Source organism: Streptomyces sp. NPDC059875 (assembly GCF_042731085.1).
Taxonomy (GTDB): Bacteria; Actinomycetota; Actinomycetes; order Streptomycetales; family Streptomycetaceae; genus Streptomyces.
Genome location: NZ_JBHWJZ010000015.1, coordinates 1 through 56321 on the forward strand (window position 1 = coordinate 1; position 56321 = coordinate 56321).

At 70.8% G+C, this 56321-nt stretch carries 51 protein-coding genes and 4 pseudogenes (1 of these 55 running past the window's edge); 31 read left to right on the forward strand and 24 right to left on the reverse strand.

Annotated features, from left to right (window positions below; genetic code table 11):
- From ACFV9D_RS19530 to ACFV9D_RS19550, 5 genes are all read right to left on the reverse strand, one after another.
- Window positions 1-422, reverse strand: a 422-nt coding sequence (locus tag ACFV9D_RS19530) for a phosphoadenosine phosphosulfate reductase family protein (RefSeq protein ID WP_385147312.1), incomplete at its 3' end; no start/stop codon positions are given.
- Window positions 419-994: an adenylyl-sulfate kinase gene (gene cysC / locus ACFV9D_RS19535; RefSeq protein ID WP_385147315.1), complete on the reverse strand. Its 576-nt coding sequence runs from the start codon at window positions 992-994 to the stop codon at window positions 419-421. The genes cysC and ACFV9D_RS19530, both read right to left, overlap by 4 nt.
- 90 nt (window positions 995-1084) lie before the next feature.
- Window positions 1085-2008: a zinc-binding dehydrogenase gene (locus ACFV9D_RS19540; RefSeq protein WP_385147318.1), complete on the reverse strand. Its 924-nt coding sequence runs from the start codon at window positions 2006-2008 to the stop codon at window positions 1085-1087.
- Window positions 2009-2078: 70 nt separating this feature from the next.
- A complete protein-coding gene (locus ACFV9D_RS19545) occupies window positions 2079-2831 on the reverse strand; it encodes an SDR family NAD(P)-dependent oxidoreductase (RefSeq protein WP_385147321.1) in 753 nt (250 codons plus the stop codon).
- 61 nt (window positions 2832-2892) lie between these two features.
- Window positions 2893-3651: an SDR family NAD(P)-dependent oxidoreductase gene (locus ACFV9D_RS19550; RefSeq protein WP_385147324.1), complete on the reverse strand. Its 759-nt coding sequence runs from the start codon at window positions 3649-3651 to the stop codon at window positions 2893-2895.
- Window positions 3652-3878: 227 nt separating this feature from the next.
- Between ACFV9D_RS19550 and ACFV9D_RS19555 the strand changes: the two genes are divergently transcribed.
- The 4 genes from ACFV9D_RS19555 (at window position 3879) to ACFV9D_RS19570 (ending at window position 8315) form a co-directional block, all read left to right on the forward strand.
- Entirely contained in the window at window positions 3879-4970 is a 1092-nt protein-coding gene (locus tag ACFV9D_RS19555) for an LLM class flavin-dependent oxidoreductase (RefSeq protein WP_385147327.1), read from the forward strand.
- Window positions 4967-6217: an MFS transporter gene (locus tag ACFV9D_RS19560; RefSeq protein ID WP_385147330.1), complete on the forward strand. Its 1251-nt coding sequence runs from the start codon at window positions 4967-4969 to the stop codon at window positions 6215-6217. Before ACFV9D_RS19555 ends, ACFV9D_RS19560 begins: the two co-directional genes overlap by 4 nt.
- A 90-nt stretch (window positions 6218-6307) precedes the next feature.
- Window positions 6308-6766: a helix-turn-helix domain-containing protein gene (locus tag ACFV9D_RS19565; protein ID WP_385147333.1), complete on the forward strand. Its 459-nt coding sequence runs from the start codon at window positions 6308-6310 to the stop codon at window positions 6764-6766.
- A gap of 13 nt (window positions 6767-6779) precedes the next feature.
- Window positions 6780-8315, forward strand: coding sequence for an ATP-dependent DNA ligase (locus tag ACFV9D_RS19570; protein ID WP_385147336.1), 1536 nt, complete (start codon window positions 6780-6782; stop codon window positions 8313-8315).
- Window positions 8316-8392: 77 nt separating this feature from the next.
- Here ACFV9D_RS19570 and ACFV9D_RS19575 read toward each other — a convergent pair whose 3' ends face one another.
- Window positions 8393-9037, reverse strand: coding sequence for a ScbR family autoregulator-binding transcription factor (locus ACFV9D_RS19575; protein WP_385147339.1), 645 nt, complete (start codon window positions 9035-9037; stop codon window positions 8393-8395).
- 5 nt (window positions 9038-9042) lie between these two features.
- Complete coding sequence (locus ACFV9D_RS19580) at window positions 9043-9864, reverse strand: BTAD domain-containing putative transcriptional regulator (RefSeq protein WP_385147342.1); 822 nt, start codon at window positions 9862-9864, stop codon at window positions 9043-9045.
- 207 nt (window positions 9865-10071) lie between these two features.
- On the opposite strand from ACFV9D_RS19580, the gene ACFV9D_RS19585 reads away from it, so the two are divergent.
- From ACFV9D_RS19585 to ACFV9D_RS19600, 4 genes are all read left to right on the forward strand, one after another.
- The gene (locus ACFV9D_RS19585; protein WP_385147345.1) at window positions 10072-10221 is read left to right on the forward strand and encodes a hypothetical protein; all 150 of its coding nucleotides are present in this window, start codon (window positions 10072-10074) and stop codon (window positions 10219-10221) included.
- 141 nt (window positions 10222-10362) lie between these two features.
- Window positions 10363-12642, forward strand: coding sequence for a TOMM precursor leader peptide-binding protein (locus ACFV9D_RS19590; RefSeq protein WP_385147348.1), 2280 nt, complete (start codon window positions 10363-10365; stop codon window positions 12640-12642).
- Window positions 12643-12665: 23 nt separating this feature from the next.
- On the forward strand, window positions 12666-14309 hold the full coding sequence (locus ACFV9D_RS19595; protein ID WP_385147351.1) for a SagB family peptide dehydrogenase: 1644 nt from the start codon (window positions 12666-12668) through the stop codon (window positions 14307-14309).
- 91 nt (window positions 14310-14400) lie between these two features.
- Window positions 14401-15633, forward strand: coding sequence for a sensor histidine kinase (locus ACFV9D_RS19600; protein WP_385147354.1), 1233 nt, complete (start codon window positions 14401-14403; stop codon window positions 15631-15633).
- Between the two features lie 9 nt (window positions 15634-15642).
- Here ACFV9D_RS19600 and ACFV9D_RS19605 read toward each other — a convergent pair whose 3' ends face one another.
- From ACFV9D_RS19605 to ACFV9D_RS19615, 3 genes are all read right to left on the reverse strand, one after another.
- The gene (locus ACFV9D_RS19605; protein WP_385147357.1) at window positions 15643-16248 is read right to left on the reverse strand and encodes a DNA-binding response regulator; all 606 of its coding nucleotides are present in this window, start codon (window positions 16246-16248) and stop codon (window positions 15643-15645) included.
- A gap of 161 nt (window positions 16249-16409) precedes the next feature.
- Window positions 16410-18974, reverse strand: a complete 2565-nt coding sequence (locus tag ACFV9D_RS19610; RefSeq protein ID WP_385147725.1) for a DUF4157 domain-containing protein — start codon at window positions 18972-18974, stop codon at window positions 16410-16412.
- 421 nt (window positions 18975-19395) lie between these two features.
- A complete protein-coding gene (locus ACFV9D_RS19615; RefSeq protein WP_385147360.1) occupies window positions 19396-19878 on the reverse strand; it encodes a MarR family winged helix-turn-helix transcriptional regulator in 483 nt (160 codons plus the stop codon).
- A 75-nt stretch (window positions 19879-19953) separates the two neighbouring features.
- On the opposite strand from ACFV9D_RS19615, the gene ACFV9D_RS19620 reads away from it, so the two are divergent.
- From ACFV9D_RS19620 to ACFV9D_RS19635, 4 genes and pseudogenes are all read left to right on the forward strand, one after another.
- Window positions 19954-20295 (forward strand): EthD domain-containing protein, encoded by a 342-nt coding sequence (locus ACFV9D_RS19620; RefSeq protein ID WP_385147363.1) that lies wholly within the window; start codon window positions 19954-19956, stop codon window positions 20293-20295.
- 134 nt (window positions 20296-20429) lie between these two features.
- The gene (locus ACFV9D_RS19625; protein ID WP_385147365.1) at window positions 20430-20597 is read left to right on the forward strand and encodes a hypothetical protein; all 168 of its coding nucleotides are present in this window, start codon (window positions 20430-20432) and stop codon (window positions 20595-20597) included.
- A gap of 145 nt (window positions 20598-20742) precedes the next feature.
- Window positions 20743-20871: a hypothetical protein gene (locus ACFV9D_RS19630; protein WP_385147368.1), complete on the forward strand. Its 129-nt coding sequence runs from the start codon at window positions 20743-20745 to the stop codon at window positions 20869-20871.
- A gap of 177 nt (window positions 20872-21048) precedes the next feature.
- A pseudogene (locus tag ACFV9D_RS19635) lies at window positions 21049-21304 on the forward strand (hypothetical protein); the annotation flags it as partial.
- A 23-nt stretch (window positions 21305-21327) separates the two neighbouring features.
- Here ACFV9D_RS19635 and ACFV9D_RS19640 read toward each other — a convergent pair.
- Window positions 21328-22005, reverse strand: coding sequence for a response regulator (locus tag ACFV9D_RS19640; protein WP_385147371.1), 678 nt, complete (start codon window positions 22003-22005; stop codon window positions 21328-21330).
- Window positions 22006-23190, reverse strand: coding sequence for a sensor histidine kinase (locus tag ACFV9D_RS19645; protein WP_385147374.1), 1185 nt, complete (start codon window positions 23188-23190; stop codon window positions 22006-22008).
- A gap of 209 nt (window positions 23191-23399) precedes the next feature.
- On the opposite strand from ACFV9D_RS19645, the gene ACFV9D_RS19650 reads away from it, so the two are divergent.
- Both ACFV9D_RS19650 and ACFV9D_RS19655 read left to right on the forward strand, forming a co-directional pair.
- On the forward strand, window positions 23400-24881 hold the full coding sequence (locus tag ACFV9D_RS19650) for an alpha/beta hydrolase (RefSeq protein WP_385147378.1): 1482 nt from the start codon (window positions 23400-23402) through the stop codon (window positions 24879-24881).
- A gap of 13 nt (window positions 24882-24894) precedes the next feature.
- Entirely contained in the window at window positions 24895-25674 is a 780-nt protein-coding gene (locus ACFV9D_RS19655; protein WP_385147737.1) for a hypothetical protein, read from the forward strand.
- Window positions 25675-25708: 34 nt separating this feature from the next.
- Here the strand turns inward: ACFV9D_RS19655 and ACFV9D_RS19660 are convergent.
- Together ACFV9D_RS19660 and ACFV9D_RS19665 are read right to left on the reverse strand one after the other, a co-directional pair.
- A pseudogene (locus ACFV9D_RS19660) lies at window positions 25709-25975 on the reverse strand (isochorismatase family protein); the annotation flags it as partial.
- Window positions 25976-26470: 495 nt separating this feature from the next.
- Window positions 26471-27991: a protein kinase gene (locus ACFV9D_RS19665; RefSeq protein WP_385147381.1), complete on the reverse strand. Its 1521-nt coding sequence runs from the start codon at window positions 27989-27991 to the stop codon at window positions 26471-26473.
- A 1265-nt stretch (window positions 27992-29256) separates the two neighbouring features.
- Between ACFV9D_RS19665 and ACFV9D_RS19670 the strand changes: the two genes are divergently transcribed.
- The 3 genes from ACFV9D_RS19670 (at window position 29257) to ACFV9D_RS19680 (ending at window position 30581) form a co-directional block, all read left to right on the forward strand.
- Window positions 29257-29541, forward strand: coding sequence for a hypothetical protein (locus ACFV9D_RS19670; RefSeq protein ID WP_385147384.1), 285 nt, complete (start codon window positions 29257-29259; stop codon window positions 29539-29541).
- Window positions 29538-29936, forward strand: coding sequence for a PIN domain-containing protein (locus tag ACFV9D_RS19675; RefSeq protein ID WP_385147387.1), 399 nt, complete (start codon window positions 29538-29540; stop codon window positions 29934-29936). Before ACFV9D_RS19670 ends, ACFV9D_RS19675 begins: the two co-directional genes overlap by 4 nt.
- 306 nt (window positions 29937-30242) lie before the next feature.
- A complete protein-coding gene (locus tag ACFV9D_RS19680; RefSeq protein WP_385147390.1) occupies window positions 30243-30581 on the forward strand; it encodes a DUF427 domain-containing protein in 339 nt (112 codons plus the stop codon).
- A 109-nt stretch (window positions 30582-30690) separates the two neighbouring features.
- Here the strand turns inward: ACFV9D_RS19680 and ACFV9D_RS19685 are convergent, their stop codons facing one another.
- From ACFV9D_RS19685 to ACFV9D_RS19715, 7 genes are all read right to left on the reverse strand, one after another.
- Window positions 30691-31764, reverse strand: coding sequence for an ABC transporter ATP-binding protein (locus ACFV9D_RS19685; RefSeq protein WP_385147393.1), 1074 nt, complete (start codon window positions 31762-31764; stop codon window positions 30691-30693).
- 1 nt (window position 31765) lies between these two features.
- Window positions 31766-33289: an ABC transporter permease gene (locus tag ACFV9D_RS19690; protein ID WP_385147396.1), complete on the reverse strand. Its 1524-nt coding sequence runs from the start codon at window positions 33287-33289 to the stop codon at window positions 31766-31768.
- Between the two features lie 44 nt (window positions 33290-33333).
- Complete coding sequence (locus tag ACFV9D_RS19695; protein ID WP_385147399.1) at window positions 33334-34395, reverse strand: iron ABC transporter substrate-binding protein; 1062 nt, start codon at window positions 34393-34395, stop codon at window positions 33334-33336.
- 129 nt (window positions 34396-34524) lie between these two features.
- Window positions 34525-35004 carry a bacterioferritin gene (bfr, locus tag ACFV9D_RS19700; protein ID WP_385147402.1) on the reverse strand — a complete coding sequence of 160 codons (480 nt, stop codon included), beginning with the start codon at window positions 35002-35004 and terminating at the stop codon, window positions 34525-34527.
- Window positions 35005-35198: 194 nt separating this feature from the next.
- Complete coding sequence (locus ACFV9D_RS19705) at window positions 35199-36038, reverse strand: ABC transporter ATP-binding protein (protein WP_385147405.1); 840 nt, start codon at window positions 36036-36038, stop codon at window positions 35199-35201.
- 1 nt (window position 36039) lies between these two features.
- Window positions 36040-37122: a FecCD family ABC transporter permease gene (locus ACFV9D_RS19710; protein WP_385147408.1), complete on the reverse strand. Its 1083-nt coding sequence runs from the start codon at window positions 37120-37122 to the stop codon at window positions 36040-36042.
- Window positions 37119-38183, reverse strand: coding sequence for a FecCD family ABC transporter permease (locus tag ACFV9D_RS19715; RefSeq protein WP_385147411.1), 1065 nt, complete (start codon window positions 38181-38183; stop codon window positions 37119-37121). The genes ACFV9D_RS19710 and ACFV9D_RS19715 overlap by 4 nt, the downstream gene beginning before the upstream one ends.
- A 145-nt stretch (window positions 38184-38328) precedes the next feature.
- On the opposite strand from ACFV9D_RS19715, the gene ACFV9D_RS19720 reads away from it, so the two are divergent.
- A complete protein-coding gene (locus ACFV9D_RS19720; protein ID WP_385147414.1) occupies window positions 38329-39351 on the forward strand; it encodes an ABC transporter substrate-binding protein in 1023 nt (340 codons plus the stop codon).
- A 100-nt stretch (window positions 39352-39451) separates the two neighbouring features.
- Here the strand turns inward: ACFV9D_RS19720 and ACFV9D_RS19725 are convergent, their stop codons facing one another.
- Window positions 39452-40330, reverse strand: a complete 879-nt coding sequence (locus ACFV9D_RS19725) for a (2Fe-2S)-binding protein (protein ID WP_385147417.1) — start codon at window positions 40328-40330, stop codon at window positions 39452-39454.
- 256 nt (window positions 40331-40586) lie between these two features.
- On the opposite strand from ACFV9D_RS19725, the gene ACFV9D_RS19730 reads away from it, so the two are divergent.
- From ACFV9D_RS19730 to ACFV9D_RS19765, 8 genes and pseudogenes are all read left to right on the forward strand, one after another.
- Window positions 40587-41783, forward strand: coding sequence for an acetyl-CoA carboxylase biotin carboxylase subunit family protein (locus ACFV9D_RS19730; RefSeq protein WP_385147420.1), 1197 nt, complete (start codon window positions 40587-40589; stop codon window positions 41781-41783).
- Window positions 41780-43591 (forward strand): IucA/IucC family protein, encoded by a 1812-nt coding sequence (locus ACFV9D_RS19735; protein ID WP_385147423.1) that lies wholly within the window; start codon window positions 41780-41782, stop codon window positions 43589-43591. Before ACFV9D_RS19730 ends, ACFV9D_RS19735 begins: the two co-directional genes overlap by 4 nt.
- A gap of 92 nt (window positions 43592-43683) precedes the next feature.
- Window positions 43684-44883, forward strand: a complete 1200-nt coding sequence (locus ACFV9D_RS19740; RefSeq protein ID WP_385147727.1) for an MFS transporter — start codon at window positions 43684-43686, stop codon at window positions 44881-44883.
- Window positions 44883-46700: an IucA/IucC family protein gene (locus ACFV9D_RS19745; protein ID WP_385147425.1), complete on the forward strand. Its 1818-nt coding sequence runs from the start codon at window positions 44883-44885 to the stop codon at window positions 46698-46700. The genes ACFV9D_RS19740 and ACFV9D_RS19745 overlap by 1 nt, the downstream gene beginning before the upstream one ends.
- Window positions 46697-47947, forward strand: a complete 1251-nt coding sequence (locus ACFV9D_RS19750) for a type III PLP-dependent enzyme (RefSeq protein ID WP_385147428.1) — start codon at window positions 46697-46699, stop codon at window positions 47945-47947. Before ACFV9D_RS19745 ends, ACFV9D_RS19750 begins: the two co-directional genes overlap by 4 nt.
- A gap of 61 nt (window positions 47948-48008) precedes the next feature.
- Window positions 48009-48383, forward strand: a pseudogene (locus ACFV9D_RS19755) (endonuclease/exonuclease/phosphatase family protein); the annotation flags it as partial.
- Between the two features lie 289 nt (window positions 48384-48672).
- Complete coding sequence (locus ACFV9D_RS19760; protein ID WP_385147430.1) at window positions 48673-49272, forward strand: iron transporter; 600 nt, start codon at window positions 48673-48675, stop codon at window positions 49270-49272.
- A 3-nt stretch (window positions 49273-49275) separates the two neighbouring features.
- Window positions 49276-49866, forward strand: a complete 591-nt coding sequence (locus ACFV9D_RS19765; RefSeq protein WP_385147433.1) for a hypothetical protein — start codon at window positions 49276-49278, stop codon at window positions 49864-49866.
- Here the strand turns inward: ACFV9D_RS19765 and ACFV9D_RS19770 are convergent.
- Window positions 49850-50005, reverse strand: a pseudogene (locus ACFV9D_RS19770) (TerC family protein); the annotation flags it as partial. The gene ACFV9D_RS19765 and the pseudogene ACFV9D_RS19770 overlap by 17 nt on opposite strands.
- A 575-nt stretch (window positions 50006-50580) precedes the next feature.
- On the opposite strand from ACFV9D_RS19770, the gene ACFV9D_RS19775 reads away from it, so the two are divergent.
- Entirely contained in the window at window positions 50581-50865 is a 285-nt protein-coding gene (locus tag ACFV9D_RS19775; protein WP_385147435.1) for a hypothetical protein, read from the forward strand.
- Window positions 50862-51260: a PIN domain-containing protein gene (locus tag ACFV9D_RS19780; RefSeq protein WP_385147438.1), complete on the forward strand. Its 399-nt coding sequence runs from the start codon at window positions 50862-50864 to the stop codon at window positions 51258-51260. The genes ACFV9D_RS19775 and ACFV9D_RS19780 overlap by 4 nt, the downstream gene beginning before the upstream one ends.
- A gap of 904 nt (window positions 51261-52164) precedes the next feature.
- On the opposite strand, the gene ACFV9D_RS19785 is transcribed toward ACFV9D_RS19780, so the two are convergent.
- Window positions 52165-53451: an MFS transporter gene (locus ACFV9D_RS19785; protein ID WP_385147441.1), complete on the reverse strand. Its 1287-nt coding sequence runs from the start codon at window positions 53449-53451 to the stop codon at window positions 52165-52167.
- A gap of 636 nt (window positions 53452-54087) precedes the next feature.
- Between ACFV9D_RS19785 and ACFV9D_RS19790 the strand changes: the two genes are divergently transcribed.
- The 3 genes from ACFV9D_RS19790 to ACFV9D_RS19800 form a co-directional block, all read left to right on the forward strand.
- Window positions 54088-55047 (forward strand): zinc-binding alcohol dehydrogenase family protein, encoded by a 960-nt coding sequence (locus ACFV9D_RS19790; RefSeq protein WP_385147444.1) that lies wholly within the window; start codon window positions 54088-54090, stop codon window positions 55045-55047.
- Window positions 55048-55130: 83 nt separating this feature from the next.
- A complete protein-coding gene (locus ACFV9D_RS19795) occupies window positions 55131-55958 on the forward strand; it encodes a low temperature requirement protein A (protein ID WP_385147446.1) in 828 nt (275 codons plus the stop codon).
- 15 nt (window positions 55959-55973) lie between these two features.
- On the forward strand, window positions 55974-56321 hold the 5' portion of the coding sequence (locus ACFV9D_RS19800; protein WP_385147449.1) for a hypothetical protein. 45 nt of this gene lie beyond the right edge of the window; the window shows 348 of its 393 coding nt (coding positions 1-348); its start codon is at window positions 55974-55976; its stop codon lies off the right edge, out of view.

Consider the following 56321-nt stretch of genomic DNA (forward strand, 5'->3'; position numbering starts at 1 on the left):
TGGATCGCCTCGGTCAGCGGCACCGTCTGGAGCGGGTTGCGCGTCCCGTCGGGACGCTCGCGCAACTTCCCGGCGTCGATGTACTCCTGCACGGAAGCGACGTGGAGACGCAGCCCGTGCTTCTCGACCGTGCGGTCGCGGTAGTCGAGGACCTCGGGGAAGTTGTGCCCGGTGTCGACGTGCAGCAGCGTGAACGGCACCGGCGCCGGCGCGAACGCCTTGAGCGCCAGGTGCAGCATGACGATCGAGTCCTTGCCACCGGAGAAGAGGATCACCGGCCGCTCGAACTCGCCCGCCACCTCACGGAAGATGTGAACGGCCTCGGACTCCAGCGAGTCCAGGTGCGACAACGCGAACGGGTCCTCCGCCGGGACGACGGCGGCGTACGCGCGCGTGGCAGTGGTGACGGCGACGACGGTCACAGCAGATGCCTCTCGACGAGCAGCGCGTGGAGCGTCGCCGCGGACTCCTGCACGGTCTGGTTCTGGGACTCGATCCGCAGATCGGGAGTCACCGGCTCCTCGTACGGGTCGTCGACCCCGGTCAGACCGCTGATCTCGCCGGCGGCCTGCTTGGCGTACAGCCCCTTCACATCGCGTACGGAGCACACCTCCACCGGGGCGGCGACGTGCACCTCCAGGAACGGGACGCCGGCGGCGCGGTGGTGTGCGCGGACGGCCGCACGGCTGTCGGCGTACGGAGCGATGACCGGCACCAGGACCTTCACCCCGTTGCGTGCGAGGACCTCGGCGGCCATGCCGATCCGCCGTACGTGGGTGTCGCGGTCCTCGCGGCTGAAGCCGAGCCCTGGCGAGAGGAAGGCCCGGATCTCGTCGCCGTCGAGCACCTCGACCCGGTGACCCTCGCCGCGCAGCCGGCCGGCCAGCTCGTACGCGATCGTCGTCTTGCCGGCGCTCGGCAGACCCGTGAGCCAGATCGTGGCTCCACAGGTGCAGGTGCAGGTGGAGGTGGGACGGTGTGCCGTCACAACCATGGCTTCAGCTCCTCGGCGGCCCGCCTCACGGGCGGGCCGCTCACTCGTGGGTCACTCGGGTCACTCGGGTCGGTCGGGACACTCGTGGGGTCAGGGCAGCCGGAGGACGACTTTCCCGTTGACGGATCGGCCCTCCAGCTGTTTCAGCACCTCGGCCGGGTCGTCCCAGGAGGCCGTGACCGCGACCTGCGGATCGAGCCGGCCGGCCGCACAGAGCCTCAGCAGGGTGCTCAAGTCGGCCGCGGGGTCCTGGCGTTCGATCTCGTCGAAGAGGAACACGTTGTGCAGGGAGACTCCCGGCCGGGCCCGCCCCCAGTCGGGCGGCAGCACCAACTCGGAGCGGGTGGTGTTCCCGTACACGACGGCGACCCCGCCGCGGCGGAGGGTGACGAAGGCCCGGGTCAGCACGTCCCCGCCGACGCTGTCGAACAGCACGTCCGAACCGCCGCCCTCCGCCTGCTCATAGGTGGAGACGACCTCCGCGCCGAGTTCGGCAAGACCCTGCCCGCGATCGGGGGAGCCGGTCCACGCGACGACGCGCGCGCCGGCCGCGGCGGCCAGCTGCACCGCCATCCGGCCGACACCGCCGCCCGCACCCGTCACCAGGACGGTGCGGCCGAGGAGCGGGCCCGCCTTGCGCAGCCCGTACCAGGCGGTGAGCGCGGCCACGGGCAGCGCGGCGGCCTGTTCGTCGGTGACGGTGGCGGGGATCTCGGCCAGCCGGGACACCGGCAGAGCGACCCGTTCCGCCCAGCCGCCGCCGTCGGCGAGACCGACGACCCGGGTGCCGGGAGGCGGGCCGGAGCCGTCGGCGGCGGCCTCGACGACCGTGCCCGCGACGTCCCACCCCAGCCGGGTGCCGGCCGGTGAAACGGCGGCGAGCGCGAGCTCGCCGCGGTTGACGGAGACGGCCTGGACGCGGACGAGCGCCTCACCGGGCGCCGGTACCGGATCCCGGGTCTCCTCGTGCCGCAGGCCGAACGGGCCCTCGCCGGTGGTGATCAGCGCCTTCATCGGGGGGTCTCCTGACGGATGGGACGGCGTAGGCCGTGACGGACGGGCTGGGCCGCGCGGAAAGGACGGGCTACCACGACACGCCTCCGTTGACTTCGAGAACGTGTCCGTTGACATAGCTGCTGTCCCCGCCGGCGAGGAAGACCGCGGCACTGGCGACCTCGTCACCCGTGCCCATCCGTCCGGCGGCGAGCTTGCTCCGGTAGTGCGCCCACACCGCTTCGTTGGCGCGCAGTTCGCGGCCCATGCCGTCGTCGATGAAGCCGGGGGCGAGGCAGTTGACGGTGATGCCCTTGCCGGCCAGTTCCAGAGCACAGACCTTGGTGTACGCCTCCACCGCGGCCTTGGAGGCGCAATAGGCGGCTCCGCCCCTGACGGGCCGGGAGGCGAGCACGGACGAGAGGTTGATGATCCGGCCTGCGGGCGAGTCCTCCAGGTGGGGAACGGCCGCGCGGGTGCAGTTGACGACTCCGCCGAGGTTGGTGCCCATCACCTCGTCCCAGTCGGCGGGTTCGAGCGCTGCCGCCGGACCGGGCCTGCTGACCCCGGCGTTGGCCACCACGATGTCCAGACCGTTGAAGCGCTCACGGGCGGTCCGCATGAGGGCGTCCATCGCCTCGGGGTCGCGGACGTCGGCCGCCACGGCCGCGGCCCGGCCTGGGTGGGCCTCCACCCAGTCCTTGAGCTGATCGACGGTGCGGGAGGAGGCCACCACCCGGCAGCCCTGGGCCGTGAACGCCTCGGCAATGCGCCGCCCGAGGCCGCGGCCGGCGCCGGTGACGACGGCCACGCGACCGTCGAGGCGCGGTCCGGTGAGTTTCATGCGTCTCTCCTCAGAGCAGAGTCAGTGCTGGTCAGAGCTGGTCGAAGCCGGTGAGGGCCGGTCAGAGCTTGGTCGCGGCCCCGCCGTCGACCGGCAGGACCACGCCGGTCGCGAAGGCCCCTTCGGGGCGGGCCATGGTGACGATCCACCAGGCGATCTCCTCGGGCTGACCGATGCGGCCCATCGGCACACCGGCCTTCTGGGCCGCGCGCAGCCGGGCGATCTGCTCCTCGTCCAGTCCGGAGGCGCGGGCGATGCCGGTCTCCACGGGGCCGGGGGAGACCGAGACGACCCGGACTCCGTGCGGTGCCTGCTCGACGGCCCAGGTGCGGGTGAGGAAGTCCAGACCGGCCTTGGTCGCGCCGTACACCGAGCTGCCCGCCCAGCCGCGGACGGCCGCGGAGGCGCTGACGTTGACGACGACGCCGCCGGCGGCGCGCAGCTGGGGCAGCGCGGCCTGGGTGAGCAGCAGCGGGGCCAGCAGGTTGGTGGCGATCTGCTCCTCGGCGATCCGCCGGTCGATGTCCTCCAGCGGCTGCCTCTTGACCACGGCGGCGTTGTTGACGAGGACGTCGATGCCGCCGAGCGCGGTGACGGCGGTGCGGACGATCTCCTCGGGGGCGCCCGGCGCGGTGATGTCGAGCGCCAGGTGGCGGATCGCGGGCCGGTCGTGTGCGGCCTCCTTCAGCGCCGTCTCGTCCCTGCCGACGATCAGTACGTCATGGCCCTCGTCGGCGAAGGCGTGTGCGGCGGCTCGGCCGATGCCGGTGCCCCCACCGGTGATCACCACCGAGCGGCGGTCGTTTCCGGGCTGTCCCATCAGTGCACTCCTCCGAGCCTCGGGTCGAGTCCTCAAGCGGTCCTCCGGTCGCGAGAACACACCAAGAGACTACACGGAAACTCTGCACACACAACACTAAAGTCGTGAAGAGTCTCTACCGGGGCCCCAGCGTGCCGCGCTCTTGCGTCGAGATTCCGTCCAGGGAGGCTTGGCAGTCTCGGAAGTCACCACAAGACACCACACCGGCGGACGGAACGAGGAACGGTATGAGGTTCGGCATCCTGTACTTCCCGACGACAGGCCCCGGGGAGAAGAACCCGGCCGAGTACTACGACGAGGGGCTGCGCCTGGTCCAGCTCGCCGAGGAACTCGGCTACTTCCAGCTGAAGGTGGTGGAGCACCACTTCTTCGACTACGGCGGCTACAGCCCCTCCCCCACCACGTTCCTCGCCGCGGCGGCCGCGGTGACCACCCGTATCCGGCTCGGCACCGGCGCCGTGATCCCGGCCTTCGCGCACCCCATCAAGCTGGCGGGCCAGCTGGCCATGCTGGACAACATCTCCCACGGCCGGCTCGACGTCGGCTTCGGCCGCGGCTTCCTCCCCGACGAGTTCGCCGCGTTCGGCGTCCCCATGGACGAGAGCCGCGAGCGGTTCGAGGAGGGCGCCGAGGCCTGCGTACGCCTGTGGACGGAGGAGGACGTCGTCTTCGACGGCAGCTTCCACCGCTTCGGCCCGGTCACGCTGCTGCCCCGACCGGCCCAGCAGCCGCACCCGCCGGTGTTCTCCGCCGTGACCACCAGCGTCGACTCCTGCACCGCGGCCGGGCGCGCGGGCCGAGGTCTGCAGATCATCGCCGCGGTCTCCCCCACCGAGCGGGTGCAGGAGCTGATCTCCGCCTACCGCAAGGGCCGGGTGGACGCCGGCCTGGAGCCGGACACCGGCCGGATCGAGCTCAGTTACCCCTGCTACGTGGCTGAGGACGGCGACACCGCCCGCGCCACGGGACGCTTCGTGGAGGGCCGGTACGGCGAGAAGATCTCCGCGGCCACGCTGTCCTGGGCGGGCACCCGCAGCTCCGCCTATCCGGGGTACGAGAAGCTCGCCGACGCCGCGACCCGTGGCTCCGCCGACTTCGACGACCGGGTCGCGGCGGGCCGGGTGCTCGCCGGCAGCCCGGCCGAGATCGCCGCCCAGATCGAGCGGATCGCCGGCTGGTACGGCGAGGACGTCGACCTCACCCTCACCACCCACTCCGGGCACCTGCCCTACGAGGACTCGGCGCGCTCGCTCACCCTCTTCGCCGAGGAGGTCGCCCCCCGGCTGCCGTTCGCCCGGCTGATCGCGGAGGACCGATGACCGCGGCCCACACCGCCCCCACCGCCGCTGCGCAGGCGCGGCCCGCCGGGGCACCCCCCGCCGCCTCTCCACTGCGCTGGTGGGCGCTGGCGGCCCTGGCGGCCGCCCAGCTCACCGTCGTGATGGAGATGAACCTGGTGCCGGTGGCTCTGCCCTCGGTCCAGCGGGAGCTCGGACTGACCGGCGCGGAGCGGGCGTTGGTGATCTCCGTGTACACCCTGGCCTTCGGCCTGCTGTTCCTGCCCGCCGGTCGCCTCTCGGAACGCCTGGGCAGGCGCCGCGCGTTCGTCGTCGGCCTGGCCGGCTTCGGCGCCGCCTCCCTGCTGACCGGAACGGCGGACGGTCCCGGCGAGCTGCTCGTCCTGCGCGGACTGCAGGGCGCCTTCGGAGCCCTGGCGCTGGCCCCGGCCAGCATGGCACTGGTGGCCAAGACCTTCCCCGACCCGCGTGAACGGGGCACCGCCATCGGCGTGTTCACCGCAGTGGCGGGGGGCGGAGGCGGGCTCGGCGTCCTGTTCGGCGGCCTGCTGACCGAGCACGCGGGCTGGCGGTGGTGCATGTACGGGCTCGCACCGCTCGCCGCGTTCGCGGTCGCCGTGGCGCTGTACGCCATCCCCGCCGACACCCCGGCCGAGCATCGCACCACGGGTCCGCTGCTCCCCCTCCGGGTGCTGCGGGACCGCACCAGGGCCGGGGTCTTCCTGGCCGTGTTCACCGCCAACATCGGCACCTTCGGCGGTTTCACGGTGATCAGCTACACGCTGCAGGAAGGCTCGGGCTGGAGCCCCACCGGAGCGGGCCTGGCGATCCTGCCGCTGGCCGCGGTGGTCGTGGCGAACTCCGTGTTCGGCGCACCCCTTCTGCTGCGGACGCTCACCCCGAAGGCCCTGCTGTCCTCGGGAACCGCGCTCGTCGCGGCGGGCACCGCCTGGCTCGCCGTGGCCACACCCGGCACTTCGTACGCCGCGGGCGTGCTGCCCTCGGTCCTGCTGATGGGCTTCGGCATCACCTGGATCATGATCTCGGCGAACGGCACCCTCGCCCAGCGGACCGAGCCCCGGGACATGGCGACGGCGGGCGGGATGGTGAACATCACCACCCAGCTCGGCGGAGCCGTGGGCGTCCCCCTCATGCTGGCGCTCGACACCCGTACGGCGGCGGTGACAGCCGGTGCGCTGATCGCCGCGGCGTCGGTCCTGGTGGCGGTGCTCGTGGACGCTCCGCGCCTGCGCGGGGGCGCGCACTGACGACGGCGTGGTGGGTCCGAGGGAGAATCCCGCCGGACCCACCACAGTCTCCATCGAGAGTAGACTGACGATCTCTCGAGGAGGCGCAAAGTGAGCGAATACGTCATTGTTATCACTCCGACCGGCAGTGACGGGGAACCGGATCTCACCGGGCCTCAGACCACCGTGCGGGTCGACACCACGGACGGGCCGCGCATCGTCGAGCTCACCGTGCGTGCAGCGGGTGGTTCGGGACTGCACAATCGCGCGCTTCCCACGGTCGACTTCGACCTGCTGGTCCGTGCCATCAGCCCCGGTTCGACCGCCCTGAACGCGGAGTCCGCCCCTTCGGCCCCCGTCTCCCTCGCCCCTGTCGCCCCTGTCGCCCCTGCGACTCCCGACGAGGACCGTCCGCGGCCCTACCGGAAGATGCCCGAGACCGAGGTGGTCGTGGCGGCCTACGAGGAACTCGGCGGAAGCGTCGGAGCCGTCGCCAAGCGGTTCGGTGTGCCGCGGCACACCGCGCAGGCGTGGGTGAGCAGACTGCGCAAGCAGGGCCACATCGACTGAGAGGGCATTCCTCATGAGACTCGCCGACATCGCGCGGACGTCCCGGGACATCGGCGCCGCCTCCGCACGTACGGAGAAGATCGCCCTCCTGGCCGACCTGTTCCGGGCGACCGAGCCCGCGGATGCCCCGATCGTGATCACGTATCTGGCCGGGCGGCTGCCGCAACGCAGAATCGGCGTCGGCTGGAACACCCTCAAGGAACGACGGCAGCCCGCCGCCGAGCCGCGGCTCGGGGTGAGAGAGGTCGACGCGACACTCACCCGGATCGCCGCCGTGTCCGGCAAGGGCGCGCAGGGCGAGCGGAAGAGGCTCCTCGACGAGCTGATGGGCGCGGCCACCGAGGAGGAGCAGCTGTTCCTCTTCCGGCTGATCAGCGGCGAGTTGCGCCAGGGCGCCCTCGACGCCGTGGCCTTGGAGGGCCTCGCCGCGGCGGCCGGCGCGGCAGTCGCCGACGTCCGGCAGGCGGTCATGCTGAGCGGTTCGCCGGCCGCCGTCGCGGAGGTGCTGCTCTCCGAAGGCCCGGCCGCTCTCGCCGGGTTTCGTCTCATGGTGGGGCGTGCGGTTCTGCCGATGCTGGCCCATACGGCCAAGGACGTCGACGAGGCCCTCGACAGGACGGGGCCGTGCGCCCTGGAGGAGAAGCTCGACGGCATCCGCATCCAGGTGCACCGCGACGGTGACGTCGTGCACGTCTTCACCCGTACTCTCGCCGAGATCACCGACCGGACTCCGGAGGTGGTGGCGCTGGTCCGCGCGCTGCCGGTACGTCAGGTGGTACTGGACGGGGAACTGCTGGCCTTCGACGAGCGGGGCCGGCCACGGCCGTTCCAGGAGACGTCCGGACGGACCGGCTCCACGCTCGACGTGGCCGGCGCCCGGACGACGGTGCCGCTCTCACCGGTCTTCTTCGACGTGCTGTACGCCGACGGCGAGGACCTGCTCACCGCTCCGGCCGCCGAGCGACGCGCGCTGCTCGACCGGCTGGTCCCCGAAGCGCAGCGCGTGCGCCGGCTGGTGGTGGCGGACCCCGCTGATCCGGAGGGCCGCGCGGCCGCGACGGCCTTCGCCGCGGACGCGCTCGAACGGGGTCAGGAGGGTGTGGTCGTCAAGTCCCTGGACGCGGTCTACAGCGCGGGGCGCCGCGGCACCTCCTGGCTGAAGGTGAAGCCGGTGCACACCCTGGACCTGGTGGTCCTCGGCGCCGAATGGGGCCACGGCCGGCGCACCGGAACGCTGTCCAACCTGCATCTGGGCGCACGGGGGGCCGACGGCTCCTTCGCCATGCTGGGCAAGACGTTCAAGGGCCTGACCGACGCCCTGCTCACCTGGCAGACCGAGCGACTGCGGGAGCTGACCGCCACGGAGGAGCCCTGGGGCGTCACCGTACGCCCCGAACTCGTCGTCGAGATCGCCTTCGACGGAGTCCAGCGCTCCACCCGCTACCCCGCGGGCGTCACCCTCCGCTTCGCCCGCGTGGTGCGCTACCGCGAGGACAAGACCCCGGCGGACGCGGACACCGTGGCGGCGGTGACCGCAATGCTGCCCTGACCCGCCCGGCGCGGACGCCCGCGCTACCGGGGCCTGTGGTCGGCCACGGAACACCAAGCAGCGACACCCGGGCCCCGTCAGCGGGCGACCGGCTCCGGGCGGCGGACGGCGGGCGGAGTGGTACGCAGCCCCCGCGCGGCATGCTCCTCCGCCACCGCCCGGAGCACCAAGGCCCAGGCCTGGCCCAGTTGAGCGGAGAGCTCCGGGTACGGAGCGCCGCTCCACGCGGCCGCCTCGATCCCGGCGACCACCCCCGCGACGAGCGTCCGCGCGGCGTCCTCCGCCACGCCCTGGCGCAGTGCCCCCTCCTCCGCGGCCCGCAGGAGCAGCCGCCCCGCCGTGGCCACGCACACCAGGTGGTAGTTGAGCACCGGGCGTTCGCCGCCGGCCCGCTCGCGTCCGAGTCGGAAGCTGGCCCGCACGATCGGGTCCGCCGACGCCCATACGGCCAGGGCGTGGGTGGTGTCGATCAGCGACTGCAGAGCCGGCTGTCCGCTGCGGCCCAGCGCGAGGACCGTCTCCTCGAGGAGACGGCAACCGCTCTCCTGAACCGCGGTGGCCAGTTCCTGCTTGCTCGCGAAGTGGAAGTACAGCGCCCCCTTGGTCACTCCGGCGACCCGGCTGATGTCGCCCAGGCTGGCCTCGGCGTACCCGTACCGGTCGAAGAGTTCCGCGGCGGCCTCGACGAGCCGGGCACGGGTGCGCTCGGATCGCTCCTGCATACCCCTCACCCCACCTGCATGAGCCGGCGGTCGTCCGCTTCCGGCACGTCGAGGAGCTTCGGCGACGCGGTGAGCACCGCGTGCTGCAGCTCACGGAGCTGTTCCGAAGGCTCCAGGCCGAGCTCGCGGACCAGCGTGCCCCGCAGCCGCTGGTACACGTCGAGCGCCTCGGTGCGCCGGCTGGACCGGTACAGCGCGAGCATCAGATGCGCGTGCAGGTTCTCGTGGGTGCGATGCTGCTGCACCAGCACGCTGAGCTCCCCGATGAGTTCGCGGTGCCGCCCCTGCCGCAGGTCCAGTTCGATGCGGTGTTCCTGCACGCACAGGCGGGCCTCCTCCAGCCGCCTGGCCTCCAGCGCAAGGAGCGCTCCGGCCTGTACGTCCCCGAAGGCGGGCCCCCTCCACAGGCCGAGCGCCGCTCGCAGGGTCCGCGCCGCCGTATCGGTGTCGCGGTCGGCGAGGGCCTGGTAGGCCAGGCCGGACAAGCGCTCGAACTCCTTCACATCGCTGGTGCCTTCACCCCGGTCGAGCAGATACCCACCGGGCCGCGTCACCAGGATCCGCTTCGCGTCCTGAGCGGGCCTGCCGTCGGCCTCCAGGGCCGTGCCGACTGCTCCGCGCAACTGCATCACGTACGTCTGCAGCGTCGCCTGCGCGCTCCGCGGCGGCTCCGCCCCCCACAGCTCACCGATCAACGCCCCCACGGACACGACCTGGCCGGAGTGCACCGCCAGAGTGGCCAGCAGCTGTCGCGGTTTCGACGCGGACGGCGCCACCGGCACACCGCCCACACTCACGTCGAACATGCCGAGAACCTTCAGGTCCATCGCTTCTCCTCTCCACCCCATCGAGGCTTCCAAAAGGCGTTCTCCAGGGCCAGTGCAGGGCTCCTCAGGCAGGGATGAAGCACGCCCGGAACGACCATGAGAACTTCACATGAGGCTTGTGAGGCAGACACTGCCCACCGCCCCCGGGCCGGGGACAGACTCCTGGTCACCGCCGCAGGGTGCGGCCGGGCCATCCGAGGGGGATGCATGAACCTCACGCACGCAGTCGCCACCGCCGTTGTCGTCACCGCTCCCAACGTGTGCGAGGAGCTGGTCGTGGAGGAGCTGGTCTCGCAGACCGCCGAGCAGTTCCAGCCGGGTACCTGCATCTGCTGGGTCGACGTCTACGGCGACTGAGGCCCCGGGTCCACATCCCGGAGACGTACCGTCCCTGCGCGCCCGCCGGCCGTTCCGTGGCCGTGACCGAACGGCCCGGGCGCGCAGCACGCACACACACCGAAGCGAACGTTCCCGTCCACGCGTCAAGGGGAGACAGTGATGGATGAACAGCCCAGCAGATCGGGTCTCGCCTTCAAACCCCATCTCAAAGCGGAGGTCGTCCCCGGTGAAGGGGTGTATCTCGTATCGGAACGCGGTGTGACGGCATTACGGGGATCGGGTGTCACCGCGCTCGCGCCCTTGCTCGACGGAACCCGCAGCCTCGACCGGCTGGTGGCCGACGCGGAGCGGATGATCCCCGCCCAGCAGGCGGAGAAGGTCGTCTCCCAGCTGTTGACGGCCGGTCTGCTCGACGACCGGGACCCGTCGGCGACGGGACCCGCCGCCGACCTGGCGTTCTGGGAACTGGCCGGGATCGACGGTGTGACCGCCACCCGGCGCGCCTGCGGCACCCCGGTGGAGGTCGTCGGCGTCGGGGAGACGAGCCGCGCGAGCGTCGCCGAGCTGGCCGACGCGCTCCTGGCAGCCGGTATCCGGCTGCACCGTCCGGAGGACGCCGGCGCCGCCGGCTTCACCCTCGCCGTCTGCGACGACTACACCGACCCGGCGCTCGCCGAGATCGACGCCGCCCACCGGGAGTCCGGGGTCCCGTGGCTGCTCGTACGGTTCGTGGGCGAACAGCCCTGGATCGGGCCGGTGTTCCAGCCCGGTGAGGGACCCTGCTGGACCTGTGTCACGGACGTGCTGCGCCGCAACCGTCCGGCCGAGACCTACCTGGACCGGGCGCTGGGCCGGCGCGCCTTCACACCGCCCTCGTCACTGGCCGCGGGCCGGGCCGCCGGGCTGCATCTGGCGACGCTGGAGGCCGTCAAGTGGCTCGCCGGACACCGCCACCCCGGCCAGGACGCCATATGGCGGCTCGACACGCTCACCCTGACCGGCCGCCACCACCCCGTACGCCGCCGACCGCAGTGCCCGGCGTGCGGGGACCCCGGGGCCGTCGCCCGCCGGGTCGGCGCTCCGCTGACGCTGCGCAGCCGCAGCAAGGCGACGGTGGACTGCGGTGACCGGTGGCTGTCGCCGGAGGAGATGCTCCGCCGGTACGGGCACCTGGTGGATCCGCTGACCGGTGTCGTCAAGGAGGTGCGCCGCGACAGCCGCGGACCGGAGTTCCTCAACTGCTTCCATGCCGGGCACAATCCGGTGCACTCGCCGGACGGGCTGTCCTCCGTACGGGCAGGGCTGCGCAGCACCAGTTCCGGCAAGGGCACCACGCCACTCAACGCCCGAGTCAGCGCCCTGTGCGAGGCGGTCGAGCGGCACAGCGGCTTCTTCCAGGGCGACGAGCCGACGCTCCGCGCCTCCTACCGGGAGGTCGCCGACCGCGCCGTGCACCCGGACGAGGTGCAGCTCTTCCACCCGCGGCAGTTCGAGGACCGCGAGGCCTGGAACGCCTCCCACGGGCCGGCGCACCGGATCTGCGAGCCCTTCGACGAGACCGTACCGCTGGACTGGACGCCGGTGTGGTCACTGACCGGGCGCCGTCACCGTCTGCTGCCGACGTCGATGCTCTACTACAACGCTCCCCGCACACCAGGAAGCCGGTTCTGCTCGGCCAACTCCAACGGCGCCGCCGCGGGCAGCTGCGTCGAGGACGCCATCGTCCAGGGCTTCCTGGAGCTGGTCGAGCGGGACGCCGTCGGCCTGTGGTGGTACAACCGCACCCGGCAGGCGGCGGTCGACATGGAGGCGTTCGACGACCCGTGGATCCAGAAGGTACGGGAGGGACACGCGGCCGTGCACCGGGAGCTGTGGGCCCTGGACCTCACCAGCGACCTCGGCATTCCGGTCTTCGCGGCGGTCTCGCGGCGCACCGACAAGCCGGCGGAGGACATCACCCTGGGGTTCGGTGCGCACTTCGACCCCCGGCTCGCGCTGCGCCGGGCGCTGGCGGAGGTCAACCAGATGCTGCCGCCCGTGGCGGAGGTGCGGGCCGACGGCACCGGGTACTCCTGCGACGACCCCGTCGCGCTGGCCTGGTGGCAGGGCGCCACCGTGACGAACCAGCCCTACCTGCTTCCCGGTTCGGGGCTCCCGGCCACCGTCCCCGGCTCCTACGTACCCGTCCGCCGCGGGGATCTGCGGGAGGACGTGGCAGCGATCGAGGACCTCGTCGCCGCGCGCGGCATGGAGCTGCTGGTCCTCGACCAGACGCGCCCCGATGTCGCACTGCCCGTGGTGAAGGTGATCGTGCCGGGACTGCGGACGTTCTGGACGCGGTTCGGTCCGGGACGGCTCTACGACGTCCCGGTGCGGCTCGGCCGGCTGCCCGCCCCCACCCGCTACGAGGACCTCAACCCGGTCCCGCTGTTTCTTTGACACTGTCAGAAAGGTCCTGCGCCGTGCCCACGTTCTCTTTGCCCCTCATCGGACCGGAACCCGGTCTGGTCGACTTGTGGTCACTGCGTCAGGACACCCTGCTGGAACTGCCCGACGAGACCATCGGGGCCCCGTCGGCGGGGAGCTCCCCCGACGAGGCGGCGCTGCTGTCGACCCGCTGGGGCGAGACGCGGCTGCCGATCACGGACCCGGTGGTCCTCCTCGCGCTGGAGCGTCTGTCGTACGGTCCGGTGTCGCTGGACAACGTGGTGGCCGGCATCAGCGCACCGGACGGGCCGGGAAGCCCGGAGCGTGACGTACTGGCGTCCCTCCTGCGGTCGATGGAGAACGTCCTCGTGCGTTCGCTGGCCACGAAGGACGGCAAGACGCTGCTGTCGGTGGTCCCGATCTCCCGGTACGCCCGCTTCCGGCCGGCCGCCACGCCCGCCGACGCCGTTCTGCGGCTCTCCCGCTTCGCCGCGCTGCGCACCCACGAGGACGGTCTGTGCGCGGAGTCGCCGCTCTCCGGGCAGCGCGTGGTCCTGCACCAGCCCCGCTCGGCCTGGCTGGTGAGCTGCTTCGCCCGCCCCTCCACTCCGCGGGAGGCGGCGGGGCGGCTGCGCATGCCGGTGGACGACGTGCGCCGGGCCATGTCGTATCTGGAGGCGTCGGGCATGGTGGTCAGGGGGACTCCGCCCGCTACTGGTACGAAGGAGGCCGGCGCGAAGGAGCAGTACGCCTTCGCCGAGGATCACGATCCGGCGCTGCTTCCGTGGTCGCCGCACGATCTGATGCTGCACGCCCGCAGCCGGCAGGGCCGCCACGACGACCCGGTGGGCGCCACGGACGGCTTCACGGACGTGCTGGCAGCGGAACCCGTGGTCGCCCGAGCCCACCCCGGTCCGGTCCGGGTGCCCCTGCCCGTCCCCGAACTGGACCGTGTCCTCGACCGCGATCCCCCTTTCACCGTGGCCCTCGAGGCGCGCCGCTCGGTGCGCGACTACGGCGAACGTCCGCTGGATCTCGTCCAGGTGGGCGAGCTGCTGTACCGCTCCGCGCGCGTACGGTCCATGGGGGACTTCCGGCCCGACGACGGCGAGCCGGTCCTCACCAGCCGTCCGTACCCGAGCATGGGCGGCGCGTACGCGCTGGAGCTCTACCTCACGGTGAGCAAGTGCGCGGGGCTCGAGCGGGGCACCTACCACTACGACCCTGCCGAACACGCCCTGACCCGAGTGGACATGGCAGCGGACAGCCTGGACGAGCTGCTCGCCGAGGCGCGTTCGACGGCCGGTCTGACGGCCGAGCCGCACGTACTGATCACCATGACGGCACGGTTTCGCCGGATGACGTTGAAGTACAGCGGACTTGCGTACAGCGGGCTGCTCAAGGACGTGGGGGTGCTCCAGCAGACGCTGTACCTGGTGTGCACGGCGATGGGTCTGGGGCCGTGCGCCCTGGCGATCGGCGACAGCGACCTGTCCGCTCACGCGCTCGGCCTGGACTGGCGTACGGAGTCGGCCGTGGGCGAGTTCGTCCTGGGCACGCTGCCCTCCGCGCCGGGCGCCGACGGCCCGCTGCCGGCCGCCGTGGAGGTGCACGGACACGACTGGCATGTCCGTTGCACCGAGGAACTGCGGCGCACCCTCGCCCACACCGCCGAGTAACGGTCGACTGAGGAACGTATGCTTCCGGCCACTTGGGGCCCGGTGCTGCATATGCTGCGGATACCGGAGCAACTTCAGGTGAGGAGCCTTCATGCGTCGAACAGCGTCGGCCTCCCGTGACAATCCACTCGAAGAAGGGCTGGCCCCCCGGGCCGAAATGGCGCCACGGGTCGCCGTCGCCATCACGACCGTGGTCATCTGCGGCTTCTTCGCGGTCGCCGTCACGTATGTGCTCCAAGCCCGGTACACCACCTTCAGCCTGGTGTGCTGCTTCGCACTGCTGCTGCTCCTGCTGGGGCTGCAGCTGTGCCATTCCTTCCCCTCGTCCATGCCGCGTGCCGTGACCCGGCACAGCCGCTGGACTCTCGCCGCGCAAACACTGCTGACGTACGCGCCGTTCACCGTCTTCGGCGCCGCCTGGCTGGGCATGCCCGGTTTCCTCGCCGCGTCCTCGCTGCTCGTGCTGCGCACCGCACTGGGCTGGCTCGCCTTCGGCACCGTCGTGGTGACCACCGGACTGATCCAGTTCACGGTCGGCTTCGGCGTGGGGCAACTGGCGTACAACTGCGTCGCCACCAGCCTCACCGGCCTCGTCGTCTACGGGTTGAGCCGGCTTGCCGACCTGATCCGCGAGGTGCAGACCGCACGCGAGGAACTCGCCCGCCTGGCCATCACGCAGGAACGTTTGCGCTTCGCTCGCGACCTGCACGACCTGCTCGGGTACAGCCTCTCGACCATCACCCTGAAATGCGAACTCACCTACCGTCTCGTCCGGTTGGATCCGGAGCGCGCCGAGACCGAGATAACCGAGATCCTCCAGACGGCCCGCCAGGCGCTGGCCGATGTCCGCGCCGTGGCCAGCAGCTATCTGCACATGAGTCTGCGCCGTGAGGTCAGCTCCGCCGAGGCGCTGCTGCAGACGATCGGCATCCGGACCGAGGTACGCAGCGACGCCGAACTGTCCGCGGGGCAGGTCGACACCGTCATGGCGACGGTGCTCCGTGAGGGCATCACCAACGTGCTGCAGCACAGCAAGGCCCAGCACTGTGTGATCGAGACGGCCGCGGTCGGGGACCGCGTGCGGATCACCGTCGCCAACGACGGGGTGGGAGCGGAGCGCTCGACCCTTCACCCGGTCAACCCCGGGGGCGGCGGCAGCGGTCTGATGAACCTGATCACACGGGTGGAGGCACTGGGCGGCCAACTCACCGCGGGCGTACGGGAGGACGGCTGGTTCCAGCTCACCGCGGAGGTCCCCCGGCAGCCCGGCGACTGCGCGCCCCCGGGCGACGAACAGGACGCCGCCGCCCTCCCGGGCCCCTGACCTGCCGGTTCAGAGCCAGCCGAGGTCCCGGGCGATGCGGACCGCGTCCATACGGTTGCGCGCGTTGAGCTTGGTGACGCTGGTGGTCAGATAGTTCCGCACCGTTCCGGCGGACAGGAACAGCCGCCGCGCGATCTCCGGCACCTCCTCCCCCTCCGAGGCCAGCCGCAGCACCTCGGTCTCCCGCGCGCTCAGCGGATTGTCACCCGCCTGCAGCGTGGCGACGGCCAACTGGGGATCGATGACGTGCTGCCCGGCTGCCACGGCCCGGATGGCCGCGGCCAGTTGATCAGGATCGGCGTCCTTGAGCAGAAACCCCGACGCATGGGCCTGAAGGGCCCGCATCAGATTGCCCGGCCGCCCCAGACTCGTCAGGATCACGGTCCGGCACTCCGGCACCTGCTCGTACAACAGACCCGCGGCCCGGATCCCGTCCATCCCCGGCAGATCGATGTCGAGGACCGCCACATCGGGCCGCACCTCAAGCGCCACGGGCACCACCCGATCCCCGGCGTCCACCTCGGCCACCACTTCCAGATCCGCCTCCAGCTCCAACAGAGCCACCAGCGCCCTGCGCAACATGAGCATGTCCTCGGCAAGCAGGATTCTGACCATCGTCCCCCCATGACGCCGCATACGCGGGCGGTCCATTCGGTTTCGGCCGATCCTAGCCGCGAGAGGAAAACTTTCACTCAAGGTCGTGCAGCAGCCTGCCGAATACTGTCTCCGTGAGCACCGCGGCGCGAGGGGTGCCGCCCCGTTGGCCGGACGGGCTCCTACTCGCTGCCCGGGAGTCCGAGGAGGTGGTCGACGAAGGTCTTGTAGGAAGCGGGGTTCCTGGAGTCCGACGTGAGCGCGGCCTCCCTGCTCTTCAGATCGGAGGCGAGGTCGGTCTCCATCAGGAAGTCGCGCAGGTGCTGCCCGCCGATCCAGCGGCCGAGGTCCTTGGTGGCGGAGGCCTTGTCGCTGAAAGCCCCCATCCTGTCTTCCTGCTGCATGTTCTTCAGAGCTGCCGCCGCGGCCTTGAACTGGGGCTGGCCGGGGGGCTGAGTACCGCGCTTGTTGTCGTAGTCCCGGCTGACGGCGGCGATGCTGTCGATATCCGGCTGCTTGACCCCGGCACCGGCGTACAACGATTGCCGGAACGCCTTGCTCTGCTCCATGCCGATGCTCTCGTACATGATGGTCTTGCCGGCCGACAGCGCCTCGGAGGTGCTCTGGTTGCCGGTCGTCATCACGATCGGCTCGCTCGCCTTGATCAGCGTCAGCATGTCCTCGTGCGGTACCCGGTCGGTCGTGATCCAGTACATCGTCTTGCCGGCGCCGCCGGTGTTCTGGTCCGTGGTCGTCGGGGCATCGTTCTGGGAGGACACCTCCACCAGCCGGACCTTGCCCACCCCGAGCTCCGCGAGCTCGCTCTTCACGTTGTCGTCGAGCGTCGCCGGCATCTGGTTGGGCGAGGACTGGACGACGTGCACGTCGTTGCTGTTGCCGTTCTCGACCTCGGCCACGGTGAGCGCGAACCGCATCGCGCTCTTGTTGGAGTAGGCGAAGTACAGCCGGGACGTAGCGGCGGCGGCATATTCCTTCGCCGCCTGCTCCTGGTTCTCCGGGAAGAGCCCGGTCAGTAGCTTCTTGTCCTTCAGCGCCTGGAGGTTCTCCAGCCGGGCGGCCCGCTTGTTCGCCTCGCCCTCGATGCTGTCCTGGTGCTGCTTGTAGGCCCGCAGGCCGGCGTCGAAGGTGATGCCGACCTCGTCCGCACCGAGTCCGGTGGTGTAGCCCTTCCCGGCGGCGCCCGGCGGCAGTGACTCCTTCTTGGAGTACTCGGTCATCGCGGAGACCGCGCTGCCCCATTTACCCACGCTCTTCTGGAAGTTCTTGGTCGCGGCCAGCTGCGGGGCAACGATCGCGTGGGTGGGGGCCTTGCCGATGCCGAGTTCCGGCGCGAAGGGAGTGGCGCCGTCGAGCACCGTGAACGGGTGGCCGGAGTCCTCGAAGACGCCTGGCTGCTTCTTGTGCGCTGCCGCGGCGGTCAGCAGGGCGATGTCGTTCTGGTTCGCCTCGGTCCGCGGGAAGTTCTCGCGCAGCGCGTCGGCGGTCTTGACGCCGAGCATCAGGTCGCCCTTGCCCTGGGCCTCATGGGTGAAGACGGCGATGGGCGCCCGGCCGGTCCACTCCAGGCAGCTGTAGAGCTGATCGATGAGGTGCGGCACGACCTGGTTCCTGTTGAAGATATTCACAGATTTGGCCATCTGCTGGTACACCTCGTCGTTCAACTGGCTTGCGGCCCGTGGGTGCAGATACCTGCGGGGAGCGGCCCGCTCCTGCTCGAGTTCGTCCCGGGCCTGCGCTGAATTCGCCGCGAAGTCGTCCACCGAGACCTGCTCGGCCACCCCCTTCTTCCGCTCCTCGACCGGCGCTTGAGGCGCGGTGGTCCGAGCGCGCGGTGCCGGGGCCGGGGTCGAGGGGACCTGCTGCTGGGGGGTCGCGGAGGTCGACTGCTGCCTGGGCCCGGTGAGCCCGGCCGGCTTGGGCTTGGGCTTGGGCGGCGCCGGCCGCGAGGTGCGGGCCGAGGTGGTCGCCGCCGAGGTGGTGGGAGCCGGAACAACCTCCGAAGCCGATGTCTGCCCGGACTGCTGCGACGGCTGGAGACCCAGCCCTCGCGCGAGGTCGCGGAGGCTGTCGTAGGCCGTCGTGCCGAGACGTGCCGCGTTGACCTCACTCCACTTCGGCGCCAACCCCTGCGCCTTCAGCTCGTTCATCGCCTGGGAGGTTTCGTAACCGTCCAGGCGACCCGCGAAGACCCGCTGCACGGGGTGCGAGGACACGGAGTCCACACCGCCCGACGCCGGGGCCGCTTCGGCGTCCGAGAGGCCGCCCTGCGGGGCGGGGCTGCTCATGACCCGACGGGCGTTGGCCTCCGCCTCCCGCTCGAACCGGTCGGCAGGGTCCGACACCCGCAGGCCCGCACCGTTGTCGGCGCCGGCGACCGGCCCCTGCCGCTGCTGAATGACGTGCGTCAGCTCGTGCGCCAGGGTGAGCTTGTCGGCGCCGCCCTCGCCGACGACCACATGGCTGCCCGAGGTGTAGGCGCGGGCACCGACTTCGGCCGCGGAGGCCTTCGCGGCGCCGTCGGTGTGGATGCGGACGTCGGAGAAGTCCGACCCGAGGCGGGATTCCATGTCCGTACGGGTGGCGTCGTCCAGGGGCCGGCCGGGGGCGCGCAGGACGTCGTGGACGGCAGAGCGCTGCACGGCGGGCTGTGCGGTGCTCTCGTGGCCGCAATCGCCACTGTGCCGGTGCTCCTCGCGGGTCCGATCATTTCCGGCCCGGGCGAGCATCTGGACCACGGCCGCGTTACCCACCGTACTCTGCAGCGCGAGCAGACCCTGCGGCGCCGACCCGCCCCGTCGCTGCGCGGCGGACGACGCGCCTCTCACTGAGGCGGGGGCCTGGTCCGACTCCCTCTCGTCGCCCGATCTGTCGTGGCGTTGCGTCCGCACTCAGCACCATCCCCCTGGTCAACGTTGCACACTTCCTTGATACACGCGGGTGGCGGTGTACGACGAAGGCCGCGGGGGCAGACCTTGGCGCCCGATCGGGCAATGACCGGGCGGTCGGTCAGCGCCGAGGCTCTCCCGACCATGCCCCGCTGCCGGAGCCCGTACGGCGTGATCGGCGGGTTCTTCTGTCGGCCGCCCACGCCTCCGTCACCCTGTGACCGGTAGCTTCGGCCGCGCGCCGAGCGGGAGGTGAGCGCACTCACCCGGTGGGACCTCCGGCGGCCTCCCGCCGCACGGTCTCGGCGACGCTGGAAAGCGCCGCGCCGAAGTGGCGGCGCTGTGCAGCGGTGAGAGGGTCGAACACGAGTCGGCGCACCTGCGCGACATGCCCCGGCGCGCTGTCGACCACCTGCTGCCGACCGGTGTCGGTCAGCGTGGCCAGGGTGTAGCGACCGTCGCTCGGGTCGACTCGACGAACGATCCACTCCCGCGCCTCGAAGCGGTCCATGAGCTTCGACAGCCGCGGGAGAGCGCTGTTGCAGTCCCGAGCCAACTCGCTGAGCCGCATGGTGACCTGATTTGCCATCGACAACCGGGCGAGCACGCCGTACTCGAAGTTCGAGATGCCCGCGTCGCGCTGCAACTGACGGTCCAGGGCCGCAGGCAGCGCGATCACGACGGTGAGAAGGTCCTGCCAGATTTCCTGCTGCTCGGCGTCGAGCCACGGTGACGGTGCATCCATGCGATCCAGTCTACTTGCCCAGGCAAGAGATGTCTCTTGCCCAGGCAAGTCAAGCTCGGCTTCAAGGAGACATCCGTGATCAAGATCAGCATCTTCCTGACCCGGCGGGCAGACCTCACCCGTGAGGAGTTCGCGGACTACTGGCAGAAGCACACCGCGCTGATCACGAGCCTGCCCGGCGGAGAGGTCCCGGTACGGCGCTACGTCCAACTCCTGCCCACCGACGACGAGATCCCCGGCATCCGCACAGCCGTCTACGACGGTGTCGCCGAGGTGTGGGTCGACAGCATCGCCGACGCCGCCGGCTGGTTCACCTCCGACACCTACACCACGACCGTCGCCGCGGACGAGGAGAACTTCCTCGACCGCTCCAAGACCCGTTTCCTCTACGCCACCGAGAGCCCGATCTTCGGCTGAGCACCACCGTCGGCGACGACTCGCCCCCCGGGGTCGGCAGCCGGCCACAGGTGAACCGCGCGGAACGCGGCCCGGGCGACCTGACGATGAGGCCGCCCGGGCCAGGGCCCCCAACTGGCAAGGAGCGACACGCCATGACCACCCCGCACACGCCCCGCATCCCGGCCGGGGCCTACGACGATCACCTCGCCCGGGTCCTCCCGCGGGCCCGCGAACAGCGGCTCTGGGTCCCCGCCGATGGGGCGCTGCCGAGGCTGTTCATCAGCCACGGAGCGCCCTTCACCCTCGACGATCCGCAGTGACTCGACGACCTGTTCACCTGGGCGCAGTCCCTGCCCAAACCGAAAGCCATCGTGATCATCTCGGCGCACTGGGAGGACGCACCGGCCGCGATCTCGAGCGGTACGGCGGGCAGAGGGCACCGAGTCGGCCCGCGAGGTCTCCGCGGTGCAGGCGTTCAAGGTGGAGATCGCCCTCCCGGACGACGTGGCCCGCACCGTGAAGGTGATCAAGGAGGACGGCTCGCTGGGATCCTTCGACGTGTGCACGGCGGACGTACGGATCGCCGCCTTCTGAGTGCCCTGAACCGGGCCAGGATCCCGCCCTGCACAAGCGGTCGGGAAAAGGCCCGGTCCATGGCTTCACGGTGTCCAACGCCGCCACACCCGCCACGGTCGCCGTGGCTCGGACGCTTGTCAGCGGCCTGACGACCGCACCCTCCCCCGTAGACGACGCGCCGCGCGACCCTGAGCCTCACGTGCGTCGGGGACACTCACGCACGGGACAAGTGGGGCTCGGCAGGGCCCGCCGTCGCGGGCGTCCGGCCGCCACCCTCACCGGCGCGCTCCTCGGCGAACGGCCCTCCCGCCGGTCTGGCCGGCCAAACTGGAGGGCCGCCCCACGATCCTGGATCTGGCCGACGACTTCGCGATGGAGATGACCCCAGGGGCCTGCGCTGCACGGTCCTGCAGGAGCCTCACCGGGATGGTTGGCGACGTACACGACGTAGTCGTCCGCGTGTTGCGTGGCCGATCATCCCTCTGCGTCGCGGACCAGGAGTGCGATCTGCACCCGGTTTTCGACCGCCAGCTTGGCGAACAGGTTGCCTGTGTGCGCCTTGACGGTCGCGATGCTGATGTGCAGCCGCTCGGCGATCTCCGGGTTGCCCAGCCCGTCCGCGATGGCCCGGGCGGTGTCGAGTTCTCGTTCGGTCAGCGCGGACAGCTGATTCCGCGCGGCTTCGCGAGAGGAGCGGCGGGCCTCGGAGGACTGCGGCCCGGTGGCTGCGGCGATCACTCGTGCCGTGGCAGCCGGGGACAGCACGGGGTTCCCGTCCGCGACTGTCCGCACCGCGTCGAGAATCCGCGCCGGCGGGGTGTCCTTCAGGACGAACCCGAGGGCTCCGGCGCGCAGCCCGCCGAGCACCAGATCGTCGGAGTCGAATGTGGTCAGCATGAGCACCCGGGGCGGCGCCGGCCGGGTGAGGAGTTCCCGGGTCGTGCTGAGACCGTCACGGCCGGGCATCCGGATGTCCATCAGCACCACGTCCGGCCGCTGCTCGTCCACCACGGCGATCGCGGCGTCCCCGTCGGCCGCCTCCCCGACGACGGTCAGGTCCGGTTCACCGTCGATGACGAGTCGTAGTGCAAGGCGCACCAGTTGTTCGTCGTCGACGATGACGACACGCACCGGCTCCCGCTCGCTGTCCACTCAGCTTCTCTTCTCGTGGTCGTGGTTCGCCCAGGGTAGGTGCGCGGTGAGGACGAATCCGCCGTCGGGTGTCGGGTGGTGGCTGAGGCTTCCGCCGGCGAGGGTGATGCGTTCGGCGAGGCCGAGCAGGCCGAATCCTGATGCCGGAGGTCGAGTGGTCGTCGTGGTGGCCGGGGAGTTGTGGACGCTTACGCGCAGTTCGTCGCCGGCTGTTCCTTCGACGGTGATGTGTACGGGGGCGCCCGGTGCGTGTTTGACGGCGTTGGTCAGTCCTTCCTGGATGACCCGGTAGCAGGTTCGTCCCACGACGTCGGACGGTTCTCCCGTCACCGTGGTGGTGAGCGTGACGTCCAGTCCGGACGTGCGGGCGTCGGCCACCAGCTCCGGGATGCGGTCGAGGGAGGGCTGTGGCGGTTCCGGGCGGCCCGGGTCGGCGCGGAGCACACCGAGGACGTCTCGTAGTTCTTCCAGCGCTTGGTGGGAGCCGTCGGCGATGCCACGGATCAACATGCGGTTCTCCTCAGTGGTGAGGTTGCCGCGGTGGTCAAGGACTCCGGCCTGCATGGCGACCAGGGAGATCCGATGCGCGAGCACGTCGTGCATCTCCCGGGCGATACGGTTCCGTTCCAGGGCCCGTGCCTGCTCCGCCCGTGCGGTCTGTTCCCGTTCCGCGCTCTCTGCCCGCTCTCGCAAGGACCGCACCTCGACGCGCCGTGCGCCGATGGCCACGCCCATGGCCGCCGCGATGCCCGCGCTCAGTGCCGGGAGTGCGAGTTGGAGCCATAGCGAGCCGGGCGGCCTCTTGATCGGGTAGAGCACGAGGGCGAGTTGCGACGCGGCCACGTAGACGAGCGCGACAACTTCGATCTCCACCGGTCGGCGACGAGTGGAGATCGAACACAGAGCCAGAAGCGCGGCACCGGTGGCGAGTGTCGACGCGCTCGAGGAGATGGTGACCCCCATGGCGACGGCAAGCGGGAACCGTCGCCGCCACAGGAGCGCCGTCAGGCAGCCGAGAGCCACCAGCGGATCACCGGTGACCAACCAGGAACACGTGTCGGTCGCGCACCCCCGCGGTAGCGCCGCAACGGTGGAGAGCCAGAAGGGAATGCCCAGTGCCCCGGCCGCCACCAGCCGCCATGTCTGCTGCCACCCCCCGAGTCGTGGCACGAGGTCCGTGTTCATCCGCTCATTGTCGCGAAACCGAGCGGCCGGTGCAGCAGACCCTGGGACGCTCCCGCCCTCACCCCAGAGTCGTATCACCTCCTCGACTTTGGTCGAAGGTGACTCGAGCCGCCGGGCCGATGTGCCGATGACGCCGGATGAGCAGACTCATATCCGTCACCCGACCGTTCCGGCGCGCGACCTCGTGCGCCCCCTCAGGAGGACACCAGATGCGCAAAACCCTGTCCCTCGCCCTCGCGGCCACCGCAGTCGCGGCGGTCGCGATGTCGGGACCGTCGGCGGCGGCGACTCCGAACACGGTGGCGGCCACGTCGGACACCCTGCGGTGGGGCCCGTGCCCGCAGAAGGCCGAATCGCAGAACACCGACGCGCCCCGTCTTGAGTGCGCAACGCTCGACGTCCCGCTGGACTACCGAAATCCCGACGGCCGGCAGATCGAGATCGCCGTCTCACGCCTGGCGAGCAAGGACCCTTCGAAGCGCCGCGGTGTGCTGCTGACCAACCCGGGCGGCCCCGGTGCCTCCGGGCTCGACTACCCGGCCCTCCTCGCCGGCGCCGGGCTGCCGAAGGACGTCCTCGACTCCTACGACGTGATCGGCTTCGACCCGCGTGGCGTCGGCCGCAGCACGCCGGTCACCTGCGACCTGACACCGCAGCAGCAGGCACGCGGCAACTTCCCGCCGTACGCGCACACCGCGGCCGACGTCGCCAAGGAGGCGCCGAACGCGCGGACCATCGCCGAACAGTGCGCCACGTCGCGGGCGGCGTGGATGCTGCCGTACACCACCACCGCGAACACCGCGCGCGACATGGACCGGATCCGGGCGGCGCTGGGCGAGCCGAAGGCCTCCTACTTCGGTACCTCCTACGGCAGCTACCTCGGCGCGGTGTACACGACGCTGTTCCCCGAGCGCAGCGACCGGATCGTGCTCGACAGCAACATGAGCCCCGACGGCTACGGCCTGGCGGGCTTCCGACTGCTCGGCCGCGGAATGGAGGACCGGTTCCCGGACTTCGCGGCGTACGCGGCCGCGCACCCCGAGTACGGTCTGGGCACCACATGGAAGCAGGTGACAGCCAAGTTCTTCGAACTCGTGAAGCGGCTGGACGCCAAGCCGGTCGGCGGCATCGACGGAACGGTGTTCCGCGGGGTGACGTTCGAGAACCTCTACGTCGAGGGCTACATGCCCAAACTGGCCGGGGAATGGCAGGCGCTGGACCAGGGCAGGCCGCTGCCGACTCCGCCGCCGTACCCGGAGAACCTCTCGGCCAGTCACTTCTACGTGACCTGCGGAGACTCACGTTGGCCCGGCAAGGTCCGGGACTACCAGCGCAACGCCGCGATCGACCGGCTGAAGTACCCGATGCTGGGCGGCACCACCGGAAACATCAAGCCCTGCGCGTACTGGCCGGACACCCGGGTCGAGCCGCCGGTGCGGATCGGTGACCGCGGCCCGTCGAACGTCCTGATGGTGCAGAACGAACGCGACCCGGGGACACCCCTGGTCGGCGCCATGAAGATGCGTCGGGCATTCGGCGACCGGGCCACGATGGTGACCGCCGACCAGGGGGGTCACGGTGTCTACCCGTTCGGCCGCAACACGTGCGCGAACAACACGGTGACAGCGTTCCTGACCGACGGACAGCGCCCGACCGAGGACCTCGCCTGCGCGGCGGAGCCGAAGAAGTAACGGGAGCGGACACATGATCAAGGAGTGGCGGCACCGTCGTGCCGTACAACGGGTCATGCCCGGGGACGGGCGCGAGTTGAAGCCTTTCCGCTGGTGGCAGCTACCTTTCCGCGCGCTGCTCCAGCTGCGGCTGCCGGGAGACGACGGCCGCGAGACGGTCTACGCCGTCGACGTCAGGCACTGGCAGAACCAGTCGTCCGGCAACGTCAAGGCCCACCTGTATGTCCACGGCAGGCTGCACGCCGTGTCCAAGCTCCCTGCCGTCTTCCCCGTCCCGGGCGGCACCGTCGAAGTGAAGATGAGCGGATTCGGACTCAAGCGCTGCCACTACGTCACCGACGAAGGCCGCGAGTTCCAGCTGGTCCCGGACCCCGACTCCGCCGAGGGGCGCCGGGCACGCCTCGACCGCGCACACCCCGCGCTGAGCCGCACCATCGGTCTCCTCTCACTCTGCGTGCTCGTCGCCGCCCTGGCCGTCCTCGTCCCACAACTTGCCGAACAGCTCACCAAGTCCGAGGGCATCGCCCAGCACACCGGGACCTTCACTTCACCCATCGACGTGCCGATGTGGGGCAACATCGTGATCGGCGTCGCCACCTTGGCGGCCAGCACAGAACGGGCACTGCGACTGCGCCAGCCACCTACTGGACGGCGCGGCGGGCTGATCCACCCGACCACCCGAGGCGTCGCAGCCACGCCGGCGACAGCCCGCCGCCGCGGGCGAGCGACATCGCCCGGACGTAGTTGCCCCACAGGGCTGACGCGCCACCGTGCCGCGTCAGCACCTCGGTGAGCGCGATCCGCTCCGGCGAGTTGACCGGCCGGGCGCCGGCCATCGTGAGCCGCTGATTGGCGCCCTCGTGCGTCTTCCGGGTGACGCAGGCCGAGCAGTCGGACACGAGGAACACTCCGTACCCGTTCTTGAGCGCGCCCAGCACAGCCTGCGCAAGACCGACGGCCGTGGACAGGCCCGCCATCACCGGCTTCCGGCGCCCAGTGGCCTCCACCGCCGCACGGAAGGCGGCGGCCGACCAGGCGTTCGTGGTCACCCGGTCGATCGGCCTGATATCCGGGAACACCTCGCTGATCTCCACAGTCGATCTGTCAAGGATCTTGGACGTCTTCGCCAGGCCCGGTCACCTTGGTGATCGGCTCGGTCTGCGAGGGCGGTGCGGCCATCAAGGCGATGGCCGGCCGGCATCGCCACCTTCCGCCACCGCTGCCGTCCCCCGTTGTGCTCGTGCCACCACACGTCGTGGGGCGGCTCGGTGAGCGTCCGCTGTGCCCACGGGTCGTCACACGGACCGGCGACGACCGGGAGCACACGTCCCGGAGCCGACCATGTGCCGGTGCTCTTGAGCCGGGCGCCACTGCAGCCTCAGCCGACCACCCCGTCACACGTCTTCTCCACTGGGCCGGCCACGGTGACCGGCCCTGTGATGCAGGAGCAGCCGGACGGCACGTACGGGGTCGGTCCCGCCGACGACGGCCGCCTGGATGACCAGGCCCAATGCCAGTGAATTGGTGCGCTGTTGGTGGATCTGACGTGCGAAGACGTCGTGCGCCTGCGGTGCCCTCGTACCTGTGCGTTACGCGCCGGGCTTGCGGACGAACTCCAACTTCTGCGCCGCATTGCCCATGGACAGGACGCCGGAGTCGGCGAGGGTGTACCCACGGGCGCCGGTAGGAGCCATGCCGCAGGCGTCCGCCGACCCGCGCCAGTAGAGCGGCCTGGAGATGAGACCGGTGTCGTTCACGAACACCAGGACCTCTTTCCACGTGCAGCGCTTCTGACGGGATTTGTACCAGCCCTCGACGAAGATGTCCCCGGTTTTCGCCTGCTCGATGGTTACCTGGGCCGTCGGGTCTTCCTCCTCGCCCTTGGGGACCCACTGCCCCACGTACTTCTCGGGCACGGGCGCCTCGCCGCCCCTGGCTTTGAAAAGGACGGCCTTGTACTGGCCGTTGTCGGTGGCAAAGTCGAGTTTGCCGTCCTTACGGGTCTTCAGGGTGTACGACGGCAGGAACGTGCACGTGCCGCCGCCGAACGCGTTCTCGCTACGGGCGTCCCCCAGGGAAACCGAGCCCTTGGACGCCTTCTTCGGTTCCTTGTTCACCACGCAGAGCGAGGTGCCGGTCAGGAAGAAGGACCTGGCGACCGTGCGGTGCTGCTCGTCCTTCTTGAACTCGACACGTACGCGCGTGTCGCTCAACGGCACGCCCTCCCACGCCCCGAGGAAACTCTTCGGCACGGCCACCGCCGCCGGGGTGGCCTCCGCACCACCGTTCGTACCGCCGTTTCCACCGGGGTCCGCGCCGCTGCCGTCCCAGGAGTTCGCCGCGATCAGCGCGCCGATGGAGAGAACCAGCACTCCTACGACAGCGCCGAGGAATCGGGCCCGTTTGAACCGTGACTGCACGGGCGGGGCACTCGGCTGTGTCGGGCGGCCGCCGGACGTCGGGGTGCCCACCGAAACAACCACCGGCACGTCGGGCTGTACCTTCGTATACGCATCCACCGAAATTCCCGGCTGCGTGTCCGCCCGCGCATCTACTGGGGCCTCAACCGGCATGTCCTGCAGCGTATCCACGGGCACACCCGAAGTACGCCTCTGCGGATCCAGATCCAGCAACCACGCCGCATGCCTTCCCAGTTGCTCAAGCACTTCTCCCGGCAGCCACGGCCGCACCTGCCCGGCGGCGGTGCGGGCCACAAGCTCCGTAGGCGTGGGCCGATCCTCGGGCGCCTTCTCCAGGCACTGGCGTACGAGCCCAAGCACACCCTCCGGCACACCCTCCAGGTCCGGCTCTTCCTCGGCCACCGCGAACAATTGCGCGTGCAGCCCGCCGGAGTGGCCGGCGAACGGAAGCCGCCCGGTCGCCGCGTACGCGAGGACGGAACCGAGGCTGAACACGTCGCTCTGCGGGCCGACTTCGAGCCCCCGCGCCTGCTCGGGCGACATGAAGCCGGGCGAGCCGATGACCACGCCGGTGCGGGTACGTAAGTCGTTGCCGGAAACGGCGTGCAGGGCGCGGGCGATGCCGAAGTCGATGACGCGGGGCCCGTCGACGGTGACCAGGACATTGGACGGCTTCAGGTCCCGGTGCACGAGACCGGCGTCGTGGATGGCCCCCAGGGGCGAGCGCGAGCCGGTTCGCGAGGGTGCGCAGCGAGCCCTCGGGCAGCGGACCGTAGTCGTCGGCGACGACGGTCTGGAGGTCGGGACCCGGTACGTAGCCGGTGGCGACCCAGGGCGTTGCGGCACTCGTGTCGAAGTCCAGGACCGGCGCAGTCCAGTCACCGCCCACGCGCCGCGCGGCGTCGACCTCTCGCGCGAACCGCTGCTGGAAGTCGTCCTGCCTGGCGAACTCGGCCCGCACAACCTTCACGGCGACGGTCCGCCCCCCTTCGGACCGCGCGAGGTACACCCGGCCCATGCCCCCTTCTCCGAGCACCCCGAGAAGTCGATAGGGCCCTATCGCACGCGGATCGCCCGGGCTCAGAGGGTTCATGCAACAACGATACTCAGGGGAAGATGGGCGGGGTGAGCACGACTCACTTACTGTGCTTGGTATTTGGCTGGTTCCTGACTCGAAACCCGCGCCTGTTGGCCGAGTCGCGGCGGACGGCCCCGAGCGAGCTCATCCGCGGGTAGACCTTCGAAGCGGTGGAGGCAGGGCGATGACTGGCAAACGGCCGACTACGGTGTCTGGCCGCAGGGAAGTACGGCCATGGTTGATCCGCGCTCGAGTCCGACAGCCATCACGTAGCCGGTCCCGCGTGCCTCCAGGGCGGCACGAGGCTGCGGGTGCTGCCCATAAGCTTCTTCGGCGGTCACCCCGGTGCCGCCACCCCGGAGTCCAGCGCGGCGGCGATCATCTGCCAGGCCCGATGACCGGGCTGCGGCCAGACTCCCGGTCCATGACAACGTGCTCTTCCCTCGCGCGACGGTCGCGTCGGCAGCCTGGGCTTCGGTGCACCCGAGCGGGTCCGCCAGCGCACCGTCCGCCCGCTCCGCCACATGGCTGAAGGCGGAAACATGATGCTCTCCAATCGGTGGCCCCGATAGGAGGCACAGCCGCCATGAACAGCCAGCCGAGGCCACATGGATCAGCAGCACCGACCTGGCGTCACAGCACCCCGCGCCCTGCCACACCCAAGCGGGCGGCAGAGCGTCTGACCTGCACTCCAAGAGAAATCCGCAGGTCAAGGCTACACAGAGAACAAATCGGACGTGAGGTGACGTGTATTGCGGGCACTACGGGCGCTGCATGCAACCTGTCGGCGCACACTCCGCCCCAGCCCGAGAGCTCACCGAGGTTGAACCGCCGGAAGGCTCTCGCCTTATAGCATATGGAATGCCATACTCGTGTCATGGCTGACGACGACACCGACTTCCTTCCCGGCGACGGCCCCAGCAGCGGCATCTCCGTCTCCCTGACCGCCGGCACCTTGCAGGCGATCCGTGATCGGGTCGGCAAGCGGGGCGTGTCCGCGTACCTGGAGAAGGCCGCGCAAAGGCAGATCGAGCGCGACAACCTGGCCGAACTGATCGCCGACTTCGACAAGACCAACGGCCCCGCGGATCCGGAAGCCGTGGCTGCCAAACGGGCCAAGCTCACGGGCAGCTCCTCCTCCGCGGCCGGGGCGGCAGCGTGAGCGGCGCGCTCATCTTGGACAGCGAGGGCCTGGCCAAGGCTGTACAGCGCGACCGCGAGGTCCACGAGTGGCTCACCGCCGCCCGCGACGCCGACCTTCCGGTGATCACCTCCACGGCAGTACTCGTCGAGGTGATACACCCCGGGATCAACGAGGCAGCGCTGAAGTGGACGCTGTCCCGGCTGCGGGTCGAGCCGGTCACTCAGGCCCTCGCCCAGTCCGCCGCCACTCTGCTGCGCGCGGCCGGGCTCCATGGCCACAAGTACGCCATCGACGCGATGCTCTGTGCCACCGCCCTCGCCCAGCCCGGCCGCGTCACGATCCTGACCTCAGACGTCGAGGACATCACCGTGCTCACCGCCGATCACCCTCGCCTGACCGCCGAAAAGGTCTGACCCGCGCCGCTGCACCGAGGGTGAGGCGGCCCTGCCAGAGGCTGGCGGCTGAGCGCAGAAACAAGTCGAGAGCGGCGAAGAGCGGATCCCAGTGAGGCGGGACCCGGGGGGCGAAGCGGCGCACGGCACGGACACCGAGCATGTCGAGGGCGAAGAGCACCATCAACAGCGCGCTCGCCGGCGTGGCGATGGAGGCGGCAGGACATGCGGGGCCCGGCGGCCCGTCGAACGGGAACGGTGAGCGCGGTCACGGAGCGCCCGGGCTCGCCGGGCATAGCCTGGTCTCACGAGCCGAGGAGTGTCGTCATGCTGCGAGCCGTATGGCGAGGAACCGTGATCGCCGAAGCGCCGCGGACCGTGATCGTCGAGGGCAACCACTACTTCCCTCCCGACACCGTGTACCGGGAGTACGTCACGGAGACCAGGGCGTGGTCGCTGTGCTTCTGGAAGGGCGTCGCCCGGTACTACGACGTCTCCGTGGGCGGACGCACGAACCGGAGTGCGGCCTGGTACTACCCGCACCCGAGCCCGTTCGCCCGCCGGATCAAGAACCACGTCGCGTTCTGGAGCGGGATTCGGGTCGAGGGCGAGCCGGAGAACGATGACGCCGACGCCCGCCCCGCGTCACCGCGCCGGAGTACGTGAGCGCCCTCATAGACCAGCCCCTGCTCTCGGCCTCACGTCGGCAACGAGAGTCGTTGGCGGGCTCGGGGCCTTCCCTGACGACGACGGCGGAGCGGCGCGCGGAGTCGGCTCAGCCGTCCCGAGGGGGATCCGGGTGTCCGCTGAGCGGGTAGGGGCGTGCGGTGCCGTGGACGCGAAGGGTGACCTCGTCGCCGACGGCGGGTGGGGCCACGGTCGTGTCGAAGATCCTGGCGGCCACGGAGGTGCCGTCGGCCAGGCGCAGGGCGAGCACCGCGTCGTGGCCGTAGAAGTCGCGCCGTACGACGGTCGCGGCGACCCCCTCCGGTGTGCCGGTCGGGGCGAGGGTGATCTGCTCGGGTCGCAGGAGCACACGCAGCGGGCCGGGCGGAAGGGCGCCTTCGGAGTGGATGACCGGGAGGGCGCCGAGCGGGGTGCGGGCCCGGTCGCCGTCCAGTACGGCGGGCAGCCAGACCGCGTCGCCGACGAAGGAGGCCACCCACGGGTTGGCCGGTGCGTGGTAGAGGAGTTCGGGCGGTCCGCTCTGGACGATCCGGCCGTCGCACATGACCGCGACCTCGTCGGCCATGGAAAGGGCCTCCGCCTGGTCGTGGGTGACGAGGACGGCGGTTGCGCCGTCGGCGCGCAGGGCCTGCCAGACGTCCTGGCGGAGTTCGGCCCGCAGCGCGGCGTCGAGTGCGTTGAAGGGCTCGTCGAGGAGGACGACCGGTGGCCGGGGCGCGAGAGCGCGAGCGACCGCGACGCGCTGCTGCTGGCCGCCCGAGAGGTGGTGCGGCATCCGGTCCTCGAAGCCGGACAGGCCCACCAGGTCCAGCACGGCGGCCACCCTGCCGGCCCGGCGGGCGGCCCGGTCAAGGCCGTAGGCGACGTTGCCGAGAACGGACAGGTGTGGGAAGAGCGCGCCCTCCTGGGGGACCACCGCGATCCGCCGCCGTTCGGGCGGCATCGAGGTATCGGCGGTGGCGACTCGGCGACCGTCGACGCGGATCTCGCCCTCGTCCAGTGCCTCGAAGCCGGCGATGCAGCGCAGCAGCGTGGTCTTGCCCGAGCCGGAGGGGCCGAGCACGGCCGTCAGGGCGCCGGAGCGGACGGTGAGGTTCACACCGGCCAGTGCCCGGATGCGGCCGTAGGCTTTGCGGACGTCGCTGATGCGCAGTTCTGCCATGTCAGCCGCCTCCCCGGGTGAGGACTCCGGTGCGCGCGGACAACCACCAGGTGGGCACGGCCGCGATCAGCACCAGCAAGGCGGCGTAGGGTGCGGCGGCGGCGTACGCGGCGACAGAGGTGTGCGTCCACAGGCCGGTGGCGAGGGTGTCCATCCCGGTGGGGCGCAGCAGCAGGGTGGCGGGCAACTCCTTCATGCAGGTGAGGAAGACCAGCGCGGCCCCTGCGCCGATGCCGGGTGCGGCCAGCGGGACGGTCACCGTGCGCAGTACGTGGGCCCTCCCGCGTCCGAGCGAGCGGGCGACCTCCTCCAGGCCGGGTGGCGCCTGGGCCGCGGCCGCTCCCACGGCCGCGACGGCGAGGGGCAGGAAGAGCGCCGCGTACGCCAGGGCGAGCAACCATACGGTCTGGTAGAGCGAGTAGGCCACGTTGATGCCGAAGAACACCAGGGAGAGGCCGATGACCAGGCCGGGCAGAGCGTGCGAGAGATAGGCCAGGCGGTCCAGGCCGACGGCGAGCGGGCCCGGTACGCGCGCGGTGAGCAGCCCGACCGGCAGGGCGAGCAGCACGGTCAGGACGGTGCCGAGCAGGGCGACGCCCAGTGAGTTGCGCGCCGCGATGGCGAGTTCGGCGAGCGACCCGGGTCGTGAGACGCCCTCGACGGTCCACCGGAGCAGGCTGGCCGCGGGCACGCCGAGGGCCGTCACGATCACACCGGTGAGGCCGAGCGCGGCCGGCCGGCGCAGCGGGCCCAGGCGCAGTCGGGGCGGCGGACGGGGCGCCCCGCCGCCGAGCCGGGCGTAGCGGGCCCCGCGCCGCCGGGTGAGCTGCTCGCCCACGAGCAGGAGCGCGGTGAGGGCGACGAGGACCGTGGCGAGCACGAGTGCGCCGGTGCGGTCGAAGCCGAGGTTGATCGAGGTGAAGATGGCCCGGGTGAGGACGTCGACGCGGACGATGGAGACGGCGCCGAAGTCGGAGAGTACGTAGAGCGCGACGAGTAGCGCTCCCGCGCCCATCGCCGGGCGTACCTGGCGCAGTGTCACGCGGGCGGCCGTGCGCCACGGGCCGCGCCCGAGCGACCTCGACGCTTCCTCCTGTGCCGGGTCCACTCCGGTCAGCGCGGCCGCGACGGGCAGGTAGACGTACGGGTACGAGACCAGCGTGAGGACGAGTGCGGCGGCCCAGAACCCCTCGAAGTCCTCGACGGTGGACACCCAGGCGAAGGCGGCCACGTAACTCGGGACGGCGAGCGGCAGCGCCGCGAGCACCCCGAACAGCCGCCGTGCCGGTACGTCGGTACGGGTGACCAGGAAGGCCGCGGCCACCCCGATGGCGGTGCACGCCAGGGTGACGACAGCCGCCAGCGCCACGCTCCGGACGGCCAATGCCGCGGTGCGCGCCGTGAAAAGCTCGTCGGTGATCCGGCCCCAGCCGACCTCGCCGACCCGCACGCCCAGGTAGGCCAAGGGGATGAGCGCGACGCCCACCGCGAGCGTCGCGGCGGCCGCCAGCGTCGGGCGCGGCACCAGTCGCCGCACCCGACGTCGGGCGAGGGCCGACGACGGCACGCTCAGACCAGCCCCGATTCCTTGATCATCTTGATCGTGGTCTCCAGATCGGCCAGGTCGCCCAGGTCGATGTCCGGCGCGTTCAGTGAGGACAGTTCGGGCAGGCCGGGCGCGCTGTCGACGCCGGCCACCAGCGGGTACTCGTACGTCTCCTCGGCGAAGTAGGTCTGCGCCTCGCGGCCCAGCAGATAGTCGACGAAGGCCCGCACGTCCGGATCCCCCGCGGACCTGTCGAGCACGCCCACGCCGGAGACATTGACGAGGGAGCCGATGTCTGCGTTCGGGAAGAAGTGATTCTTCGCCTTCAGGGCGTCGACGGTGGTGCCCTTCTCCTTGGCCAGCTCGTAGACGTAGTAGTGGTTGACGAGCCCCGTGGCGAGCCTGCCGGAGTCGACGTCGGCGACGATGGGTGCGTTGCCCTCCCTGATCTGCGCGTCGTTGGCCTTCAGCCCCGCGAGGAACTGTTCGGTCTTCTCGTCGCCGTGCTCCACGCGCATCGCGGTGATGAACGCCTGGAACGATCCGTTGGTCGGCGCGACGCCGACCTTGCCCTTCCACTGGGGCTCGGTCAGCTCGAAGACCGACTCCGGCAGACCGGCCGCAGGCACCTGGTCGGTGTTGTAGACCATGACGCGTGAGCGACCGGTGACCCCGACCCACTCGCCGCCCACTGCCCGGTACTCCGCCGGCACCTTCTCCAGCACCTCGGCCGACAGCGGGGCGAACAGCCCCCTGGCCGTCACGGCGCCCAGGGCCCCGGCATCCTGGGCGAGGAAGACGTCCGCCGGGCTCCGCTCCCCCTCCTCCATCAGCTGGGCCGCCATCTGGGCGGTATCGGCGTACCGCACCTCGACGGTGACCCCGCTGGCCTTGCGGAAGTCTTCCAGCACCGGCTTGACCAGCGATTCGCTCCGGCCGCTGTACACGGTGATCTTCTTGTCGGAGCCGGCGGCGGGGCCGGCTTCCGTCTGGTCACCGTCCGCCGATCCGCACGCCGTAACCCCCAGGGCCAGCAGACCGCCGCAGGTCGCGGCAATGACGCGCCGCACTCCGGGGGTACCCACGATCCCACTCCTCCGCTGCCGGTCGACGGGCGACAGATTGGGCATATCGCCTATATTAGGACAGCCTAACCTTAGACGCAGAGGATGGTCGGATGCGCGCGGCACGCGGGTGAATCGCGCGCGGTCGGGTCAGCTCTCAGGCTGGTCGATCAGCTGCGCGATGTAGAGGGGCTCACCCAGCTTCTCGACCAGTTCCAGTTGTGCGTCGAGGTAGTCGATGTGGTGCTCCTCGTCGGCAAGGATCGTTTCGAAGAGGTTCGCCGAGGTGACGTCACCCTTGGCACGCATGATCTCGATACCGCGCTTGAGCCGGTCGATCGCCTCGACCTCGACCTCGCGGTCCACCTGGAACATCTCGGTGACCGTCTGCCCCACCCGCACATGGAAGAGCCGCTGATAATTGGGCAGGCCCTCGAGGTAGAGGATGCGGTCGGTCAGGGATTCCGCGTGATTCATCTCGTCGAACGACTCGTGCCGCGTGTACGCCGCGAGCTTCGTCCAGCCGAAGCTCTCCTGCATCTTGGAATGGAGGAAGTACTGGTTGATCGCGGTCAGTTCCGCGGTCAACTGCTCGTTGAGGAACTCAAGGACCTCGGGGTCGCCCTGCATGACGTCGCCCTTCCGGAGAGGCCGACACCGCCACACCTCGCGTCGGCCCAGGACTCTATGGCCACCCCTCCTTCGACGATAGCCCCTGCCCGCCGAGGCACCCAACGCCCAGCGCCCCTACCGGCCGGTATCAGGGCGGTGGGGGCCGGTGGGCGGCTGGTCCGGTCGATGACGACCTGGATCTCCCCGGGCCGTCAGGCGATTTCGGTGCGGCGGCCGCCCATCGGGACGACCAGGGGGGTGCCGGCGACCGGGCATTCGATGACGGTCGCCTGGAGGCCGAAGACCTCGTGGACCAGATCCGGTGTGACGATCTCGGAGGGCGGACCGGCGGCGATCACCTTGCCGTCGCGCATGGCGATGAGATGCCCGGCGTAGCGGCAGGCGAGGTTGAGCTCGTGCAGGACCATCACCACGGTGCGGCCCTCGGTACGGTTGAGGTCCGCGACGAGTTCGAGGACGTCGACCTGGTGGGCGAGGTCGAGGTAGGTCGTCGGCTCGTCCAGCAGCAGCACCGGAGTGTGCTGGGCCAGCGCCATCGCGATCCAGACGCGCTGGCGCTGACCGCCCGACAGTTCGTCGATGGAGCGGGTCGCCAGCTCCGCCGAACCGGTCGCCGCCAGGGCGGCGTCCACCGCGGCCTCGTCGGAGGAGGACCACTGACGCCACCACCGCTGGTGTGGGGTACGGCCGCGGGCCACCAGGTCGCGTACGGAGATGCCGTCCGGCGCGCTGGGGTTCTGCGGGAGCAGGGCGAGCCTCAGCGCGAACTCCCGTGCGGACAGGCCCGCGATGTCCTCGCCGTCCAGGTGGACGGCGCCTCCGGCCGGCTTGAGCAGCCGGGCCAGGGCCCGCAGGGCGGTGGACTTCCCGCAGGCGTTCGGGCCGACCAGGGCGGTCACCTGGCCCGCCGGGATGGCGAGGTCGAGGTCCTCGGAGACGATCCGGTCGCCGTACCCCAGGCGCAGCCCGGTCGCGTGGAGCGCGGTGGGCGAGATGCCGGCGGACTGGGTCTCGGTCAGCGGGGCGGTCATGTCAGCCTCCCTTTCCGGCCCGGTTGGTACGGGCGAGGAGTAGCAGCAGGTACGGAGCGCCCACGGCGCCGGTGAGCACGCCGACGGGCAGTTCGGTCGGGGCGAGGACGAGCCGCGCGGCGAGGTCGGCGAGGATGAGAAGCACCGCTCCGGTCAACGCGCTGGTGACCAGCGGGATACCGGCGGTCCCGGCGAGCCGCCGCGCGATCTGCGGGGCGCCCAGGGCGATGAAGGCGATCGGCCCGGCCGCCGACGTAGCCAGCGCGGTGAGGCACGTGGCGAGGACCAGCAGCGCGATCCGCGCGTGCCGCAGCGGGATGCCGAGACTCCGCGCGGTGTCGTCGTCGTACTGGAGCAGCTGGTACGGGCGGGCCAGCGCCAGGGTCAACGGCAGGAGCACCACCAGCGCAAGCCCGGCCCACTGGACGTGTTCGTAGCCGCGCCCGTTGAGGCTGCCGGTCAGCCACACCATGGCTCGGGACGCTTGGTCGATGTCGGCGCGGGCCAGCATCCAGCGGGTCAGCGCGATCAGGGCGCCGTTCGCGGCGAGGCCGACGAGGACGAAGCGGTAGCCGGTGATGGTGCCGTCCCGGTACGCCAGCAGGTAGATGGCGATCGAGGTCAGCAAGGCGCCGGCGAGCGCCCCGAACGGGACCGCCGCGAAGGTGCCGGCGCCGGCCGCGGTGACTCCGCCGATGAAAATGGCGCCCACCGCGCCGGCCCCGGAGCCGGCCGCGATGCCGATCAGGTCCGGGCTGGCGAGCGGGTTGCGGGTGACGGCCTGGAACACGGCGCCGGCCAGCCCGAACGCGGCCCCCACAAGCAGGGCGGTCAGGGCGCGCGGCAGGCGGAGCTGGTGGACGATCAGGTCGGCGGCGCCGGAGCCCGTGCCCAGCACCGCGCCCAGTACATCGCCGACCGGAATCGCGAACGTACCCAGCGACACGGAGGCGATCAGGCCCGCGAACCCGGCCAGGACGAGGGCGAGGGCCACGAGCGCGACCCGGGGCCGCACGGCCACGCCGACCGGTCCGGCCTCGATCCTCAGCAGCCGCACGGTCTTCTGACGGCTCATCGTGCTCATCGGGTGTGCTCCGTGAGCTTGCCGCGCTTGACGAGCAGCGCGAGGAACGGCGCGCCGAGCAGCGCGGTCACCACACCCGCCTCCAGTTCGCCGGGACGGGCCACCATCCGGCCCACCACATCGGCGGCGAGCATCAGCGATGCCCCGCCCAGTGCCGAACACGGCACCAGCCAGCGGGCGTCGGGCCCGGTGAACGCCCGTACGACGTGCGGGACGACCAGGCCGATGAACGTCACGGGACCGGCTGCGGCGACGGCCGCGCCGGTCAGCAGGACCACGGCCAGCGCGCCCAGGGCGCGGGTGGACTTGACCGGGGTGCCGAGCGAGCTGGCCACGTCGTCGCCGAGGGCGAGGGCGTTGAGCCGGCCGCTCAGTCCGAGGGCGAGGGCGAGTCCGACGACGACGAACGGGAGCAGTTCCATCCCCAGTTGCGCGTCACGTCCGGCCAGGGAGCCCACCGCCCAGAACCGGTACTGGTCCAGGGTGCGCACGTCGAGCAGCACCAGGGTGTTGGTGCCCGCGTCGAGCAGTACGGTCACGGCCGCGCCGGCCAGGGCGAGTTTGGCGGGGGTGGCGCCGCCGTAGCCGGTGCCGCCGACTGCGTAGGCGATGAGGCCGGCCAACGCCCCGCCGAGGAAGGCGAACCAAATGTACTGGTAGGAACTCGTCAGCCCCAGCATGCCGATGCTCGCGGCGACCGCGAACGAGCCGCCCGCGCTGATGCCGATCAGACCGGGGTCGCCGAGCGGATTACGGGTGATGTCCTGGGCCACCGCGCCCGCGGCACCCAGCGCAAGGCCGACCAGCAGCCCCAGGAAGGTGCGGGGCATGCGCAGTTCGCGGACCACTACGGCGTCGCCGGCGTCGCTGCCGGCTATCGCTGCCAGGACGTCGGAGAGCGGCACGGCCTTGGTTCCGATCGCCAGGGAGGCGCAGACCATGGCGGCCACAGTGGCGAGAAGCGCCGTGAGCACCAAGGTTCGGGGGAGAACTCGTCGAGGTGGCGGGACGGTTGGGGCGGGGACCGCGAGGGCGTCGGCGGTGACGGGCTTCAGAGACACCCACACAAGGTAAGGGACGCCTAACTCACCTTGCCCCGGCACCCCCGTCTGGATCTGGCCACGCAGAGCCGCTACTCTTCACAGCGCGTTTACCCAGGCAAGGCTTACCTAAGATTTTGTGTTCCCTCTGGAGAACTGACAACCGATGAACACCTTCACTCAGCGTCGCCGGCCGGGCCGGATCGCCGCTGCCGTGCTCACGGCAGCCCTGGCCCTCTCGCTGGCCGCCTGCGGCGGCAGCAGCGACGACAAGAAGCCGGCCGCCGAGTCGTCGAAGTCGGCAGCCGAAGAGTCGGCCGGCTTCCCGCGCACGATCACCCACGACAAGGGCAAGACCGAGATCAAGGCCAAGCCCAAGCGCGTGGTGGCGCTGGACAACAGCCTGGTCGAGGCCGTAGTCGCGCTCGACGCGCCGCTGGTCGGCGGCATCGGATCCTACCGCGACCAGAAGGGCTTCCCCCCTTACCTCGGTGACGCGGTGAAGGAGACCAAGGACGTCGGCCCGCTCGACAGTCCGAACCTGGAGCAGATCGCCGCGCTCAAGCCGGACCTCATCGTGTCGGCGACCGTCCGCCACGCGGACCTCTACGACCAGCTGAGCAAGATCGCGCCGACCGTCTTCGTCAAGACCACCGGCCCGATCTGGAAGGAGAACGTCACCTTCCTCGGCCAGGCACTGGGTCAGGAGGAGCAGGCCAAGGCCAAGCTCACGGCGTACGAGACGCGCGCCAAGAAGATCGGTGACGCGATCAACGCCAAGACCAAGGGCAAGGACGGCAAGTCGCCGGCGACCTTCTCGGTGGTCCGCTTCCTCGACGGCCCCACGCGCATCTACCTGCCTGCCACCTTCAGCGGCATCATCCTGAAGGACGCGGGGCTCGCGCGGCCTGCCAACCAGCAGGACCCGAAGGAGTTCAACATCGAGATCAGCGAGGAGCAGATCGCGCAGGCGGACGCCGACCACATCTTCGTGACGACCTTCTCCGGCGGTGAGGAGCGCAAGAAGAAGTTCCTCGCCAACCCGCTGTGGAAGCGCCTGAACGCGGTCCAGAAGAACCAGGTTCACGAGGTCGAGGACGCCATGTGGATGACCTCGGTCTCCCTCCAGGGCGCGGACGTGGTCCTCGACGACCTGGCCAAGACCTTCCAGGTGGACCCCGCCAAGTAGGCGGCACCACCTACCCAACGGCCCGGCCCCGGTGGCGTACTGATGAAGTACACAGCCGGGGCCGGCCTTGGGTGTGGATGGCGGAGAGTGCGGGGCTCGCTCAGCTCTCGCCCTCGATCCGGCGCAGCCGTTCCGCGTCGCAGGTCCGGGGGCAGGTCGCGCAGGCCCGGGCCGCGTCCAGGGTGTAGTACATGCAACAGCCGAGCCGGGTGCGGGTCGGGTGCAACTGCCCGTCGCGGCCCGCCAGCCGCCTGAAGTCGGCGCCACCAGGGAAGGGCCCGATGGCGGTCGGGAGCACATCGGTCGCCTCCCGTACGGCCCGGTCCTCCTGGCCGAGGGCGCGTCCGAGGTACCAGATCCCGGAGACGAGGTCGTCGGTGACCACGCCCCACAGGGCCCGGTCCCGGCGCCGGACCCGCGGCCCGATGGCGGCCAGCAGCGGCCGTACGTGATCGGCGACGGCCGCGCGCACCTCCGCGCGCAGCGCCTCCTCGTCGGCCACCACGCGGGCGCCCGGCAGGTGCGCCGCCGGATCGCCGGGCAGGCAGACGAATCCGGCCCCCGGAACGATCTCGAACGCGCCCGTCGAGAGGTCCACGCGCACCTCCTGCGGGCGGATGCGCGATACACGCCGCTCCAGGTACCAGGCGCCGCTCATCAGCAGGCTGACGGACCAGAGGTAGTCGTGCAGCGCGCACGACGCGGCGACGTCGGGGCGCGGATCATGCCCGTGTCCCGCCCGGATACGGGCGGCCTCGGCGGCGAGGAAGGCGTCCAGGGCCTCTTGACTCTCGCCCGGTTCCGACGACTCCCCCAGTTCCGCGCCGTCGACCCACCGTCCGGGCCGTGCACCGGCCGTGGCCACCCGAACGTCCAGCGCCTCACAGACGGCCGCGAGGCGACCGTAGGTCCGAGCGAGCGTGGCAGCAGCGCCCAGGGCAGGACGCTTGGGCAACGCGATGCGGGGGGCCGTGGTCATCGGTTCTCGATCAGGTGCTGCACGGAAACTCCGACAGGAGGAGAGTAGGTAAGGCTTACCTTAGCCCAGCGATCAGCGATCACGCCTCCTCGCCATGTCGCATACCCTGAAGGCCAGTTGAAGCTAAGGGTTGGCTAACCTAAGGTGATCTTCACTGGCGGATTCCGGAATCCGTCGGCGCTGAGGCGTGCCTGAAACAGCGCCCCACCCCACTCACCCCACCCCCACTGCTCAGGATCCGGAAGGCGCTCAACCCATGCGGTTGTACCTGCTCGCGCTCAACCCCACCGACTCGGTCACCGAGGGGTTCCTCCCCGCCGCGGCCCGACTCGGCCTCGACGTCACCGTCCTCACCGACCAACCCGAGGCCCACCGCCAGGCAGGTTCGGACATCGAGATCCTGGAGTGCGACGTACGCGACTTCCGCGCGGTCATCACCCGGATATCGACCCACCACACGCCCGACGCGGTGTTCACCAACAGCGATCACCTCCAGACCCAGGCGGCCCTGGCCGCCGACTACTTCGGCCTCCCGGCCAAGGACTGGCGGACGGCGCTGCGCGTCAAGGACAAGGCCCAGATGCGCCGCCACCTCGCCGCGAGCGGACTCGACGCGGTGTGGTCGACGGAGCTGGCCGCCGGTCAGGACCCGGCCGGGCTCACCGCCCTCGACGTGCCGTACCCGTGCGTGGTCAAGCCCCGGGAAGGCGTGGCCAGCGAGGACGTGGTGCTGGTCGACGGCCCCGAGGACCTCGTCCTGCGCTGCAAGGAGATCCAGACGCGCCGCCCGCTGGCGCCCCTGGTGCTCGAGGAGTACCTGGCCGGCGAGCTCTACACCCTGGAGACTCTCGGCGACGGACACGTCCGCCACGTACTGAGCGGCTTCCACACTCAGCTGTCCGCACCCCCGTACTTCATCGAGAAACGGTTGGTCCACGTCCCCGCCCACCCCGAACCGGTGGTCGAGCAGGTCCTCGCCCAGCTCGACGCCCTCGGCGTCGGATTCGGCGTCTGCCACACCGAATTCGTCGTGCACGACGGCCGCGCCCGCATCATCGAGGTCAACTACCGGGCCATCGGCGACCAGATGGACCTGCTCCTCACCCGGCTGCTGAACATCCCGCTCTTCGAGCACATCCTCCGTACCCACCTGGGGGAGCCGCTGCCCGCCGACCTGGGCACACGCACGGACGGCGCCGCCGTCGTCGACTACCCCTGCGCCCAGAGCGCCGGCACCCTCACGGCCGCGCCCGAGGCCGCCGACCTCGTCGTGGACGGTGTCGAGCTGACGTACCGGCCGCTGCGCGCGCTGGGGGAGCGACACGAGCTCCACCACACCAACCGCGACTACATCGGAGTACTGCGCGCGGTCGGCCAGGACACGGACCAGAAGACCGTCGAGCGCGTCGCCGCCGACTACCTCGCGGCCCAGCGCTGGGAGATCGCTCCGTGAGCACGGCCGCCTCGGCCGCCACCGCCACCCACACCGACAACGAGACCGACGCCGACACCGACACCACCGAAGCGGAGCTCCTGCTCCGCGTCCTCGGTGCGCTCCTACGGGAGGACGTAGTCGGTCTGCGCACCCGCACCACGCCCGTCGACCGTGCGGACGGGCTCTGGTTGCGGCTGTCCGCCGACGCCGGCGACGCCCTGCTCCTCCCCGTCGTCGAGGACGGCTACCAGAGTGTGTACGCCGCCCGGCTGCCCCTTCTGGCCCGGGAGTCGGACGGCCGCGAACTGACCACCCACGACGAGGTCCTCGGGGCCCTGAGCGCGCTCGCCGACCCCGCCGACCGGGGAGGCTTCGACGCCTTCGCCGAGGAGTGTCGCCAGACCCTCGCGACGATGCGTCTGCACTCCCGCACCCGGGACGAGGTCGCCGCCACCCTGGCCGCCGAACACGGCACCGACCCCGCCGACTGGACCGGCCTCGCGGGCGGGCTCGCCCACGACACCCTCGCCGCGCGCCTCGACCACCCGGTGTACCCCACCGCACGCGGCCGCTCCGGCCTCGACGAGGACCAACTGCGGGCCCACGCACCCGAGTTCCACCCGCGCTTCCCGCTGCGCTGGATCGCCGTGCCGCACCAGGACCTCACCGTGGCGGGCGGCCCAGCCGCACTGCCCGCCGCCTGGCCCACCCCGGCCGCGCTCGGCCTGCCCGAACTCGACCACAGCCACCTCGCTCTCCCCGTCCACCCGCTCACCGTCGGCGCACCGCTGCGCGAGGCACTGAGCGCCGCGGGCCTGGCCGACCGGGCCGTCCTTGCCGAGCGCCCCTACCTGGACGTCGTCCCCACACTCTCCATGCGTACGGTCGCCGTCACCGACGACCCCACCCTGCACATCAAGGTCCCGATGGCCACCGCCACCCTGGGACTGCGCAACCGCCGGATCATCCGGCCCGGCTTCCTGCGCGACGGGGTCGCGGGCCAGCGCCTGCTGGAAGCCGTCATCGCACGCGAACCGCGGTTCCAGGGCTCGATCCTGCACGCCGACGAGACCGTCTACGCCCACGCCGGTCACGAGCTCCTCGCCGCGCTCTGCCGCCGCTACCCGGCCGGGCTCGACGACGCCGTCGTCACCCCGCTCGCCGCACTGCTCGCCGAAGCCCCCGGCGGCCGGCTGGTGATCGACCACCTCGCCGACCGGTTCCACGGCGGCGACCCGATCGCCCTGCTCGACGCCTGCCTCCGGCTGCTCCTCGACTGGCAGACGACCCTGTTCGGCTACGGCATCGCCCTGGAGTCGCACCAACAGAACGTCTCCCTCGTCCTCGACCACGGTCCGGCCGGTGACACCCGCGTGCGGCTGCTGCTCAAGGACGACGACAGCCCGCGCGTCAACGCCGCCCGCGTACACGCGACGCTCGGCGCCGACACCCCGCTCGACTTCGACGACGCCCGCGTCCTGTGCGACGACGACCGCCCACTCACCGACATGTTCACCACGATCACCCTGCACCTGTGCGCCGGTTCGTACGCCTTCGGGCTGGCCCGGCACGGCCGCGCGGCAGCCGGGATCTTGCTGGACCTCGTACGCGACCGGCTCGCCGAGGCGGTCGAACGGCTGGGGACCGGACCGGGCGAGCCGGGCGGCACGCTGCGCGCCCAGGTCCTGGACGCCCCACAGCTGCCCGTCAAGGCGATGGTCAGCGCCGGAACCCTGCTCAGCAAGGAACGCTCGGGCGCCGCAGACATCAACAAGCACTACACAACCGGCCCCAACTACCTGCTGCGGGCGGAGGGTTCGCAGTGAGCGCGAGCGCTCCCCCGGTCCGGCGCGCGGCGGTCGCCGGCCCGCCCTCCTCGGCCGCCCCCGAGCCCAGACCGGCCCTCGGCCGCAGGCAGGTGCACGCGGTCGCCGGCTGCTATTTCGTGGCCTCCTTCGCCGCGCTCGGCCTGCCGCCCTTCCTCACCGAGATCCTCCCGGGGCTCGGCGACCGCGACGCGAGCTGGGCCGGGGTGCTCTACATCGTTCCCACCGTCTTCGCTGCCGTCGGCGCTCCGCTGTGGGGGCGGCTCGCCGACCGGTTCGGCCGCAAACGACTGCTGCTGCGGGCCCAGTTGGGCCTGACGGTGTCCTTCCTGCTGGCCGGCTGGGCCGACTCGATCGCCGCCTTCACCGTGGCCCTGGTGCTCCAGGGCATCCTCGGCGGCACCTTCGCCGCCTCCAACGGCTACCTGGGCGCCGCGCTGGAGGGACCGGAGCTGTCCCGAGCCCTCACCCTGATGCAGGGCGCCGCCCGCGCCGCCCTGGTCTTCGCCCCGATCGTGGTGGGCAGCCTCTCGCCCTGGCTGTCCCCGCACCGCCAGTACGCCCTGCTGGCCGTCCTGCCGCTGACGGCCGCGCTGCTGATCGCCGCGCTGCCGGAATCCCGCGGCGCGCGGGACAAGCCCCGTACGCCGGCGGCCGTCGAACCCACGCCCGCAGCGGCAGCCCAGGACGAGGAGGCCCGCACCGAGCACACCACCTCCCTGCGCGGCCTGTACGGTCTGGAGTTCGCGTTCGTCTTCTCCACTGTCATCTCCTTCCCGTACTTGATCTCTCTGATCGCGGAACGCATACCGGGCACCTCTCCGGTGGTCTCCGGCATCCTCTTCGCCCTGCCCCACCTGTGCTATCTCGCCGTGGCGATGGGGGTGCACTCGGCTTTCCACCGGCGTCCCCGCCTCGGCGTGGCGCTCGGCTTCGCCTGCATAGCCCTCGGGCTGGCCGGGCACGGACTGGCCCACTCGCTCGCGACCCTGGTCGCTGTCCGGCTGCTGCTGGGCGCGGGCCTCACCCTCGGCCTCGTCTGCCTCGCCGTGATGGCCTCCGACTGTGCCAAGGGCCGGGCCCCGGGCGGGCTGTTCGGCTCGATCGAGTTCTTCTCCAAGGGCGGCGCGGTCGTCGCCGGCGTGGCCGCCGCCGCGGGCAACAGCCTGTACGGGCCATCCGCGCCCGTCCTGACCGGGACGGCCGTGGCGCTGGTCACCGTCTGCGTGACGGCCCTTCCGGCCCTGAACCCTCGCTCCCCCCGCTCTCTCCGCACCCGCTGGAGCCGTTGATGTCTCTGACCGATGCAATCGGTACCGCCCTACCCGCCACCTGCGTCGCCGTCGCCCCTTCCGCCGTCCCGGCCGGGCTGCCCACGGCCGCCGAGGCGGTCGCCCACACCCTCCTGAACTGCCTGCTGCGCGAGTTGTCCGGACCGGAACACCAGACGGCAGTGGCGGACGGCCACCTGATGCTGTGGCTGCCCCGCCGCGGGGTGCTGCTGCGCGTCGCCCTGCGCCGCACGTCGCTGCTGGGCGCGCACCGGTTCACCGGGCCCGTGCGAGAGCAGCAGGCCGGCGGCTGGGCCGAGGTCGGCTGGAGCCGCCTCGCCGAGTACGTCCAGGGCGAACTGGCCCTGCGGACCGACGTACGCAACGAGGAGTTCCAGGAGCAGATCGCCTCCAGCCACCAGGCCGTCTCGGCCGCGCTCGCCGTACGCGCCGACCGGCCCGCGACGGACACCGTGGTCGGGGACGGCGACGGGCTCGCCGCCTACCTGGAGTCCGAGCAGTCCCTCGTCTTCGGCCACCGCTTCCACCCCACCCCCAAGGCCCGTACCGGCGACACCGCCTCCTGGCTCGCGTACGCGCCCGAGACCGGCGCTTCCTTCCCACTGCGCCACCTCGCCGTCCGCGAGCACCTGATCGCGCAGGAGACCGCCACCGAGGGAGCGGCACAGGCGCTCGACCGGCTCCGTGCCGACGTCCCCGAGGGCTACCGGCTCGTGCCCGCGCATCCGTGGCAGTACGAGATGCTGCGCGAACACCCGCAGCTGCGCGCGGCGTTCGATCGCGGCGACATCCTGGACCTGGGCGCGGACGGCAAGCCCTTCGCCGCCACCGCCTCGGTGCGCACGCTGTACGACGGAGACACCTTCCTGAAGTTCAGCCTCAACATTCGCATCACCAACTGCTTGCGCAAGAACGCGAGTTACGAACTCTCCGGCGCGGTCGCCCTGACTCGCCTGCTGGCTCCGGTCCTCGCCGACCTGGAGACCCGCTTCCCCGGCACCGCCGTGCTGCGCGAGCCCGCCTACCGAAGCATCGCCCTGCCAGGCCCCGACGGCACCCCGGACCGGTCCCTCCTCGAAGGCTTCGGCGTCATCATCCGGGAGGGTCTGCCCGCCCGGCTCATGCCCGGCACCACCCCGCTGCTCGCCGCCGCCGTCGCCGACGAGTACCCCACCGGCCCCGGGCACATCTCACGCCTGCTCGCAGACGCCTCCGCCCAGACCGCCCTCGACTGGTGGACGGCCTACCTCAAGCTGCTGGTCCCACCGGTCCTGGCCGCGTACTTCGACCACGGACTCGTACTCGAACCGCACCTGCAGAACGTCGTCGTCTGCGTCGACGAGGAAGGCATGCCGGCCCAGGTCCTCTACCGCGACCTGGAAGGCACCAAGCTCGTCCCCGAGCAGCACGCGGACCTTCTCGCCGCCCTGCCGGCCGAGGTCGCGGTCCCGATGACGTACGACGCCCAGCGCGGCTGGGACCGGGTCGTGTACTGCCTGCTCGTCAACCACATCGCCGAGATGCTCGCCACCCTCGCCGACCTGCACCCGCAGTCCGAGGCCGCGCTGTGGGCACAGGTCCGCTCCACCATCCATGCGTACGCCGACCGGCACGGCTGCCCGCCGCGCCTCGCCGCCCTGCTGGCCGGGGTGCCACTGCCCGCCAAGGCAAACCTGCTCACCCGCTGGGAGCGCAAGGCCGACCGCGATGCCGGCTACGTCCGGCTCGCCTCCCCGCTCACCGAGGACGTGCTGTCCCAGGTACTGCGGCACCAGGCCGGCGACGATGACGCCCACGACACAGGGAGCGCCCGATGACCACCCCGACCCCCGCGGTGCGCGAGCGCCTGCTCTCCCTCGACAGCGGCGAACTTCCGGCCTACCTGTACGACATGACGTCGCTGCGCGAGCACGCCGCCACCGTACGGGCCGCCCTCCCGGAGCGGGTCGAGCTGTACTACGCGGCCAAGGCCAACCCGGAGGCGGAGATCCTGGCCGCCCTCGGCCCGTACGTCGACGGCTACGAGGTCTCCTCCGGCGGCGAACTCGCCCACGTGGCCAAGGGGGTGCCGGGCCGCCCGCTGGCCTTCAGCGGCCCGGGCAAGACCCCGGCGGAGCTCACGACCGCCCTCGAACTGGGCGTCGAGCGGTTCCACGTCGAAAGCCTGCACGAACTCCACATGCTGGCCGCTCTCGCCGCGCGCACCGCCCCCTGGACGACCGGCCGCCCGGCTCGCCCCGGAGTCCTGCTCCGCTTCAACCTCCCGCTGGCCGCCGCCTCCCTCGAAGGCAGCTCGCTGGCCATGGGCGGCCGTCCAACTCCCTTCGGACTCGACCCGGCCGAGGCCGACACGGCCGTCCGCCTGCTCACCGACGGTACCTACCCGCAGCTCCGGCTGCTCGGCGTGCACGCCCACCTGGCCAGTGGCCTCGACGCCCCGGAACAGCTGGCGGTCGCCGGATCGGTCGTCACCTGGGCCGCCGACCTCGCCACCCGCCACCGGGTCCGGATCGCCGAGGTCAACGTGGGGGGCGGCATGAGCGTGGACTATGCCGCCCCGGAGCGTCGCTTCGACTGGACGGCGTACGGGGCGGGCCTCGGCCGGCTCACCGGCGCGCACGCGGACCTCACCCTGCGCATCGAGCCGGGCCGCTCGCTCACCGCCTACTGCGGCTGGTACGCCACCGAGGTGCTGGACGTGAAGCACAGCCACGGCGAGGAGTTCGCCGTGGTCCGCGGCGGCACCCACCACATGCGCACCCCGGCGACCAAGGGCCACGACCAGCCCTGCAGCATCGTTCCCGTGAGCGAGTGGCCCCACCCCTGGCCGAGGCCGGCCGCCGGTACAGAGCGGGTCACCCTCACCGGCCAGCTCTGCACCCCCAAGGACCTGCTGTCCAGGAACGTGGCCGCGCCCGGCCTGCGGGCCGGCGACCGGGTGGCCTTTGGGCTCGCAGGCGCCTACGCCTGGAACATCTCGCACCACGACTTCCTGATGCACCCGCGGCCCGGCTTCCACTTCGTCACTGCGGAGCAACGCATGCGATCGAGCCCGGGTATCTGAAGGAGGCAGTCGGCCGGGTGCGTTCACCAGCAGGCGCACCCGTCCCTCGCCGTCCGGGCCGCCCCTGCACTCCCGCTTCCAGCCGCCGACGCGCTCCTCGGAGACCCAGCGCGGCCAACAGGCCGGGCAGGTGAACACCTTCGTCAAGCACCTGCTCGCCGTGCAGTCCTCGGCCCGTGTCGTCGTCCTCGGCGACCTCAACGACTTCGAGTTCTCCGGCACCATGTCCACGCTCACCAGCGGCAGCGTCCGCACCCCGCTGGCCGGCTCGCTCCCGGCCGGCGAGCGGTACACGTACGTCTACCAGGGCAACTCCCAAGCCCTGGACCACATCCTGACCAGCCCCGCCCTGACGTCGTACGCATACGACATCGTCCACATCAACGCCGAGTTCGCCGACCAGGCCAGTGACCACGACCCGCAGGTCGTGCGCCTGACCCCCAGACGCCCGACGCTCCACCACGGGGCCTGCGGCACACGCCGCACCCGGCCCCTTGGCGTTCGGCAGGCACTGCGACATCGATGTCGAGTGGCCGGAAACAGACCTGTGGGACTCGGCGATAGGTGCCGCCCCAGTGAGACTTCTTCAACCTTCTTTCATATCCGAATGGCCCAAGTCAACCCACCCAGAGGTGGTGATGCTCGCATGGCGAGACAGCTTGACGCGGACACACAGGAACCACTTAGGTGTGGCTTACCTAACCTCGAATGGGAAGAAATCAGCCATGCCAAGACCTGCCCTGCGCCCCCTCCTCCTCACCCTCCCTGTCGGGCTCCTCCTGACCGCCTGCGGCAGCACGGCAGAGGACGCCCCCAACAAGGCACCCGCCCAGCAGGGTGTGCCCGCCGGCGTGGTGGAGCAGTACACGGTGCTCGAGAAGGAGATCGCCGAGCGAGGCGGACAGACGACGGCCGGCGACTACCGCGTCGGGTACATCGTCGAGGCGGCCGAACCCTGGTTCCAGGGCGAGCACGGCGCCCACGGCAAGCTCGTCAACCGCGAGCCGGCGAAGGGCGAGACGCACCACATCGAGATCATCCCGATGGAGGCCGCGACCGGCCGCATCGTCCCCGACGTGCCGATCAGGCTCGAAGTCGTCGACGGCTCCGGCAAGGTCGTCCAGGCCCAGGACCTGAACTTCTACCACGCCACGTTCTTCCACTACGCCAACAACTTCTCCATCCCCAAGGCCGGCACGTACACGCTGCGCGCCACACTGCAGCCTCCGACGTTCCTGCGACATGGCGCGAGTGACGAGAAGCCCTCGCTCAGCGCGCCCGTCACCGTCACGTTCCCCGACGTGGCGCTGAAGAACGAGAACTGAGCCGTGGAACTCGTCACCGACGGGGCCTCGCCTGCTTCGATCCCGGTCGACCGCACGGGATCGAAGGGGGCGGCCCGACCCACCCCTGTGTGGCAGCTCGCCGTGCTGGGCGTGGTGAGCTCCGCGTTCATATCCGGCGCCTGCTGGATGTCCGGCCACGTCCATGCCGACGCCACCCTGCAGACCGCGGCCCGTTTCTTCCACGTGGCCGCACTGATCGTCGGCCTCGGATCCGTCCTCGCCGTCGACTGGTTCGCCGTCTTGTGGCTCCTCGGCCGCCGTCGGCTGTCCGACATCCTCAACACCGCCTGCACCCTGCAAGTCCCGATCTGGCTCGGCCTCGCCGGCCTCGTCGTCACCGGCCTCTTCCTCCGCCCGAACCTGCAGTCACCGCTCACCCTGCTGAAACTCGGCCTCGTCCTGGCCGTCACCGTGAACGGCCTCTACGCGCACTGGCTCGGCCAGCGCCTGGAGCGGCACCAGGACGGACAGGTGCCCCGGCACCTCCTCATCCAGTCCGGTGTGGCCGCCACAGTCAGCCAGACCGGCTGGTGGGGAGCGACCCTGATCGGCTACCTCAACAGCCAGTCCTGATCTCCGGTGGGGCCAGTGAGTGGATTGGCCATCGAATGCTCAGTGCGGCGGACACGCCCAGGAACGTGACGATGACTGCCGGGCTCACCGGTGACGGGATCTCCGGGATGCCCGGGGTGATCAGCTTGTGGGATGCCTGGGATCTCAAGCCGTTCATGCGCGGCTTGAGCCCGTACGGACCCACCTACTGAGCGCCTGCTCCGCCAGATGTTCGGCCCGCCGAAGTACGGCGGCAGCGCGCCTGCCGCCGCAATCAACGACACGGGAACCCGACTGATTTTCGTCAAGTTCCCACAAAGCCAGCTCCCGGGAAGTGCGCCCCCACCCAGCATGACCTGCACGATCAGCCAGGTGACACCCCGTCAGAACGAGCGTCACGGGCTTCAGCGTCAAGATATCGCCCGTAACGCCCACACCGCACATAATGCGCACTGGCGAAACCGCAGGTCAGGCGTCCTTCTTGACCGGCTCAAGGATCGCCACGCACTCGACATGATGGGTCATCGGAAACACGTCAACGTGAAAACAGGTTGAAGAAATCTGCAGGTCAGTGACTTGCATGCCGCAAATCGGGCTCAAGATCAATGTGCACTACGGGCGCCATGGGCACTACGTGCAGCCTCTCGACGCACGCCGTGGCCCTCCGCAAGGGCCCCGAGATCCGCCACCGGCAAGGATGTCGCGTTATGGCATTCCAAATGCCATACTCCTGTCATGGCTGACGACGACACCGACTTTCCTCCAGGCGACGGCCCCAGCAGCGGCATCTCCGTCTCCCTGACCGCCGGCACCCTGCAAGCGATCCGTGAGCGCGTCGGCAAGCGGGGTGTGTCCGCGTATCTGGAGAAGGCCGCGCAACGACAGATCGAGCGTGACAACCTGGACGAGCTGATCGCCGACTTCGACAAGACCAACGGCCCCGCCGATCCGGAAGCGGTGGCCGCCAAGCGGGCGAAGCTCACCGGCGGCACCACCTCCGAGGCTAGGACCGCCGCGTGAGCGGCGCGCTCATCCTGGACAGCGAGGGCCTGGCCAAGGCCGTGCAACGCGACCGCGAGGTCCACGAGTGGCTCACCGCCGCCCGCGACGCCGACCTTCCGGTGATCACCTCCGCAGCGGTGCTCGTCGAGGTGATCCACCCCCGGATCAACGACGCCGCACTGAAGTGGACGCTCTCCCGGCTGCGGGTCGAGCCCGTCACCCACGCTCTCGCTCAGTCCGCCGCCACCCTGCTGCGTGCGGCTGGCCTGCACGGCCACAAGTACGCCATCGACGCCATGCTCTGCGCCACCGCCCTCGCCCAGCCGGGCCGCGTCACGATCCTGACATCCGACGTCGAGGACATCGCCATGCTCACCACCGACCACCCCCGTTTGACAGCCGAGAAGGTCTGACTCACGCAGCCCCGACAGGATCGACCGACGGCACCCTCAGACGCAGGCGTCCAGGACGTCGCCTCGCCCTGGATGGGCGTCAGCCTCTCGGACGGCGAAGTCAGAATCGTCCAGAAAGGCAGCCACGGCGCGGAAGGCGTGGGACGCAGGGTCGGTTCGCGACGGACTCGGGGAGGTCCGCCGGCGACAAGGCCACCCATAGCATCGCTGTTTCCGCCGCATGCTGACCTCGTCCGCCACCGATGCCAGCCAGTCCGCAGCGCGGCACGCTGCGGATGCCCTGGACCGCTGGGTCCGTCGGCAAGGGAAGCCGCGGCGCGAGGTCGTTGAGGATCGCCGCTACGAACAAAGGCCAGACCGGCTGGCTCATGCCGTCAGGCGGAGGCCCAAGGTGGATCCGGGTGCCCCATTACTCGCGCAAGGCTGTGCCACGCCCGGCGACAGCCCGACAGGTGTCATGTCCCCCGCCCACCGACAGCCCGAGCGATTCAATGAGAGCGCCACGTGCTCCGAACAAAGCTGACCAGCACTCTCATACAACACAGGCACTGAAGAACGAGGTTGAGAGCATCCATAGCCCGGCTCCCCGCGGTCGTGCCTCAGCAGCGCTCCCTCCTCCGCTGAACGGGCCCGTCCGCTCCACTCTCACGAGTGGCCGGTCGGCCGAGACGTACCGGTGAAGACAGCAAGCAGGGCGGGGCCGCAGCTTCCATGGCTCCAGTCAGCAGCCCCGCCTTGCCCGTCCCCTGGCGGGACGTAGACATGGTGGTGTCGACGTGGCGGGCGAGTGGACGTGGGTCCACCACTGCGGGGTCGAGATCCGCACGTGTCGCTACGGCGCCCTGCTCACCAGCGCCGACAGCGGCAGCGGCAGCGCACAGATCGGGCGACGGGGCAGCGACAGTCAACGCACACCCCGGACACGCAGGACGCTGAGCCCTCCGAACAAGGTGAAGGCCGCTCCGAGCGGGAAGAGCAGTGCGTACGAGTCGGTCCCCATCACGATTGCGCCCGCCAGAGCGGGGGCGAGGATCTGCGGCGCGATCGAGGCCAGGTTCAGGACACCGATGTCCTGGGCGTACGAGCTCGACCGAGGCAACACCTGGGTCAGAAGCGCATTGTCGACGGACTCGAAGCATCCGAAGGCCAGCGCGACGACGACGGTCATGGTCACGTAGCCGGCCACGGTCGGTGAGGCGAGCGGGATGAGCAGCCCGCCGGCCATCGCCGCCGATGCCGAGCAAATGAAGATCTTACGGCGCCCGACCCGGTCCGACACGATGCCGGCCGGCACCGTCGAGATACAGATGCACAGTGCGGTGAGGCCTGCGACGACCGGCATCATGTTGATCGCGTCGTCCCCTAGCCCTATGTAGTCGTCGAGCAGGTAGAGGCTGTAGGCGTGGACGGTGAAGAAGCCGGTGTAGGTGAGGGTGCGGCTGCCGAGGGCCCACCAGAAGTCCGGGTGGGCCCTCGGTGACACGAGGAAGGTCTTCCACCAGCCCGCTCCGCTCCGCCCTGGGAGGGCATGGGCAGCGGAGCTGTTGTCGGGATCTGGGGCGACGAACAGGCGCGTGGCAGTCAGGGCGGCAGGGATGCAGCCGACGACGATGTAGGCGATCGGGAGGTTGGCCGAGGCCGCCGAACCAAGCGCGGTTCCACCGGCCGATCCCAGAAGGATTCCGAGGCCGAGGGCGGCACTGAAGCGTCCCCGCCGCTCTGCGGGGACTCGGTCCGGAAGTACTGCGGCCAGGGGTCCTTGCGCTGCGCTGAGGAACAGCTCCGAGGTGACGTAGAGAATCCCGAGAACCACCAGTGACTGAGTCCAGCCCATGGCCCACAGGACGGGGGCGGCCAGCAGGCTCCCGCCCAGGACGTAGGGGGTACGGCTTCCCGCGCGGGTACGCGTCCGGTCGGACAGCGCGCCGGCCAGGGGTTGTGCGACCAACGCGGCGATGGCACCGGCGAGCGTGAAGAGGCTTAGCACCGCGGCCTTGTCGTCGCCCGCCAAGTCCTCGATCTGGAGGGCGAGCAGGACACCGGGCACCGCGCCATACACGATGGAGATGCCGAACTGGGAGCCGCCGATCGAGAACATCAGGCGGCGGGACAGTTTGGCCTCGCCCGCGGCCTGTCCGTCTGCCGCGGCGGCGAGTGGCTCCTGCGGATTCGATGAGCCGGGTTTGAGCACGGGTCCTCCAGAAGACTTGGCAGTGCGGTGCCGGGAAGGGGAGGGCGAAGCGCAGGGGGCGGTGTGACCTGCCACACAGCAGTCGCAAGTGCACCGCAAAAGTGGCCGAGCGCACCAAGACCAGCCGCCTCTATGTGACATAGGCGGCGCTTATGGGACTGCGGCGGACCTCGGGCAGGGGCGCAGCGCGCACATCCGGCGGCGCCGTGTCGAGACCCCTCGGTGGCGAGGAGGACGGACCCTTCGGGCGATGACCAGGTTGGATGGCGGCCTCGCACGTGCCCCTTGACCGCAGGACCGGCATCGGCCCCACGCGTGGACGCGACAGGCCCCCCGATTGCTCAGCGACGGTCGCCCACGTACTGACCGCGAGGTCCGCAACCTCGGACACCCCGGCTTCATCGGCCGGCACGTTCCATGGTCGGGACGGGGCTGCCACCAATGACGATCACCTCGACATCAGGAGCCAGCCCGTCTGGTTTGCACCCCTTTCACCTTGAGGCGTGTTTGTGTGCATTCGCGTAAGTTTTATGGTTACGCTGTATTCGCAATGCCTGGGTGAGCCGCTCCGCCTCAGGCGCAACGCTGACCGGTGAAAGCCGGGCGATCTCGCCCCCTCGATGAAGGATGGCAGTGATGAAGGCAGCAGTCGTCGCGGCACCAGGGGGCGTCACCCCCGAGTACCAGGACTTTCCCGAGCCCGAGGCCGGCCAGGGCCGACAGGTCGTCTCCATGGTCGCGTCAGCGATCCACCCCGTCGTGCGGTCCAAGGCGTCGGGCGAGCACTACAGCAGCACCGGCCAGTTGCCGCTGGTGCCCGGCGTGGACGCGGTAGCGCGTACGGCGGACGGCACGGCGGTATACACAGGCGAAGTCGAGCCGCCCTGGGGCACCTTCGCCGAACGGATGGCGGTCCCTGCGGGGCTGGCCGTGCCGCTCCCGCCCGGCGCCGACCCCGTCGCCGTGGCGGCGGGGGTAAACCCGGGCATGGCGTCCTGGATGCCGCTGGTCACCCACGCGGACGAGTCCGGCACTCCGGAATCGGTGCTGATTCTCGGAGCGACCGGCGCCGCTGGCAACCTCGCCGTGCAGAACGCCCAAGCGCTCGGCGCCCGGCGGGTGATCGGCGTCGGCCGCGGTGGACCGGACCTCGAGCGCGTGGCCGGGTTCGGTGTCGAAACCGTCGAGCTGGTCAGCGACACGAGCCTGGACGCGGCCGCTATCAGTGCGACACTGGGCGACACGGCGCCCGCTCTCGTCCTGGACTTCCTGTGGGGCAGCCCGGCTGAAGCGATGTTCCAGGCGCTGGCAGGTATCCAGGGCGCGGGCGCCACGGACTACGTCGAGATCGGATCCGTGGCCGGGGAGCATTCCGCTGTACCCGCCTCGCTGCTGCGAAGCCGACCCATCCGACTCCGCGGCAGCGGCATCGGCTCCTTCGACATGCGCCGCTACATCGCCGAGGTGCCTGCCTACATCCAGCTGATCGTCGGGGGGAAGGTGCGGGTCCATGCCCGCGCGTACCCATTGTCCCAGGTAGCCGAGGCATGGACGGCATCGCAGCCCGGTCCGCGCCCCGTTCTGGTCGAGGGCTGAATCCAACCACGATTGCCCACGCGGTGCGGCCGGGCGGCGGTGATGAATCCGCCGCCCGGCGGCAGCACACCCCAAGGACTCCCATGCCCCACGGTGCCCCTGGCGCCCCCGAGGCCCCCCTCCCCGCCGTCAGGGAGGAGGCGAGCTGGATCGAGCTCTTCCTCGATCTGGTCGTCGTCGCGGGTATCGGCCTGCTCACTCACCTCCTGCACGACGGGCCCACCCTGGACGGCCTCGCCCTGTACACGCTGGCCTACTTCGCCTTCTGGACCGCCTGGACAGGCCTGACGGTCTACAGCAGCGTCCAGGGAGAGCGGGCCCGGATCACGACACTGCTGCTGGGCATGGCCGGAATGGCCGTCCTCGCCGCCTCCGCCACCGGCCTGCCCACGAGTCATGCGACGGCCTTCACCGTCGCCTACATCCTGTTGCGCCTGCTGGCGGGGCGCGTGTGGCGTCCGGGGACCGTGGTCGTGGACTGGCCCCTGGCACAGGCGGGGGTGGGCACCTTGCCCTGGATCGCCTCGCTGTGGACCGACGGAGCGCTGCGTTCCTGGCTGTGGGCGCTGGGCATCGCCCTGGACTTCATCGTCCTGTTCACCGTCTCCGGTTCGCGGATGCTCTCCGACACCCTCGCGCGCATCGAGCGCTCCCGCGCCCGCAGCGGCCCCGGCCGCGGACCCGCCAGGCAGGCGACGGCCGTCGCCGCCCGCGTCCGTCTGCCGCACATGGCTGAACGGCTCGGGCTGTACGTGATCATCATCCTCGGTGAGGGTGTCATTCAGACCGTCACGGCCTTGTCCGAGGTTCCCTGGACCGCGCCGGTCGTCGCCACGTCGCTTGGCGCGTTCATGTGCTTGATCGGCCTGTGGGCGCTCGGCCTCGTACGGGGCTTCGCGGGCATTCCGTAGCTAGGGGCGCGGGCGTTGCCCGTGCGCCTGATCATGCCGCTGCACGGGCTGACCACCGCCGTCATCGCCGCCCTCGCCGCCGCCCTGGGCATGGCCGTCGAGCACGCGGACCACCCGCTGACGGACGCGGCACGCTGGCTCCTCACCGGCTCCGCCACCGCGTATACCGCCCTGGCCGTCGTCGCCGCCCTAGCCACCACCGGTACGCGTGTACCTCTGCTCGCCTGGGCCGTCCCCGGCCTGGCCATTCCACCGCTGTTGGGCGCGTTCGGCAGCCGGCTGCCCGCCCCCTGGCTGGCGTGGGTGGTCGCCGCGCTCATCGGTTGGCAGCTCCTGTGCGGCCGATGGCCGGCCGCGCGAGCG

Coding starts and splice junctions, on each gene's coding strand:
- cysC (WP_385147315.1), bottom strand. CDS start 994: ATGGTTGTGACGGCACACCGTCCCACCTCCACCTGCACCTGCACCTGT.
- ACFV9D_RS19540 (WP_385147318.1), bottom strand. CDS start 2,008: ATGAAGGCGCTGATCACCACCGGCGAGGGCCCGTTCGGCCTGCGGCAC.
- ACFV9D_RS19545 (WP_385147321.1), bottom strand. CDS start 2,831: ATGAAACTCACCGGACCGCGCCTCGACGGTCGCGTGGCCGTCGTCACC.
- ACFV9D_RS19550 (WP_385147324.1), bottom strand. CDS start 3,651: ATGGGACAGCCCGGAAACGACCGCCGCTCGGTGGTGATCACCGGTGGG.
- ACFV9D_RS19555 (WP_385147327.1), top strand. CDS start 3,879: ATGAGGTTCGGCATCCTGTACTTCCCGACGACAGGCCCCGGGGAGAAG.
- ACFV9D_RS19560 (WP_385147330.1), top strand. CDS start 4,967: ATGACCGCGGCCCACACCGCCCCCACCGCCGCTGCGCAGGCGCGGCCC.
- ACFV9D_RS19570 (WP_385147336.1), top strand. CDS start 6,780: ATGAGACTCGCCGACATCGCGCGGACGTCCCGGGACATCGGCGCCGCC.
- ACFV9D_RS19575 (WP_385147339.1), bottom strand. CDS start 9,037: ATGCAGGAGCGATCCGAGCGCACCCGTGCCCGGCTCGTCGAGGCCGCC.
- ACFV9D_RS19580 (WP_385147342.1), bottom strand. CDS start 9,864: ATGGACCTGAAGGTTCTCGGCATGTTCGACGTGAGTGTGGGCGGTGTG.
- ACFV9D_RS19585 (WP_385147345.1), top strand. CDS start 10,072: ATGAACCTCACGCACGCAGTCGCCACCGCCGTTGTCGTCACCGCTCCC.
- ACFV9D_RS19590 (WP_385147348.1), top strand. CDS start 10,363: ATGGATGAACAGCCCAGCAGATCGGGTCTCGCCTTCAAACCCCATCTC.
- ACFV9D_RS19600 (WP_385147354.1), top strand. CDS start 14,401: ATGCGTCGAACAGCGTCGGCCTCCCGTGACAATCCACTCGAAGAAGGG.
- ACFV9D_RS19605 (WP_385147357.1), bottom strand. CDS start 16,248: ATGGTCAGAATCCTGCTTGCCGAGGACATGCTCATGTTGCGCAGGGCG.
- ACFV9D_RS19610 (WP_385147725.1), bottom strand. CDS start 18,974: ATGCTCGCCCGGGCCGGAAATGATCGGACCCGCGAGGAGCACCGGCAC.
- ACFV9D_RS19615 (WP_385147360.1), bottom strand. CDS start 19,878: ATGGATGCACCGTCACCGTGGCTCGACGCCGAGCAGCAGGAAATCTGG.
- ACFV9D_RS19625 (WP_385147365.1), top strand. CDS start 20,430: ATGACCACCCCGCACACGCCCCGCATCCCGGCCGGGGCCTACGACGAT.
- ACFV9D_RS19645 (WP_385147374.1), bottom strand. CDS start 23,190: ATGAACACGGACCTCGTGCCACGACTCGGGGGGTGGCAGCAGACATGG.
- ACFV9D_RS19650 (WP_385147378.1), top strand. CDS start 23,400: ATGCGCAAAACCCTGTCCCTCGCCCTCGCGGCCACCGCAGTCGCGGCG.
- ACFV9D_RS19655 (WP_385147737.1), top strand. CDS start 24,895: ATGATCAAGGAGTGGCGGCACCGTCGTGCCGTACAACGGGTCATGCCC.
- ACFV9D_RS19670 (WP_385147384.1), top strand. CDS start 29,257: ATGGCTGACGACGACACCGACTTCCTTCCCGGCGACGGCCCCAGCAGC.
- ACFV9D_RS19680 (WP_385147390.1), top strand. CDS start 30,243: ATGCTGCGAGCCGTATGGCGAGGAACCGTGATCGCCGAAGCGCCGCGG.
- ACFV9D_RS19685 (WP_385147393.1), bottom strand. CDS start 31,764: ATGGCAGAACTGCGCATCAGCGACGTCCGCAAAGCCTACGGCCGCATC.
- bfr (WP_385147402.1), bottom strand. CDS start 35,004: ATGCAGGGCGACCCCGAGGTCCTTGAGTTCCTCAACGAGCAGTTGACC.
- ACFV9D_RS19705 (WP_385147405.1), bottom strand. CDS start 36,038: ATGACCGCCCCGCTGACCGAGACCCAGTCCGCCGGCATCTCGCCCACC.
- ACFV9D_RS19710 (WP_385147408.1), bottom strand. CDS start 37,122: ATGAGCACGATGAGCCGTCAGAAGACCGTGCGGCTGCTGAGGATCGAG.
- ACFV9D_RS19720 (WP_385147414.1), top strand. CDS start 38,329: ATGAACACCTTCACTCAGCGTCGCCGGCCGGGCCGGATCGCCGCTGCC.
- ACFV9D_RS19725 (WP_385147417.1), bottom strand. CDS start 40,330: ATGACCACGGCCCCCCGCATCGCGTTGCCCAAGCGTCCTGCCCTGGGC.
- ACFV9D_RS19730 (WP_385147420.1), top strand. CDS start 40,587: ATGCGGTTGTACCTGCTCGCGCTCAACCCCACCGACTCGGTCACCGAG.
- ACFV9D_RS19745 (WP_385147425.1), top strand. CDS start 44,883: ATGTCTCTGACCGATGCAATCGGTACCGCCCTACCCGCCACCTGCGTC.
- ACFV9D_RS19750 (WP_385147428.1), top strand. CDS start 46,697: ATGACCACCCCGACCCCCGCGGTGCGCGAGCGCCTGCTCTCCCTCGAC.
- ACFV9D_RS19760 (WP_385147430.1), top strand. CDS start 48,673: ATGCCAAGACCTGCCCTGCGCCCCCTCCTCCTCACCCTCCCTGTCGGG.
- ACFV9D_RS19775 (WP_385147435.1), top strand. CDS start 50,581: ATGGCTGACGACGACACCGACTTTCCTCCAGGCGACGGCCCCAGCAGC.
- ACFV9D_RS19790 (WP_385147444.1), top strand. CDS start 54,088: ATGAAGGCAGCAGTCGTCGCGGCACCAGGGGGCGTCACCCCCGAGTAC.
- ACFV9D_RS19795 (WP_385147446.1), top strand. CDS start 55,131: ATGCCCCACGGTGCCCCTGGCGCCCCCGAGGCCCCCCTCCCCGCCGTC.